Source organism: Frankia sp. AgB32 (assembly GCF_023243045.1).
Lineage (GTDB): Bacteria > Actinomycetota > Actinomycetes > Frankiales > Frankiaceae > Frankia.
Genome location: NZ_JALKFX010000027.1, coordinates 1 through 57671 on the forward strand (window position 1 = coordinate 1; position 57671 = coordinate 57671).

At 67.5% G+C, this 57671-nt stretch carries 46 protein-coding genes, 1 tRNA gene and 2 pseudogenes (1 of these 49 running past the window's edge); 14 read left to right on the top strand and 35 right to left on the bottom strand.

The window, feature by feature from the left end; genetic code table 11:
* Nucleotides 1-305 precede the first annotated feature (305 nt).
* A complete protein-coding gene (locus MXD60_RS29815; RefSeq protein ID WP_368861208.1) occupies nt 306-827 on the top strand; it encodes a polyketide synthase dehydratase domain-containing protein in 522 nt (173 codons plus the stop codon).
* Entirely contained in the window at nt 814-3111 is a 2298-nt protein-coding gene (locus MXD60_RS10710; protein ID WP_248818868.1) for a hotdog family protein, read from the top strand. The genes MXD60_RS29815 and MXD60_RS10710 overlap by 14 nt, the downstream gene beginning before the upstream one ends.
* Nucleotides 3112-3120: 9 nt before the next feature.
* Here MXD60_RS10710 and MXD60_RS10715 read toward each other — a convergent pair whose 3' ends face one another.
* From MXD60_RS10715 to MXD60_RS10730, 4 genes are all read right to left on the bottom strand, one after another.
* Nucleotides 3121-4068, bottom strand: coding sequence for a LysR family transcriptional regulator (locus MXD60_RS10715; protein WP_248818869.1), 948 nt, complete (start codon nt 4066-4068; stop codon nt 3121-3123).
* A gap of 745 nt (nt 4069-4813) precedes the next feature.
* Complete coding sequence (locus MXD60_RS10720; RefSeq protein ID WP_248818870.1) at nt 4814-6673, bottom strand: Ig-like domain repeat protein; 1860 nt, start codon at nt 6671-6673, stop codon at nt 4814-4816.
* 361 nt (nt 6674-7034) lie between these two features.
* Nucleotides 7035-8150: a hypothetical protein gene (locus MXD60_RS10725; RefSeq protein WP_248818871.1), complete on the bottom strand. Its 1116-nt coding sequence runs from the start codon at nt 8148-8150 to the stop codon at nt 7035-7037.
* Between the two features lie 293 nt (nt 8151-8443).
* Nucleotides 8444-8914, bottom strand: a complete 471-nt coding sequence (locus MXD60_RS10730) for a MarR family winged helix-turn-helix transcriptional regulator (RefSeq protein ID WP_248818872.1) — start codon at nt 8912-8914, stop codon at nt 8444-8446.
* Nucleotides 8915-9069: 155 nt separating this feature from the next.
* Here MXD60_RS10730 and MXD60_RS10735 point away from each other — a divergent pair, with 155 nt between their 5' ends.
* Nucleotides 9070-9705 carry a malonic semialdehyde reductase gene (locus MXD60_RS10735; RefSeq protein WP_248818873.1) on the top strand — a complete coding sequence of 212 codons (636 nt, stop codon included), beginning with the start codon at nt 9070-9072 and terminating at the stop codon, nt 9703-9705.
* 25 nt (nt 9706-9730) lie between these two features.
* On the opposite strand, the gene MXD60_RS10740 is transcribed toward MXD60_RS10735, so the two are convergent.
* Nucleotides 9731-10528 carry a TetR/AcrR family transcriptional regulator gene (locus tag MXD60_RS10740; protein WP_248818874.1) on the bottom strand — a complete coding sequence of 266 codons (798 nt, stop codon included), beginning with the start codon at nt 10526-10528 and terminating at the stop codon, nt 9731-9733.
* An 84-nt stretch (nt 10529-10612) separates the two neighbouring features.
* On the opposite strand from MXD60_RS10740, the gene MXD60_RS10745 reads away from it, so the two are divergent.
* Nucleotides 10613-11020, top strand: coding sequence for a VOC family protein (locus tag MXD60_RS10745; RefSeq protein WP_248818875.1), 408 nt, complete (start codon nt 10613-10615; stop codon nt 11018-11020).
* Nucleotides 11021-11079: 59 nt separating this feature from the next.
* Here the strand turns inward: MXD60_RS10745 and groL are convergent, their stop codons facing one another.
* The 5 genes from groL to MXD60_RS10770 form a co-directional block, all read right to left on the bottom strand.
* Complete coding sequence (gene groL, locus MXD60_RS10750; RefSeq protein ID WP_248818876.1) at nt 11080-12708, bottom strand: chaperonin GroEL; 1629 nt, start codon at nt 12706-12708, stop codon at nt 11080-11082.
* A 662-nt stretch (nt 12709-13370) separates the two neighbouring features.
* Complete coding sequence (locus MXD60_RS10755) at nt 13371-14210, bottom strand: hypothetical protein (RefSeq protein ID WP_248818877.1); 840 nt, start codon at nt 14208-14210, stop codon at nt 13371-13373.
* Between the two features lie 265 nt (nt 14211-14475).
* Nucleotides 14476-17445 carry a helicase HerA-like domain-containing protein gene (locus MXD60_RS10760; RefSeq protein WP_248818878.1) on the bottom strand — a complete coding sequence of 990 codons (2970 nt, stop codon included), beginning with the start codon at nt 17443-17445 and terminating at the stop codon, nt 14476-14478.
* A gap of 32 nt (nt 17446-17477) precedes the next feature.
* On the bottom strand, nt 17478-19214 hold the full coding sequence (locus MXD60_RS10765; RefSeq protein ID WP_248818879.1) for a hypothetical protein: 1737 nt from the start codon (nt 19212-19214) through the stop codon (nt 17478-17480).
* 277 nt (nt 19215-19491) lie between these two features.
* Complete coding sequence (locus MXD60_RS10770; protein WP_248818880.1) at nt 19492-19977, bottom strand: peptidoglycan-binding domain-containing protein; 486 nt, start codon at nt 19975-19977, stop codon at nt 19492-19494.
* A 384-nt stretch (nt 19978-20361) separates the two neighbouring features.
* On the opposite strand from MXD60_RS10770, the gene MXD60_RS10775 reads away from it, so the two are divergent.
* The 4 genes and pseudogenes from MXD60_RS10775 (at nt 20362) to MXD60_RS10785 (ending at nt 27157) form a co-directional block, all read left to right on the top strand.
* Nucleotides 20362-23562 (top strand): AfsR/SARP family transcriptional regulator, encoded by a 3201-nt coding sequence (locus tag MXD60_RS10775; RefSeq protein ID WP_248818881.1) that lies wholly within the window; start codon nt 20362-20364, stop codon nt 23560-23562.
* A 148-nt stretch (nt 23563-23710) separates the two neighbouring features.
* Nucleotides 23711-23890: pseudogene (locus MXD60_RS30290) on the top strand (transposase); the annotation flags it as partial.
* 32 nt (nt 23891-23922) lie between these two features.
* The gene (locus tag MXD60_RS30295; protein ID WP_518467717.1) at nt 23923-24630 is read left to right on the top strand and encodes a transposase family protein; all 708 of its coding nucleotides are present in this window, start codon (nt 23923-23925) and stop codon (nt 24628-24630) included.
* 340 nt (nt 24631-24970) lie between these two features.
* On the top strand, nt 24971-27157 hold the full coding sequence (locus tag MXD60_RS10785; protein WP_248818882.1) for a WD40 repeat domain-containing serine/threonine protein kinase: 2187 nt from the start codon (nt 24971-24973) through the stop codon (nt 27155-27157).
* Between the two features lie 185 nt (nt 27158-27342).
* Here the strand turns inward: MXD60_RS10785 and MXD60_RS30300 are convergent.
* The 3 genes and pseudogenes from MXD60_RS30300 to MXD60_RS10800 all read right to left on the bottom strand — a co-directional run.
* Nucleotides 27343-28204 (bottom strand): annotated as a pseudogene (locus MXD60_RS30300) (IS5 family transposase); the annotation flags it as partial.
* 415 nt (nt 28205-28619) lie between these two features.
* Entirely contained in the window at nt 28620-28985 is a 366-nt protein-coding gene (relB, locus tag MXD60_RS10795; protein ID WP_248818884.1) for a type II toxin-antitoxin system RelB family anti-toxin, read from the bottom strand.
* Nucleotides 28982-29203, bottom strand: coding sequence for a hypothetical protein (locus tag MXD60_RS10800; RefSeq protein ID WP_248818885.1), 222 nt, complete (start codon nt 29201-29203; stop codon nt 28982-28984). Before MXD60_RS10800 ends, relB begins: the two co-directional genes overlap by 4 nt.
* A gap of 1059 nt (nt 29204-30262) precedes the next feature.
* Between MXD60_RS10800 and MXD60_RS10810 the strand changes: the two genes are divergently transcribed.
* On the top strand, nt 30263-30820 hold the full coding sequence (locus tag MXD60_RS10810; protein ID WP_308222430.1) for an IS5 family transposase: 558 nt from the start codon (nt 30263-30265) through the stop codon (nt 30818-30820).
* An 81-nt stretch (nt 30821-30901) separates the two neighbouring features.
* Here MXD60_RS10810 and MXD60_RS10815 read toward each other — a convergent pair whose 3' ends face one another.
* The 13 genes from MXD60_RS10815 to MXD60_RS10875 all read right to left on the bottom strand — a co-directional run bounded on the left by MXD60_RS10815 (nt 30902) and on the right by MXD60_RS10875 (nt 43400).
* Entirely contained in the window at nt 30902-31741 is an 840-nt protein-coding gene (locus MXD60_RS10815) for an S-methyl-5'-thioadenosine phosphorylase (RefSeq protein WP_248818886.1), read from the bottom strand.
* Between the two features lie 103 nt (nt 31742-31844).
* Complete coding sequence (gene mtnC / locus MXD60_RS10820; RefSeq protein ID WP_248818887.1) at nt 31845-32567, bottom strand: acireductone synthase; 723 nt, start codon at nt 32565-32567, stop codon at nt 31845-31847.
* Complete coding sequence (locus tag MXD60_RS10825) at nt 32564-33133, bottom strand: 1,2-dihydroxy-3-keto-5-methylthiopentene dioxygenase (protein WP_248818888.1); 570 nt, start codon at nt 33131-33133, stop codon at nt 32564-32566. Before MXD60_RS10825 ends, mtnC begins: the two co-directional genes overlap by 4 nt.
* A 3-nt stretch (nt 33134-33136) precedes the next feature.
* Nucleotides 33137-33802, bottom strand: a complete 666-nt coding sequence (mtnB, locus tag MXD60_RS10830) for a methylthioribulose 1-phosphate dehydratase (RefSeq protein WP_248818889.1) — start codon at nt 33800-33802, stop codon at nt 33137-33139.
* 126 nt (nt 33803-33928) lie between these two features.
* Nucleotides 33929-34963 (bottom strand): S-methyl-5-thioribose-1-phosphate isomerase, encoded by a 1035-nt coding sequence (gene mtnA, locus MXD60_RS10835; RefSeq protein WP_248818890.1) that lies wholly within the window; start codon nt 34961-34963, stop codon nt 33929-33931.
* Between the two features lie 123 nt (nt 34964-35086).
* Nucleotides 35087-35752, bottom strand: a complete 666-nt coding sequence (locus MXD60_RS10840) for an FMN-binding negative transcriptional regulator (protein ID WP_248818891.1) — start codon at nt 35750-35752, stop codon at nt 35087-35089.
* Nucleotides 35749-36906, bottom strand: a complete 1158-nt coding sequence (locus MXD60_RS10845) for an acyl-CoA dehydrogenase family protein (RefSeq protein ID WP_248818892.1) — start codon at nt 36904-36906, stop codon at nt 35749-35751. Before MXD60_RS10845 ends, MXD60_RS10840 begins: the two co-directional genes overlap by 4 nt.
* Nucleotides 36894-38315 (bottom strand): amidase, encoded by a 1422-nt coding sequence (locus MXD60_RS10850; protein ID WP_248818893.1) that lies wholly within the window; start codon nt 38313-38315, stop codon nt 36894-36896. The genes MXD60_RS10845 and MXD60_RS10850 overlap by 13 nt, the downstream gene beginning before the upstream one ends.
* Nucleotides 38312-39808 carry an AMP-binding protein gene (locus MXD60_RS10855; RefSeq protein ID WP_248818894.1) on the bottom strand — a complete coding sequence of 499 codons (1497 nt, stop codon included), beginning with the start codon at nt 39806-39808 and terminating at the stop codon, nt 38312-38314. The genes MXD60_RS10850 and MXD60_RS10855 overlap by 4 nt, the downstream gene beginning before the upstream one ends.
* Nucleotides 39789-40610, bottom strand: coding sequence for a GNAT family N-acetyltransferase (locus tag MXD60_RS10860; protein ID WP_248818895.1), 822 nt, complete (start codon nt 40608-40610; stop codon nt 39789-39791). Before MXD60_RS10860 ends, MXD60_RS10855 begins: the two co-directional genes overlap by 20 nt.
* Before the next feature lie 17 nt (nt 40611-40627).
* Complete coding sequence (locus tag MXD60_RS10865; RefSeq protein WP_308222431.1) at nt 40628-41689, bottom strand: DUF3419 family protein; 1062 nt, start codon at nt 41687-41689, stop codon at nt 40628-40630.
* 29 nt (nt 41690-41718) lie between these two features.
* On the bottom strand, nt 41719-42405 hold the full coding sequence (locus tag MXD60_RS10870; protein ID WP_248818896.1) for an iron-containing redox enzyme family protein: 687 nt from the start codon (nt 42403-42405) through the stop codon (nt 41719-41721).
* A gap of 536 nt (nt 42406-42941) precedes the next feature.
* Nucleotides 42942-43400 carry a hypothetical protein gene (locus MXD60_RS10875; RefSeq protein ID WP_248818897.1) on the bottom strand — a complete coding sequence of 153 codons (459 nt, stop codon included), beginning with the start codon at nt 43398-43400 and terminating at the stop codon, nt 42942-42944.
* 299 nt (nt 43401-43699) lie between these two features.
* Between MXD60_RS10875 and MXD60_RS10880 the strand changes: the two genes are divergently transcribed.
* The gene (locus tag MXD60_RS10880) at nt 43700-43954 is read left to right on the top strand and encodes a hypothetical protein (RefSeq protein ID WP_248818898.1); all 255 of its coding nucleotides are present in this window, start codon (nt 43700-43702) and stop codon (nt 43952-43954) included.
* Between the two features lie 365 nt (nt 43955-44319).
* Entirely contained in the window at nt 44320-45207 is an 888-nt protein-coding gene (locus MXD60_RS10885) for an ISAs1 family transposase (RefSeq protein WP_308222432.1), read from the top strand.
* A 366-nt stretch (nt 45208-45573) separates the two neighbouring features.
* Here MXD60_RS10885 and MXD60_RS10890 read toward each other — a convergent pair whose 3' ends face one another.
* The 6 genes from MXD60_RS10890 to MXD60_RS10915 all read right to left on the bottom strand — a co-directional run bounded on the left by MXD60_RS10890 (nt 45574) and on the right by MXD60_RS10915 (nt 50578).
* Nucleotides 45574-46485, bottom strand: a complete 912-nt coding sequence (locus MXD60_RS10890) for a phosphotransferase (protein ID WP_248818900.1) — start codon at nt 46483-46485, stop codon at nt 45574-45576.
* A gap of 115 nt (nt 46486-46600) precedes the next feature.
* Nucleotides 46601-47647, bottom strand: a complete 1047-nt coding sequence (locus MXD60_RS10895) for a helix-turn-helix domain-containing protein (protein ID WP_248818901.1) — start codon at nt 47645-47647, stop codon at nt 46601-46603.
* Between the two features lie 448 nt (nt 47648-48095).
* Nucleotides 48096-48168, bottom strand: a tRNA-Glu gene (locus MXD60_RS10900).
* Between the two features lie 122 nt (nt 48169-48290).
* Nucleotides 48291-49058, bottom strand: a complete 768-nt coding sequence (locus MXD60_RS10905; protein ID WP_248818923.1) for a hypothetical protein — start codon at nt 49056-49058, stop codon at nt 48291-48293.
* Nucleotides 49059-49388: 330 nt separating this feature from the next.
* Nucleotides 49389-49595, bottom strand: a complete 207-nt coding sequence (gene bldC, locus MXD60_RS10910) for a developmental transcriptional regulator BldC (protein ID WP_248818902.1) — start codon at nt 49593-49595, stop codon at nt 49389-49391.
* Between the two features lie 152 nt (nt 49596-49747).
* Nucleotides 49748-50578: a DUF8083 family protein gene (locus MXD60_RS10915; RefSeq protein ID WP_248818903.1), complete on the bottom strand. Its 831-nt coding sequence runs from the start codon at nt 50576-50578 to the stop codon at nt 49748-49750.
* Between the two features lie 393 nt (nt 50579-50971).
* On the opposite strand from MXD60_RS10915, the gene MXD60_RS10920 reads away from it, so the two are divergent.
* The gene (locus MXD60_RS10920) at nt 50972-52042 is read left to right on the top strand and encodes a Leu/Phe/Val dehydrogenase (protein WP_248818904.1); all 1071 of its coding nucleotides are present in this window, start codon (nt 50972-50974) and stop codon (nt 52040-52042) included.
* A gap of 537 nt (nt 52043-52579) precedes the next feature.
* A complete protein-coding gene (locus tag MXD60_RS10925; protein WP_248818905.1) occupies nt 52580-52786 on the top strand; it encodes a DUF3073 domain-containing protein in 207 nt (68 codons plus the stop codon).
* A gap of 311 nt (nt 52787-53097) precedes the next feature.
* Here MXD60_RS10925 and purM read toward each other — a convergent pair whose 3' ends face one another.
* The 3 genes from purM to MXD60_RS10940 form a co-directional block, all read right to left on the bottom strand.
* Nucleotides 53098-54252 (bottom strand): phosphoribosylformylglycinamidine cyclo-ligase, encoded by a 1155-nt coding sequence (gene purM / locus MXD60_RS10930; RefSeq protein WP_248818906.1) that lies wholly within the window; start codon nt 54250-54252, stop codon nt 53098-53100.
* Nucleotides 54249-55844: an amidophosphoribosyltransferase gene (gene purF / locus MXD60_RS10935; protein WP_248818907.1), complete on the bottom strand. Its 1596-nt coding sequence runs from the start codon at nt 55842-55844 to the stop codon at nt 54249-54251. The genes purM and purF overlap by 4 nt, the downstream gene beginning before the upstream one ends.
* Nucleotides 55845-56121: 277 nt before the next feature.
* On the bottom strand, nt 56122-56994 hold the full coding sequence (locus tag MXD60_RS10940) for a sterol carrier family protein (RefSeq protein ID WP_248818908.1): 873 nt from the start codon (nt 56992-56994) through the stop codon (nt 56122-56124).
* Nucleotides 56995-57106: 112 nt separating this feature from the next.
* Between MXD60_RS10940 and MXD60_RS10945 the strand changes: the two genes are divergently transcribed.
* Nucleotides 57107-57671 carry the 5' portion of a sacsin N-terminal ATP-binding-like domain-containing protein gene (locus tag MXD60_RS10945; protein WP_518467726.1) on the top strand. It continues 2933 nt past the right edge of the window, so the window shows 565 of its 3498 coding nt (coding positions 1-565); the start codon lies at nt 57107-57109; the stop codon falls past the right edge of the window.

Genomic DNA, 57671 nt, shown 5'->3' on the forward strand with positions numbered 1-57671 from the left:
GCCCATCAGCATCAGGAAGAGGCTCTTCAGCGCGGCCAACCCGCGGGCACGCCGGACCGTCGCCTCGTCGGCCGCCCCGGACGCGGCGGAGAAGCGGGCCGCCCCCCCCCCCCGCCGCCACACCCCCGCCGCCCCCCCGGCCCCCCCCCGGGGGCGGGGGGGGCGCCGGGGGGGGGGGCGCCCCCGCGGCCCCCCCCCCCCCCCCCCCGACCCGGGACACCGAACCCGGCGCGGCCCGCTATCGTGCCAGGTTCGTCCTCGCTCCCAGCACCGAGCCGCGGGTCGCGCCACGGACCGAGCACCCGGTGACGCCGGGCAACGGACTGACAGCGGCACGGGATGGGTTGCACCTCTACGAGGACGGCATCCTCTTTCACGGCCCGGCGTTGCAGGGCATCCGCTCAGTTCTGTCCCGCGGCGCCGACGAGCTGCTGGTCCAGTGCCGGATTCCCCGACCGGGCGCCGGGCTTCCCGGCTACGGCGGGCGGCGCTACCGTGCCGTGCCCACCGACCTGGCGCTCCAGACGGCGCTTGTGCTCGCCGCCGAGTCCGGCACGGTCGGCTGGTTGCCACTCGGGGTCGACCGCCTGGAGCTCTGGGAACCGCTACCGGACACCGAGAGCTTCACCATCCGGGCGTGGAAGGCCGGCGACGACTCACACCGGCTGCGGGTCAACGCCGAGGCGTACTCGGCCGCCGGGATCCTCCTGCAACGACTGACAGGCATCGTGCTGGTCACCTCGCCCGGCCTGGACGAGAAGTTCAGGACGGCCGTCCGCGGCTGGAAGCCGTCCGAGGTGCGGAAGGGAAGCCATGTCAGCGCCTGAGCCACCGCGGGACGCGCCGGAGGACATCGACAGCGGGGTCATCATCGTCGAGGTCGACGAGCTGGCCTGGTCCGAACAGGTCGTGACCGACACGCACGAGGCCCTCGCGGGCGGGGCCACCCGGGGCGGTCCCGCCGACGTCGGGGCGCTGCCACCCGCCATCGTCCCCGCGGCGTCCCCGCGGCGGTCGGGCGGCGACGTCCGTGGGCTGGCAGAGCTCGCCGACCAACTCCACCGCAGCGTTTCGGACGCGCACGGCAACGCGCTCGCCGCGCAGCAGGCGCTGCAGCTGGTGCTGGTCCGCCAGTGGGCGAAACAGGCCGCGAACCGTCCCGGTAGCGCGACGAAGGCAGGTCTCGTGAACGGCGCGGTCGCCGCGGTCGGCCCGGTCGGCGCACAGGTGCCGGCCGCACCGCAGGGCTCGGAGGGCGGCGCGTGGCGCTGCTACGAGATCCGGGGTGACCGGCTCGTCGAGCGGGCTGACCCGCCGACGCTGCCGTGCCCGCGGCCCTCCCAGCGTTCCTCGCCCAAGCCACTCGCACGCTCGGCCCGGACCGCCCTCGCCGAGCAGGACCTGGTGGCGCTCACCCGCGGTGAGATCGCTGCCGTGTTCGGAGCCGCCTACGCCCAGCCCGGTCTCAACCGCCGGGTGCGGTTGGCGGCGGGCCGTCCGCTGGAACTCGGCGCGGTCGACCGGCTCCACCATCGCGGTGGGGCAGCCGGCCACGGTCTTCTCACCGCGCGTCTGCGGGTGGCCGCGACACAGCGCAGCCCCGCGGGGCGCCACCTCGCCGTCGCCCGCCAGGCGGCGGAGGTGCTGGCGCTGTATCTCGGCCTGCACCTGTGCTTCGCCGACTGCGAGCTGGCCGTCGGGCTCCCCGCCGACGCGGTCACCGGCGGGGATCAGGTGCCCGTCCTGTCCCTCGCCGAGGACCTCGACACCCAGGTGATACGGGTCGAGGTGACCGCGCTCGAGCTGGTCCCCCTCCCGTGGCTGGCGGCCGACGTCACGTTCCACGATGCGCGGAACTCGACCACCGGCCGAATCAACGGTCTCGCCCTTCATGCCCGGCCCCGGTCCGGGGCGCCACTGGGTCCTGTCGCCGGCGGGACCGTGCCCGAGTTTCTCGGGCGCTTCAACAGCCGGGGTGACCGGGCGCTGCTCAGCGAGTTCAACATCGCCCACATTTCGGACGGCGATCAGGCGATCGCCATGGGCCCGGAGTTCGCCCGGTTCTCGACTGTCCCGGCCGTCCGACTGCCCAGCGCCGACCTGCTGCTCGTCGACCGCGTGATGGACCTCACCGGCAGGCGGGGCGACCTCCACCAGGGCGCTCGATGGCGGACCGAATACGACTCACCCGCCGACGCCTGGTACTACCGGGACACCGCGAACGCCGGAATGCCGAACTGCGTCCACATGGAGTCATCGCTGCAGGCGGCGGCGTTCATCGGCCCCTATCTCGGCGGCACGTTGCTCGGTGGCGGCGCGGAACCACTGCGACTGCGCAACCTGGAAGGCCAGGCAACGCTGCTGCGGGAGGTCGATCTCCGCGACCAGACCATCAGCCAGGAAAGCTCGGTCATCTCCACCTCGGTGACGCCGGGCGCGTTGCTGCAGGAGTTCGCCTACGAGTGCTCGCTGGCTGACAATCCCTTCTATCGGGGCACGTCGTTGTTCGGCTATTTCAGCAGTGAGGCGTTGAACAACCAGGTCGGTCTGGACGGTGGGCGGCTGGTGCCGACCTGGCTCGACCTCAACGGCACCGCCACCACCCGGACCGTCGACGTGTCCGCGCGCCGGGCCGCGCCGGGGCGAATGCCCTGCTCAGTGGACCGGCTGGCGCTCGTCGAGGAGTTCGACGTGGTCGACGGGGGCGGCAACGCCGGCCTGGGTTACCTGCACTGGGTTCAGCCGGTCGATCCGACCGCCTGGTATTTCGAGCAGCATTTCCGCCTCGACCCGGTGATCCCCGGATCGTTCGGGGTGGAGACGCTTGTCCAGGCGGTCCAGGAGTGGGCGCTGGACACCGGTCTCGACCGCGATCTCGATCGTCCGGAGTTCGTTGTCCCGGCCGGTGCCACCCTGCGGTGGAAGTATCGCGGGCAGTTTCTCCGAGCCGACACGCCGATGACCTTCGAGGTGCACATCGCCGGCGTCGAACGCCGGCCGGGCCGGGTTCGGGTGACCGCCGAGGGCAACGTCTGGAAGCCGGGGATGCGCATCTACCGCATCGATCAGTTGTGCGTCGAGCTGCGTACGGCGGGTGCACCTGCCTGGTGAGGAGCGCGTTCAGTTTCCCGGCGGGGCCGCCATGCCGGCCCCGCCGGGTTTCACCATTTCCGCCGCTGCCGCGTCGAGGGCGTTGATGAACCGGGCCAGCAGCGGTGTCTCGTTGGACTTCCGCCAGATGGCGTGCAGCGCCAGCCGGGGAGTCGGATCGACCAACGGGATGTACGCCATCGGGCGGCTGACATGTGGGCCGGTCAGCCGGCGTTCACGCTCGACTCCGGTGGTGAATCCGACCATCGTGCGGGCGGCGACCAGCGCGTTGGCGTGCCAGGGATCGGAGACGACGTCCGCGACCTTCAGATCAACACCCGCCTGCATCGCACCGCTCGCGATGGCGTCGTACATCATCGGGCTTTGCGCCCGCTCGAACAGGATGCACGGCCGGTTCGCCAGATCACTGAAACGCACCGCGCTGCGACCCGCGAGCCGGTCGGTCCGAACGACGACCACCTGGACCTGGATCGGGTGCAACCAACGGGCGGCCAGATCGGAGGTGGACGGCTTGCCGGAGGTGATCGCCATATCGAGATCGCCGGCCTCGAGTGCGGCCAGTTGCGGGCCCGTGCGTAGTTGTTGCAGGTGCACATGAACCCGGCGCGACTCACTCTGGAATGCACTCACCGCCCCCGGTAACACCGTCCTACTGGCGACGACGCTGTACCCGATCCTGATCGAACCAATACGCCCGACGGCCGCGAGCAGCGCATTCTCACGGGCCTGTTCGAACTCGGCCAGAGCGTTGCGGGCATTCATCAGAAAAGCCTCGCCGCTCGGTGTCAGCTCGACCTTTCGAGAAGTTCGGTTGACGAGCTGGACCGCTAGATCGCGCTCCAGGATCTGGATGTGCTGGCTGAGGGTCGGCTGGGTAACATGAACCCGTTTCGCCGCGCGACTGAAGTGCAGTTCTTCGGCCACAGCGAGGAATGATCTAATGTGCTTGATCTCCATCGTCATCCCATTTTGTAGCTGCTGGTCAGGGATCGGTCCTGCGGTGGATGGGGCAGGTCGGATGGGTGCCGCCGAGCCACCACACCGCCCGGGCACCGGGCCGACCACCGACACGTCGAGATGGTGCGTCGGCACCCGACAGAGATCGCGGTTGGTCCAAGGAGTGGCTCACTACCAGATGGGTGTCCGTGTTCCGCCAGCTCGTGGTACTGTACCCCGATTTTGGCTACCGCGCTGGTTTCCGCGTCCCGTTCCCCGCCAACCCCCGACCTTGATTCCATCAATGTCCGGACTCCCATCGGGCAGCACGCTGGGACTTCCGCGGCCGAGGCGGCAGGTGATGCGGGCGCGCACCACGACGCGGTGAGCTGATTCACCCCGGCGGACCGGGTCGACGCGTCCTGCCAGCCATCACCTGGCGCCGACCCAGCCTAAAGGCAAAGAAGCTGCGTTCGCACGACGCCCAACCCGGAGCAGTGACCGCCAGGAGCCTACAAAAGACTTCAATCGCGGATTCTGAACCATGGATGAAAACAGGCCGAAATATTGGTGACGTCACGAACGGGAGGTCCCGTAACCACCGCCCGTGACCACGCGGCGGCGGTTGAGCGCACTCATACGCCGGCCGGTGCCATCGCCTGTCCCCCGGTCCGCCTGCCAGCGCGGGACGGCACTGAATCACACCAGGACAAGTGGGCTGGGCTGGCCGACTTTCCGCCGCCGGCCAGCCCAGCAGAACGATCCCTCAGGCGCACTGTCCCGAACGGGGGCCGTTCACGGTGTTGCCCGTCTGCCGCAGCGAGGGAGTGTTCCCGCTGCAGCTGAGCGGGCCGCCGACGCGATTGGCGGTGAACGCGGGCACGGCGTCGGCGGGGGTCGGGCCGCTGCCGCTGTTGTTGGTGATCTGTGCCGGGCCGCTGATCGTGTAGCCGGAGACTTCCAGGCCCGCGGTGTTACCACTCACGTTCAGCGGGCCGGAGATGGCGCCGCCCGGGCAGAGCGCGTGGTCCGAGCCGATCTGGACGTAGCCGGTGCTGCCCTGCACCGTGACGGGCCCGCTCACCGTCGCCTGGCACAGGACCAGGGCGGACGCGCGGGTGCTGGACACCGGTCCGGAGATCGAGGCGCCGGTCACGGACAGCGACCCGCCGGCCTGCACGGTCACCGGGCCGGCCTGCCGGCCGCCCGCTGCCAGGCAGATGGCCTGGTTACCGGCGACAGTCAGGGGGCCGCTGTGGGCTCCGGTGATGCAGGGCTGGCTGAAGCCGACGGTGACGGTCGTCGGAGCAGGCGTGGCGCTCGGCCGGAAGGTCGGGCCCCCGCTGTAGCTCGCCGTGATCTGGTGCGGGCCGGGCTGCAGCTGGGCAGTGCTGAGGATCGCCGTGCCCGCGGTGAGCGGCACGGTGGCCAGGGGGGTCGTCCCGTCCGAGAACGTCACCGTTCCGCTCGGGGTGCCGACGTCGGGCACGCCCGGCTGCACCGACGCGGTCAGACTGACGGCCCGGCCGAACAGCGGGCTGGTGGTCGATGCGGTCAGCGAGGTCGACGTGTCGTGGGTGAAGTCGGCGCACAGCGCGTAGGCGCTGGCGACCTGGTCGCCCGTCCCGCCGGAGCCGCCGGCGGCGAAGATCGAGCTCCATGAGGTTGGGTTGATCGCCCCGCCCACGGCAGGATCGCCCGCGGTGTCGCTGGGGTAGCTGCCGCGCAGATGGGTGCCGCCGGCCGGGTTGCCCGAGGTCGGACCCGCCTGCAGGCTCTGACCACCACCGAGGAGACTGAGGTCCGTCGGGCAGCTCGCGGTGGCGACCGCGAAGGTGCTCCCCTCCTGCGGACCGAGGCCGGACCTGCGGACGACCTTGATGGTCATGTCACCGGGCTCGGCGCACACGGCGTACGCGAAGGTCTGCGCGCCGTTGTCGGACTGCCCGTTGATGATGCCCATGCCCGTCCAGTAGCGGAGATTGGTCGCCCCGTCGGGCAGCGGGTTGCCCTGCGCGTCACTCGGGAAGCTACCGACGGCCTTCAAGCTGGCCGACGGCGGTGGAATCGTGTGGGCTCCCCCGCCGACCGCGACGGTTCCGGCAGGGCAGGCGGCGGTGGTGTAGGCGAGACCGGCCCGAACCGGACCGGGGACGGACGCGACGGCGACCGTCCGGTGGTCGAGCTTCGTCCCCGCGGCACACATCGCGAAGCTGGTGATCTTGTCACCGTCCTCGGCCTGACCGCCGAAGTTGCCCAGGGCCGCCCAGTACTCGGGGTTCTGCGCCCCGTTCGTGACCATGGTTCCGCTCGCGTCGCTGGGGAACGTGCCCTTCGCGCGCAGCCCGTTGATCGGCGGGATGGGGTCGGTGGCGTCGATCTTGCTGCCCCACATCCCACCGCTGACCAGCACCGTGCCTGCTGGGCACGAGGTCACCGCGGTCGCGTACGCCGACGGCGCGCCCGGGACGGACAGGTCCGCGCGGGTCACCCGGATCACCGGCTGCAGTGGGGTGTCCGCCGGTGCCGCGCCGGGTGCCGGCGCCGCCGCGGCGGGCGCCGCCAGGGCGACGGTCAGCGCCAGTACGGACAACCCGGCGACCACACCCCCCGTACTGATCCGCACGCCGCCCTCGGCCCGTTGCGGCTTCCGATCCAGTTCGTTCCGAGCACCCTGCCGTCCCCCAGTCATCTCAGAGATTGCGGGCACGGCGACAGACCGCGCCCACGACGAGCCCAGAGCCACGCCGCGTCGGCGGTTCGTCACCTTCCTGAGCGACAGGACTGTACTGGTAGACAAGGCGCAAATGCGAGAGGTTGAGGAAGATAAGATTGCATCTACGGTCATCTGACGCTTGGCCAGCCGCTTGTGCTGGGCTGGCACTCGCGGGTGGTCGGCAGAAGGGCCGTGCGCGGACGCCGTGCCCTTCTGCCGGTCGTGCTGTTACCCGGTCACCGCGGCGCGGCCGCGCGGCGGGCGTCGCCGGTCAGTTGCCGGTCAGGCACAGGGCCCACGCGTGGGATCTGGTCGCCGCGGTGGAGCCACCTCCTCCGGTGTGGGTCGTGGAGGTCCAGTTGGCCGGGGAGGCGGTGGACGGACTCCCGCTGCCGTCGCTGGGGTAGCTGCCGTTCAAATGATCGCCCTGGGCTCCCGGGGCGGAGAAATCGGACGACGTGACGTCGCCGCCGGTGACGCCGGCTCCGCCGCTGATCAGCGTCCCGTCCCCCTCCCCACACCCGGTCGTGGTCTTCTGCGGCGCCGCGACGCTGGCCGGGCCGGTCGTCTCGGCGTACCGCACGGTGACGGTGGTCCCGCTGACGTTGATGCCACTTCCGCTGCAGATCGCGTAGGCGTAGGTGACGTTGGTGGACCCGGTGGTGCTGCCGCCGTACAGGCCGGCCGCGACCCAGGAGTCCGGGTTTGTCTCCCCGTCGTCGGCGGCGATGGCGCCGTTGTCATGCGTGCCCGCACCGGTGCCGTCCAGGTAGGTGGGGGCGCTGAGGACCGGCTTGAGCGCACCCACGTTGTTCGGTGTGGTGCGTGCCCCGCCGCCCAGGAGCCGCGTGCCCTCGGGACACGTCGCCACCGCCAGGGCCGTGGTCCCGGGGCTGGTCGGGCCCGCGACGCTGTTCATGACGATCTGGGTGCCCGTGATCGTGTCGCCGGGATCGAGGCACATGGCATACGGCGTCGAGCCGAACGCGGCGTCGAGACCGCCGCCCGACCCACCCGTGCCGCCGATGGCCCGCGCCTGCGTCGCACCGGTACCGACGACGCCGGGCGAATAGCTGTTGGCCGCGACGTACTCGGCCGTTCCATCGAAGGGAACTATTCCCCTGACATGCAGATTGCTCTGCGCCGTCCCGGTACCGACGGTCTGCAGGATTCCGACGCCAGAGACCACGTCGTTGGGGTCGCCGCCAGTCCGGCAGTTCGCATTGCTCGCACTCTCCGAGTTGGCCGTTGTGGGCCCGCTCGTGGCGCCAGGGCTGCGAACAGTCAGCGTCGTCGACGCGTAGGCGGTTCCCGGCGGGGCGACCGCCAGGGCGGCCCCGAGAACGAGTACCGTGAACACAGGGGTCCGAAGAGACTTTCTCGCCATCGCCTTCTTCCTTGTCGGAAAGACGCGTTCACCTGCGAACGTGATCCGGCGGAGAGGGACCGCTCGCCCGCCGGAGTTCCTGAGAACGCGCACCTACGCCGGTGACAGCCCAGTCGGCTCTCCAGGATCGAGTTCGCCGCCGGCACCGGCATCGCGCGGCCGCCCCCACCATTGGGAGCGACCCTCAGGATCGAAAGCATAGGGCGATTCAGTCCGCAGATGCGTCGCTTTCGCGGAAGCAATCCCGCACTAGCGGATATGTGCTTGAATCCCTGCGGCCCGACCGCGGCCCGTCACCGCTTCTGCCCCAGCGCTGCCAGCCGCTCGCGCACCTTGTCGCCGATGGCGGCGAGCGTCTCCAACTCCTCCTCCGTGAGGTGATCGATCAGCACGCCGCGCACATCATCCACATGCTGGGGAGCAGCGTCCTCGATCAGCGTCCGGCCGCGGGGCGTGAGGGCCACGACCGCCCCCCGCTGGTCGGTGGGGCACCGCTCGCGCCGCACCAAGCCGCGGTTCTCCATCCGGCCCAGGTGCTGGGACAGTCGGCTCTTCTCCCAGTGCAGCAGGCGCCCCAGCTCGAACGGCCGCAGTCGACCGTCCGACGCCTCCGAGAGGTGGACCAGCACCTGGTAGTCGGAGTTCGAGAGCCCGCACCGGTTGCGGAGCTGCCGGTCGACGAACTCCGTCAGGCCGTCCTGCATCTCCATCAGGCCGCGCCAGGCCCGCTGTTCGCGTTCATCCAGCCACCGCACCCCTGCCATGCGGGCACCATACCGCTTTGTTGACATGTGAACCAAGCGTTGCTACGGTATGGTTAACGCATTAACTACCTCGTCGAACGACAGGATCATGCGTGACCGGTGGCGGACCCACTCGCCTCCGGCGCACCGCGGACGACGGATTGGAAAGAACGCCAATGAGCACCAGCTCCGAAACCAGCCCCGCGGACGTTGACCGCGCGCTCGACCACCTGGACGCCCAGGGCCGACGCCTGCTGTTCAGCGCGGCCCGAACCGCCAACAGCTTCGCGGCCACCCCGGTGTCCGACGCGGAACTGTCGGATATCTGGGAACTGGCCAAGTGGGCGCCGACGGCGGCCAACTCCCAGCCGCTGCGCGTGCTCTACGTCCGTCCCGGTGAGGGTCGCGACCGGCTCCTCAAGCACATGAACGAGGGCAACCGCGCCAAGACGGCATCCGCCCCCGCGTCGGCCGTCCTCGCACTGGACACGCAGTTCCACGAGCACATTCCGGCGCTTCTGCCGTACAAACCGGAGCTGAAGGACGTCTTCGCCGCGAACGAGGCGATGCGCACCGAGACCGGCACGTTCAACGCCACCCTGCAGGCCGGCTACTTCATCCTCGCCGTCCGGGCCCACGGCCTCGCCGCCGGACCGATGGCGGGTTTCGACGCCGCCGGCATCGACGCCGAGTTCTTCCCCGACGGCCGTCTCCATTCGATTCTCGTCGTCAACATCGGCCACCCCGGCGAGAATCCCTGGTTCGGCCGACTCCCCCGCCTGGACCACGACGACGTCGTGCAGTGGGCCTGAGAGGACACGATCAGGGCCGCGGCGGTCATCCGGCGGTGTGACCGGCCGGCCCAGCGGGTTCCCGGCTGCCGCGTTCGATGAGTGGGGCCAGGCCGTCGAGCAGGCGGGCGAGGCCGAAGTGGTAGGCGTGGCCGGGGTCATGGGCGCTGTCGTGCGCCTGCCCCGCGGCCGCGCCGACCCGGCTCGCGCGTGGATAGCGGGTCTCGTCCAGCACGCGGCTCAGCAGCGGGCCGACCGTCGCCCACCAACGGGAGTCGTCGCCGTCGGGCCCGGCGGACGCGACGGCCGCGTTGTGGGCCGCGCGCGCGTTGGCCTGCACGAAGGACAGCAGATAGGTCAGGCAGTCGTCCATCTCGACGTCCGAGAGGCCGAGGTCGTCGAAGGCGGAGAGCTCATGCTCGTACTTGGCCAGCAGACCCGGCCCCAGGGGCGGGCGCAGCGTGGAGACCTCGGCGGCCCAGGGATGCGCGGCGAACAGGGCCAGGTTCTCGTCGGCGACGGCGGTCAGCCGCTCCCGCCAGGGCGCGCCGGCCATGTCCGTTCGCCGCATCCCGGCGTAGGCCGCGTCGAGCATCAGGTCGAGCAGTTCCTCCTTGCCTGGCACGTAGGTGTACAGCGTCATGGGGACGACCCCGAGGGCGCGGGCGACGGCCCGCATCGTCACCGCGGCGAGCCCCTCCTGGTCGGCGAGGTCGGTGGCCGCGCTGACCACTGCGGCAAGCTCCAGCGCGCGGCTCGGTCCCCGCCGGGGGGCCGGGGCCTCCCCCCACAGCAGAGCCAGCGTGCGAGCCGGATCACCGGCGCTCGATCGTTCGACGCTCACCTGACCATCATCCGGGGCAAAACTCTGTACGTCGTATGCTGTACTGCGTACAGCGTAAACGCCCGTCGAGCCCGGAGGTCGCACATGAAGATCACTTCATCGGCCGTGTCGCTGAACGTCGACGACGTCGCCGCGTCCGCCACCTTCCTCACCAGCCACTTCGGCTTCACGGAGCTGACGGCCGCCGATGGCTTCACCTCCCTCGGCCGCGAAGACGCCGGCATGAACGTCGTCTACCTGCGCCGCGGGCTGCCGACCCTGCCCGCCGACCAGCGCGACGACCACGCCGGCGGACTGATCCTCGCGTTCGTCGTCGACGACCTGGAGGGGGAACTCGCCCGACTCCAGGACGCCGGCGTGACCATCACGATGCCGCTGACGGTCGAGGAATGGGGCGAACGCGCCTTCCAGGTCCGCGACCCCAACGGCGTCATCGTCCAACTGGTCGACTGGAACGGCGCCAGCGGTCAGCCCGCCGCCGGCAACGCCTGACGCCGTCCGCCCGCGGGCACGGGGACGGGGGGCCCGCGGGCGGGTTCGGAGCGGCCAGGTCAGAAACCCTGACTGCGCATCCCGGCGTCCACGTTGGCGGCGTCGGCCGCCGCGTATTCCGGCGTGTTCGCCACCACGGCCTCGGTGGTGAGGAAGAGGCCGGCGATGCTGGCGGCGTTCTGCAGGGCGGAGCGGGTGACCTTGGCGGGGTCGATGATGCCGGTGGCGATGAGGTCGACGTACTCCCCGGTCGCGGCGTTCAGGCCGTGACCGACGGGCAGGTGACGAACCTTGTCGACCACGACGCCGCCCTCGAGACCGCTGTTGAACGCGATCTGCTTGATCGGGGCCTCCAGCGCGAGACGCACGATGTTCGCACCCGTGGCCTCGTCACCGGAGAGGTCGAGCTTCTCGAACGCGGTGATCGACGCCTGGAGCAGCGCGACACCACCACCCGCGACGATGCCCTCCTCGACGGCGGCCTTCGCGTTGGACACCGCGTCCTCGATACGGTGCTTCTTCTCCTTCAGCTCCACCTCGGTCGCCGCACCCACCTTGATGACCGCGACACCACCCGCGAGCTTCGCGAGACGCTCCTGGAGCTTCTCCCGGTCATAGTCCGAGTCCGACTTCTCGATCTCGTTGCGGATCTGCGAGACCCGCCCCGCGATCTGGTCCGGGTCACCCGAACCCTCGACGACCGTCGTCTCGTCCTTCGTGACGACGATCTTCCGCGCGCGGCCCAGGAGGTCCAGGGTGGTCGACTCGAGCTTGAGGCCGACGTCCTCGGAGATCACCTGACCGCCGGTGAGGATCGCGATGTCACCCAGGATCGCCTTGCGACGGTCCCCGAAGCCGGGGGCCTTCACCGCGACGCTCTTGAACGTCCCACGGATCTTGTTCACGACCAGCGTCGCGAGCGCCTCACCCTCGACATCCTCGGAGAGGATGACCAGCGGCTTCGAGGTCTGCATGACCTTCTCCAACAGCGGGAGAAGGTCCTTGACCGCGGCGATCTTGCTGTTGACGATCAGGATGTACGGGTCATCGAGAACCGCTTCCTGACGGTCCGCGTCGGTCACGAAGTACGGCGAGATGTAGCCCTTGTCGAAACGCATACCCTCGGTGAGCTCAAGCTCCAGACCGAAGGTGTTGCTCTCCTCGACAGTGACCACACCCTCCTTACCGACCTTGTCCAGCGCCTCGGCGATGAGCCCGCCGATCGCGGAGTCACCCGCGGAGATCGAGGCGGTGGAAGCGATCTGCTCCTTCGTCTCGACTTCCTTCGCCTGCTTCGAGAGCTCCTCCGAGACGCGCTCGACCGCGACCTCGATGCCCTTCTTCAGGCCCAGCGGGTTCGCACCCGCCGCGACGTTACGCAGACCCTCACGAACCAGCGCCTGCGCCAGAATCGTCGCGGTCGTCGTACCATCACCCGCGACATCGTTCGTCTTCTTCGCGACTTCCTTGACGAGCTCCGCACCAATGCGCTCGTAGGAGCTCTCGAGCTCGATCTCTCGCGCGATGCTCACACCGTCGTTGGTGACGGTGGGAACACCGAACTTGTTCGCCAGGACGACATTGCGACCCTTGGGGCCGAGCGTGACCTTGACCGCATCGGCCAGCCGGTTCAGCCCGCGCTCCAGGCCGCGCCGAGCCTCCTCGTCGAAGGCGATCATCTTTGCCATGCGTGATGGTCCTCTCAGGGGGGCAAGCCTGCGCGGAGAGGTACCAGTCGTCGATGGGGTGCCCGGCACCGCGAACGGTGCTCCCGTTGACGCAGGCACCCGTCACACCGAGGATTGGCACTCGACCTCGCTGAGTGCCAACCACTTTATAGCCCGAAGAGCCTTCAAAGACGAGGTCACCACCACGTCGGAGCAGGGTCCACCTCCATCCCGCACTGAGGTGGGGCATGGCGCTCGGATGGGGCATGTGCTCGCCGATCAGCACCCCAGGGACTGGCAGGCCTCAACCTCTGCGATGCCAGCCTCGGCCGTGGCAACTATGACAGGTCCCCCGCCGGACCGTGCCGTTTACCGTCCATTGTACGGTGCCGCTCCCCCCGCAGGTGAAGCAGCGCCGTTTGGTGGGGTCGGCCTTAATCGCCCTGACCTTAGCCCTTCGCTGCTTCTCGCCCACGGAGGCGAGGACGATGATAATTGCGGCGACGATCCCCACGGGCGGGCTTCCGGCGAACACGGCAACCGCGATACCAACGACCACTGCAAAGGTCAGATACACTCCGACCCTCCTGATCCATCTATTTTCCGCCGGCCGGCACAGCAGAATTCAAGCCGCGGACGGTGTATGAACAACAATCTCGCAGGCCAAACGTCGAGGCAATAAGTCATCGCCTGACGACCTGAACATGGAGATGGTCAAGACCGTCGGGGAACATAAATCTCAGTACCTTTCCCACATCCTTTTCGACGAGAAGTTTAAACGCCTGCTGCGCCTCGGGGCGCAGGGCCGCGACCGCGCCAGCGAGACCGCCGGCTGGCGATCTGTCCGGCTCTAGTTCTCGCTGGAAGAACGCGTCCGGAACCTGGTACTCCATTTTCAGGACAGGTCGCGTATTCGCGACGGTGAACGGCTTCTCGGTGATCACCCGACCAGGGGTCGAAGTAATATCATAGTAGTTCTTCTTCTCGGGATGCCCTGCATCGTAGTACTCAGCAAGCGCTCCGGCCGGATCCATTCTGGGGTTCCTGGGGAGTCCTAGCGCGATCTTCGCGTCCACCTTCGCTTCACCTTCGCCGCCGAGCATGTCCCGGTAGAACTGTGCGACGGCCAGTACCGAATCCTTCGTGCGCATGAAATTAATAGTCTTCCCAGCATAAACTCCGATGTCGACGGCGGCGCCATCCCGGTGCGGCGAGGGACCCTTGTCCGGGCGATAGAGGCTCATAATCGCAAAATCAACGCCTGTCGCTCCGTCCGCGCGCCGCCGTTCGGCGGCCGATAGCATGCGGTCAAGCACCCTCGCGAGGTCCGGACTCATAGATAGATCCAGCCCCTCCGGCGCGTTTACCATAGATTTCAGCCAGCGAGCGGATGCGCCGTCCGTTAGCTCGCGGGTCTTCGGATTCGTAACGTCGTCTCCGAATGAAACCAGGCCGTCATCCCTGGCTTGCAGAAGCCTCTCGGCAAGAGCTCCGACCTCCTTACGGTCGGCTACTGTCCGCACTCCACCCAGATCATGAGAATCGACGTGCGAATTTCGCTCCGGCGGCCTGCCCGCGTCGGCGGCCGGGGCGCTCGGAGGCCCGGTTGGTTGAGCTATATCGGTGTGCCGACCCTGCGCCGATGGCTCGTCCGGATGCCCGCCCCTCGCCCCTGATCCTGCCGGCGCCTGCATCTGAGCGTCAAACTGCCTGCGCCACTGCCCATCCGGGGTCTGAGCGGTTTGAGAGACCGGCGGTGGACTTCTGTCTGGGGTCCGGGCAGGGGTGTCAACCATAATTCCTCACCAGCAGCATCACGGGCCAGTCTCCGACATCGAACGGGGCGAGGGAATCCACGACCCGCCGACTCCAGTCAGAGCTGACCGGGCGATTTCCAATCATCAGCTCTATCGTGGACGGTCGCAGACTGCCAAATGTGACGGCATCCAGCGCCTCCCAGTCTCCTATTGCCGTGTCATACCACCGTTCCACCACGTCTCGCTGTTCCGCTCTGGTGACACCCGGAATCTTACGCAGATGACGACGCTCCCACTGGGGTGTGTCCGGATGCGGACCATCCTCACCCACGGTGCTACTCAGTTCCCGATACACCGCAGCCCATTTGTACTGCTCGGCCAGAAAAGCGAAATTATCGCCATTGCAGGGCGGAGTTATTTCGGCCATGACCAGCCGCAGCACCTCAAGGCAGTGTATGGCCAGTTCATTCTGGTCGGCATCGGGCTGAAGCGAAGCGGCGCGCACCGCGACCGCGGCATCGACCGCATGAGAGATTGCGCAGTCAAGTTCTCGTTGGTCCATGCCGTCGATGAGGCTGGCCTGCCCGGGGATGAGCTCCGGAGTCCGCCGGCCGGTCAGGTGGGCGACAACGGTGAGCTCCACCAACAGGACGAGCCACGAGTGCCGGCTGAGGATGTGCTGCGCGTCGCGAATCTGCCGAAGGCTGCACGGGGCCTGGGCACAGGACGAAGGGCACGTCGAACTACGAGGTTTGATGAGTGGAATGAGTGAGGCTGTCCTGGGCCGGCTGGAGTCGTCGAGATCGTGACTGGACGGTACCCGTAGGAGGATCGGATTGTCCATGCCGTCGGTGGTGACGGCCGCCTGTCCACGAATGAGAGACACGACGTGACGGGATTGTCTATCGTCGAGGTTCATGGTAGCGCCAACGGCATCGCGGTCGTCCTTGGCTGGCAGCCGATGCATGATCTTGACAGCGGTATTCTTGATAACATCGGGAATAAGCTTGCTCGGGATCTGCTCGGCGATGATGATCCCCTCGCCGTATGCGCGGACCTCGGCAAGCAGTGCGGCGAACATCTCGACTGCGTGCGAAGCCGGCCCGGCGGCTCCGGGTTCCAGTCGACGCAGCAGCCGATGTGCTTCCTCTATCACCGTGAGATGGTCGAGGTCTCCACGCGGACCACGCATCCGCAGATGCTCGGTCAGCCGGATGAGAATGGCGCCCATCAGGAACGACTTGTCCGCGTCGTCACCGACGTCCTGGATCTCGAAGATGACATTTCGGCTACGCAACTCCGTGAAGTCCAGCGGGTGCCCTCCCTCAAAAAACCGCCCGGTGGTGCCAAGCCGCAGGCTACTCAGTCGCACCTTGATGAAGCCCTGTACGTCCGCGGCGATATCTTTGCCGTAGCCAATCTCGGCCACCACGGTGGCCGCCGCCCGTTCCAGATCGCTAAGAGTCGGAAATCGCCGTGTAGGTCCAGGTCGGGCCGGCTCGCCCAACGCGAGATCCCAGCCCAGTTTCTCGTAGCAGCGGGTCAGCGCGGTGGCGAGCACCTGTGGGAACGGCTCGTGTGCCTCGAAGGCGGCGAGAAAAAGCGCGCGGAGCAAGTCCACATGGGTCTGCAGGGGGAACCCTGGTTCCGGCTCGAGGGGGTTGAGCCCGGCCGGCGGAAGTTCCTTGTCGCCGGGCCTGATTACGACCACCTCAGCGGAAAACGACGCGAGACGCTCAACGATCCGCGCGTACTCTGCCTTCGCCGGCTCGATCACCAGCCACGGAAGGCCGGCCCGGCTCGCCTGAGTGAGAAGATGGCGCACGGTATGCGACTTTCCTGTCCCGGTGGCGCCGCAGACGAACAGATGTCGATTCAGCGTGTCGCGACTCAGCGCCAGACTGCCGACCACCGCCCCCGATTCGTCGAGGACCTCACCGAGCGAGAGACCAGCCGGGTCGCTGATCTCCGGTGTCACGTCGAAGGTGTGCTGATTGACGACCCGTAAACCCGGCAGTTCCCGCTCGGGTGGGCGGGTCAGTGCCGCGAGCAGTTCGGTTCCCGCGATGAACGCGTTCCGGGCGCCGAGCGGATCCTCCCTCTTTACCTGGATGGCGTCGGCGAACGGCGCCGGCTGGCCGGCCGGGGCCAGCACGTAAGGCAGGCCGTCCAGCTCCGCTGCCCCGCACAGCATCGCGGCAGCCACTGCCGTGGGCCCGGGCGCCGTGCCCCCGACCAAGACCCGGATCCGCCAGGCGCCGCCGACCTGAGCGCGGCTGAGTTCGCGGTGACGCAACTGCTTACGCTCCAGCGCGACACGCCTGGTCTCGCCCACCTCTCCCCGCGATAGCGGGAGGATCTCGCTGGTCAGCAGGTCTAGCTCTGGACGCAGGTCGTCGGGCAGCAGCGGCTCTGCGACGACAAGCCAGACAAGCGGCACGCGCAGGGTCGCCACGTGCCGGTCGAAGGAACCCCGTCGGGTGGCCGGCCGGTCCTGCCCCGGATGGGCCGGCGGCGCCCACAGCGCGTCGGCCCGACCAGAGCAGGCGACCCACCAGGAGAACTGGTCGATGAGGCGAACGACGGAACGGGCCGCGACGGCGGTCGCGGCGGCACCCACCGGAAAGAGCACCGGGCGCGGTTGTGGCCTCTGTCCGTTCGAGCCACCAGTCGGCTCGCCGTTGGCCGTGTCCTCGCCCACCACCTCTTGCGATGCCGCGGGGGGAAAAAACGGGCGACCACCGAGCAGGACGTGGACGCGGCCGCCCGGTCGCGCGCGTATCCACGCGGACGCCAACGCGGGTATGGGCTCGCCGCTGCCGAGCAGAGCGGCGTGCGCGCCGGCCAGCGACATGGCCAACGAGCCCAGCCGCGGGTCGCCGCCTTCCCGTTCCTGGTCCCGGTCCGCCTGCACACGGGGTACCTGGGTGAGCGCGTGGAACGAGAAGCGGTGCCAGTTGAATGCCGGCATCGGTTGGGGGCGCGGCCGGCCGGACACCACCTCAGACCGTCCTTCCTGGCTGGGCGGTCTGGTCATCGGCGGACCGGAGCGGTTGCGACGCGGTCCAGCAGGGCGATACCAGGATTGCTGTCCGCCATGATCATTCGGCGGCCATGCGTGGAGTTGTCGATCAGAATGAACGCGCTTTGCGGCATCGTCAGTATCTCCCGCGGTTCGACGACGAACTCATACACGCGACCGGTCACGGTTGAGGTGCTGATGTTGTCGGCGATGGACCAGTTGCGGGTTCCCGCCCAGGCATGGCCGCGCGAGTCGGACAGGCTCTGGCGCCGGCCGGGCAGCCCGGATGACCGCTGTTTGCCGCTGGCGCTGTCGTTCGTGTTCGTGGTGAAGCTGTCACCACCGCCGTCGTTGAAGCTCGTGCCGACCTGACGGGTCACCTGGTTGACGACGAACCGGTGCCCCTTGCCGATGAATTCGGCAGCGATGGCCGCGTCGCGGTGGTTGTACATCTTCATGAAGACGACGGCTCCGCCGGTGCCGGCGCTCTTCTCGAGATCGCCCTGCGGCTGGTCGACCATCAGAACCAGGCGGAGGCCGGCCCATCGGGCATGCTCGGAAAGGTCCCGCAGAGTTCCCGCGCCCAGATGGTCGCCGCCCGCGACGACGAGGAACCCGTCGAGGTCGGTCCGTTCGCCCATCGCCTGCCGGGCCATCTGGACCAACAGGCGATCGAGCAGTTCCTTGCGGTCGTCGCGGCCGCCACCGGTCGCGACAACCGAGACATCGGCGCCCGGCCACAGCGCGCGGGACGCGGGCTGGCCGGCTACGGGGCCGGGAACCATATCGTGAAGCTGGTCCAACTGGCTGGCCAGAAACCTGAGCTGGCGGGACGTCCATTCGTCCTGGTCGACGTCGCCGATCTGGTCTGCGAGCCGGCCGAGCTCCTTGGCGGACAGCGAGCCGGCTCCGTCGCCACGACGCAGCACCCGCACTCCGGCGGCCAGCCGGGCAAACGACGGCGGCCCGTCCAGGCTGTCCACGACACGACGCAGAACGTCGGTCGCCGACGCGCGCTCCTCCCGACGGTCGCCTTCCGGACGGCTCGCGAGAGCCTGTCCCAGGACCTCGGCGACCTCACGGCGGCGCAGTTGGCCAAGTAGGTCCACAGTCCGGTCGACAGCACGCCCGGCGCTACCGCTGCCCAACCGGATCATCCGGATCTGCCGCCCGGAGGCGAGCGCGACCTCGGTCAGGCCCCCACCGACATCCTGGCCGGTGAAGTCCAGCACGGTGATCCGGTGTCCGGCAGCGAGCACGGAGCAGCCCAGTGTCACCAGCAGGCTGGCCCATCCGTGCCGCTGCGGGTCGCCGCCGAACACGTCCACCCGGGTCGGTTCGACGACCGGACGCACCGGATGCCACCGCGGGCCGTTCTCCCACTCCCGCACAGCGCGCCGATGGGCGGCTGCGGCCCCGTCATGCCGGCGCCACGCCTGCTCCCAATGCTCCACGGCCTCCTGATGTCGCCGTTGCTGTTCGGCGCGCGCCTGCTGGTACGGCCGGCGGAAGCTCCGCAGCTGCCGCCCCGCGACGATCACGGCGCGAACCGCGTCCACCAGGAACAGGCCGACCACGACAGGGAGCATGATGCGAGCCGCCCGGTACACCTGCCATCCGTCGTGGCCGTGCCCCGCGACGAAGCTCTCGATCTCCGGTTGGTAGCCGCCGTACAGGGCGACCGCGAGGACGGTCGCCACGAGCTGCCAGACCAGGCGGGAGACCGCGCTCGACCGTCGGGCCCGCACCGAATGATCATCGATCGCGGGTGGTTCCGACCAGGCTGGCCGCGGGTGCACCGGAGGCAGGATGGGCTCCGGAGGGCGTGCCACGGCCTCCCAGCCCCACCGGGCGGGCAGGGTGAACAGCCGAGTGGCAAGCTGGTCCGACCAGGATCCTACATCCACCGGCGTCGACCGCGGCCCGGCTTCGGTCAGAGCCGGGAAGCCTGTCTGATCGACCTGGTCGGCCTGCCGACGCCGACGGGCGCCGTTCATCGGATGAAGATGTGTCGGGACGATACGGTCAGGTGCATTTTGGACCTCCGTCGCTGGACAGGCGGACCGCCACCCGACGCAGGTCGACCGCCAGGCAGGCGTCCTGGTCCGCGGCGGAACGGGCGGCGGTGCGGACTCTGTCCGTGCCTAGCGGAACGAGGAACTCGCAGACCGTCGACGCGAGCGAGCCCTTCACGGGCGCGCAGGCGAGCGTGAGGGCCTGCGCCGCTGCGCCGTCCGTGGTTTCGAGCCCCCTGGCGATCTGTTGGGTGGCGCGGCGATCGAACCGGAAGACCAGCGAGCCGAGGAGACGATCCCGCAATGTGTCCTCCAGCGCCTGGAGGGTCTGCTTCCCGGCGACCCCGTCCACGTTCAGGCCGCTTGAGGTCTGGAAGCTGCGGACTGCGGCGGTGGTACCCGGACCGAAAGCCCCGTCGATGGTGGGCAGGAGTCCGCGTGCGTGTAGGGCGTTCTGGACCCCCCAGACGCAGTCGTTGCGGTCTCCCAGCCGCACGGGTTCACACGACGCCAGGTCGTCCCTGCCCCGGCCCGCGCATCCTGCGGCCAGGAGAGCCATGAGCAGGAAGAGCGAACTAGCGAATCCGGCAGTCCGGGCCGCCTGCCGCGACCATGGTCGAGCACGCCGCCGCCGCCAAACACAGACCAGATCGTGATCGGGTGGGCGCCACACGTCACCAGGACCACGACGCACCGGCCAGTTCCTCATGACACGGATTGCTACACAAGGTCGTAGGTAGTTTGTTGGACTTATGTTGCCGTCCTGGTCAGCGCCCCGCGGGGTCCTTCGATCTGTGCCTGGGCGACGGACTGCCAGACGGATCCAGCGGAGTCGTCGCCGGCGCGCACCGCGCTGACTAGACTCCCAGCGGGGGAGGCTATGGAAATCAAACTGCTCGGCGAGATGCGGCTGTTGCAATCTGGGCAGATCATCGATGCAGGGCCGGCACTGCAACGCCGGGTGCTCGCAGTATTGGCCGTGGAAGCGGAAGCAGGAAAGCCCGTTCACACCAATACGTTGATCGAGCAGGTGTGGCACGACGAAGAAACGCCCAGAAAACCAAACGACAGTCTGCGTGTGTACATCAGCGAGCTACGTCGGATATTCGCCGAGCACGCCGATGGCGGACCCGCCGTTCGGATCCCCCGCGGCAGAGGGGGACAGTACCGCCTAAGTCTCGATGTTGAACAGATAGACATTTTCCACATGCGCCGGCTCCGACAACGAGCGGCAGGAGTCACCGGAAACGACGACCGCGTGCGTCTCCTTCGCGAGGCGAACAGCCTGTGGCAGGGCGATCCGCTCAAGGACTTCTCGTCCACCTGGGCCGAGACCGTTCAGGAAGAGTGGCGCCAGGAGAGGAAGGCTCTGGTCGCGGACTGGGCGACGGCAGAGCTGGCGGCCGGGAATCCACAGCCCGTGATCGAGCCTCTACGGAAGTTGGTAAACGAAGACTTTGGGAGCGAACGTCACGTCACCCTGCTGATGCGCGCGCTGGCCGCTGCCGGCAGGCGCGGCGAAGCTCTGGACGAGTTCAGGTCAGCGCACGATCAGATGAGTGAAGAGCAAGGATACCAGCCCGGCACAGAGATGAATCAGGTCTACCAAGAAATCCTTAACGACGGTGTCGCGGACGTTGACACGTTGACGCCGAGGCAACGCCGCCACCAGGGTGCGACGTCGCGCGGCCTGGATTCGAACAGCTCAGTTCAGGTGGGCAGCATTCCGCCACGGGCGGACAATTTCCAGGATCGGCCTCAGGCGCAGAAACTGTTCGATGCCGCCTGCGCGGGGCAGACCGCGGTGCTCACCCAGGTGGTCGCTGGCCTGGGTGGAGTAGGCAAGACCCAGCTTGCCGCCGATTTCGCTCGGCGTCTCTGGCAGGACGGGCATGGTGAGCTCGATCTACTGGTGTGGGTGTCGGCACTGACCCGTGACTCCGTCGTGTCCAGTTACGTGAAGGCGGCGGGGGAACTCGGGCTCGGGCGGGACGAAGAGGACCCGGCAGTCCTCCTCGAGACCTTTCTCAACTGGTTGGAGACCACGCCGCAGCGTTGGCTGATCATCCTCGACGACCTGGCGGATCCAGTTGCCATCGAGGGTCTGTGGCCTCCCCAGCGACCCACCGGCCGCGTGGTCATCACCACTCGGCGCCGCGATGCGACTCTTCTTGACCGTGGCGGACATGTCAACATCGACGTGTTCTCGGAGGCCGAAGCGAAGGACTACATAGTCCGGAAACTGAACCGCCGGCCCCACCTGATCGACGACGTCGAGCGGATTGTGACGGTCCTGGGTGCGTTTCCTTTAGCGCTGAGCCACGCAGCCGCATATATGATCGACATGGATATATCATGCGATGCCTACGCCGACCAGTTCGTAGACCGAAAGAATCAGCTTGAGCGGCTTTTTCCCAGCAAGGAGAACCGGTTCGACGACTACGCCAACACCGTTTCTACCACCTGGGAAATATCCGTCAAGAAGGCGAACGATCAGTATCCCGCCGGCCTCGCCCGGCCGCTGATGGAGATCGTCAGCACGTTGAACCCCAACGGCATCCCGGGGCGAGTCCTGCGGGCACGCGCCGCCGGGGCTTACCTGCTCGGACGGATTCGCGACAGTCCGGACCGGGACGATATCCACAGCCCGGGCGCGAACACCATCCGGCAGGGGCTGCGTGGCCTGCACCGTTTTCATCTCGTCACATACGAGAACGATGTGGTCCGTGTCCACGCGCTGGTGCAACGAGCTGTGCGAGATCACCTCCGCGGAGACGGCTCGCCGGAGAAGGCGGCGGCGCCGCACCAGTTGATGGCGGTCGCCCGGGCCTCAACCGATGCCCTCCTGGAGGTGTGGCCGCCCGCCGACAGCGACAAGGACCTGAGCCAGCTGCTGCGCGTCAACGCGGTGGCGATCGAGAACAACCACCCGGACGCGATCTGGGACCCTGAACGCGGAATCCACCCAATCATGACGCGCACCGTCCAGAGTCTCGGGACTGAGGTACGCCTCGGCGAGGCGGTCGATCTGAGCGCGCGGTTGGACGCCATGTCCGGACAACGTCTGGGGCCAGATCATCCGACCACCCTGGCTCTGCGAAATCAAACCGCCGCGATACTCGGCGACAGAGGACAGGTGCGGGAGGCTGTGGACAGCCTCGACGCACTGATCGCGGAAGTCACCGCTGCTCTGCGCAAGGCGCGCGAGGGAGCCGACGGGAAACTGGTGGAGAGACTGGAGATCGAGCTGGTCGAGGTGCGACGCAACTACGCCTACCAGTCGGGTCAGGCAGGTCGTCCGGCGACGGCGGCGCACCAGTTGAAGACGGTGCTCGCGGACCAGACGCGGCTACTGGGCGCCGAACACGAGGCGGTGATCGGCACCCGCACCCAGCTTGTGTACTGGCGGTCCAAGGCCGGGGACACCACCGGCTCGGTGGCCGAACTGGAAGATCTGGTCCGGCTCGCTACCAGAGTCCACGGTGTCGAGAGCCGGCAGACCCTCGAGCTGCGCAGTCTCCTCGGCACCCAGCGCGGGGACTCCGTCGGGCCCGCGCAGGCCGCCATCGAGATGCAGGATCTTCTCGAGGACATGCGGCGGATACTCGGCCCAGACGACCGCGACGTGTCGGTTCTTCGTAACAACCTGGCGATGCAGCGGTGGAGGGCCGGCGACCTGATCGCGGCGGCCGCCGAACTACGGAAGCTGGCCGACGAACGGGATCACCTCCACGGGCCGCATCACCGGGACACCATCGCCACGCGTCACGGACTCAGCAGGGTACTCGTCGACCTGAAGAGATTTTCGGAGGCTGCAGTACAACTTGACAAAGTGATCGACGGAACGAGCCGAATGTACGGCGCGAAGCATCCCGACACGTTAGGCCGGCGCTACGCACTTGCCTGCGTCTACGAGCAGATGGATCGGCCACACCAGGTGATAGCGGCCGAGATCCTCCACGCTGTCCTCGACGACCAACTGGCTATCCTGGACTCGGACAGCCACGAGGCGGTGATCGCGACGAAAGAGGCTTTGGCTCGGGTGACAGCCCTCCTTGAAACGGGTGACATGCGCGAGTGAGGTTTCGTGGCCGTCGGCGAAGCCGACAATCATGCGGGCGGCGCCGCCGATCGACCCGAACACGGACCCCATTAGGCCGTGCGCCTGGTCATGATCTTTCGGGTGGAGTGTGTTTCGGAGTCGGTCTTGGTCCGGTAGCTGGTCGTGGGTGACGCATGCGCAGCTCAGTGATGCCGCCTGGGAGTTCATCGGGCCGTTCTTGCCGATCGGCTTGTTTGGTCCGTATCCGGCTCGGTTACGGGCCCAGTTCGAGGGTGTGGTCTGGCGGTTCCGGACGGGTTCGCCATGGCGGGAGTTGCCGGCGGAGTTCGGGCGTGGTCGACGGTGCACAACCGGTTTCGGCAGTGGCGGGACGACGGGGTGTTCGACGCGCTGCTCGAGGGCTTGCTGGCGGAGGCCGCCCGTCGCGGGGAGATCGACTTGTCGCTGGTCGGTGTGGATTCCACGACCGTGCGGGCGCATCACGACGCGGCGGGGATGCGCCTGAGTCGGGAGACGATCGAGGCGATGGAGAAAGCGGCTGAGCCTGCTGACGCGGGCCGGGAAAAGGGGGCGTCGAGAAGGGACAAGACGGGCAGCGGGGCGGCGGGCGATGATGATGATGCCGGCACGCAGTGCCGGCGGCGTCGGCGTCGCCGATGGGGACTCCGGCTGAGCGTGGCGCTGCTGGGCCGGTCACGGGGCGGCCTGACCAGCAAGATTCACCTGGCCGCCGATCGGCGGTGTCGGCCGCTGGGGTTCGTGCTCGCCGCGGGGCAGGCCGCGGACAGCCCTCAGTTCGTCGCGGTCCTGAGCACGGCGCGAGCACGGGTACCGGTCGGCCGTCCCCAGACCCGGCCGGGCGCGGCCTACTCGTCGCGCGCCAACCGCGGCTACCTGCGCCGACGCGGTACCAGGGCGGTCACCCCAGAAAAGATCGACCAGGCCGCGAACCGGAAACGCAAGGGCCGTCGTGGCGGCCGGCCCTTGCGCCGCGACACCGGTCTCTACCAGGAACGGAACACTGTCGCGCGGGGCGATCAACAAGCTGAAAGCCTGGCGAGGCATCGCCACCCGCTACCCGGATGATCTGTGGGCACCGGTGGAACCGTTGCCGCAGAGTTCGGGGTGCCGGCGCCCACCGCGCACCGGCGGTTCCAATTGTGGACGCGGGCGGGTGTCTGGCCCCGGCAGCACCGGGCGATCCTGGACGCCCATGGTGGTGCCGGGCGGGTCGACTGCTCGTCGGTCTCCGAAACGAGGTCACCACCACGTCGGAACCGCGCCCGCCGCCATCCCACCCTGAAAGTGGGGTATCTCCACGAGCAAGGCCTGAAAGGGGGTGCGGGGCTAGGATGACGCATCGTGGCGAGAGAGCAATGGATGGATTTGTGACGGCCACTGACACCTGTCACGCAGCCGCCTTGTCATGATTGTCAACGAGGGGCGGGTGGCTGCGGCGCTGCCCGGCTACGAGCTGGGCGGCGAACTCGGTTCGGGGACGTTCGGGCTGGTACTCGCCGGCCGGCACCGCGGGCTTGACCGCCCAGTAGCGATCAAGGTTCTGGCCGCCAGCCACGACGGGGCGGCGGCCGAGTTCGCCGTCGAGGCGCGGCTCCTGGCCACCCTGGACCATCCGCACGTGGTTCGCGTCTATGACCTCGTCGAGACCGGCGACCTGCATCTGATCGTCATGGAGCTCCTGGACGGCGGAACGCTGACAGCCCGACACAAGATGGGGACGTTGTCGCCGCAGGGGGCATGCGCGGTGGGTCTGGCGGTGAGCGCGGCGTTGTCCTGCGCGCACGCTCGCGGGGTGCTGCACCGCGACATCAAACCCGACAACATCCTGTTCAACGCCGCGGGCCTGTTGAAGGTCAATGACTTCGGGATCGCGAAAATCGTGGACGGGTCCGGTGCCACCGCCAGCCAGGTCGCCGGCACCGCGGCCTACATGGCCCCCGAACAGATCCTCGCGGGCCGGCTGGGCCCGGCCGCCGACGTGTACGCCCTCGGGTGCGTCCTCTACCAGTTGCTGACCGGCAGGCCACCGTTCGACCCGGCCCCGTCGATACACGCGCTGTGGGAGCACCACCTCAACACGCTGCCCGCCCCGCCCACCGGCGTACCCGCCCCCCTCGCAGCAGTGGTGTTGCGGGCGCTCGCCAAGGATCCGGCCGACCGGCCGCCGTCCGCCCACGCTTTCGCCCTCGACCTGGCCAGCGCCGCCGCCACCGTCTACGGCCCGGGTTGGACCGCCCAGGCCGGGATCGGGCTGCGGCTCGACGACGACATCCGCGCCGCCGCCGCTGACCCTCCATCCCTCCCGATCTCACCGGCGCCCGCGGCCGCCACGGCCGCCCCCGAGCTCGCCGCGATCGGTACCGGGTACGGGATCGGTGACCCGTCCCTCCGCCCCCGACGAGCCCCGTCCGCCGGTCCGGGTGAGCAGGCAACCATGATGGCCGGTGCCGACCAGGCCGTCGGGGCGCCGACGGCCCACGCTCGGCCATGGCGCCGCCTGTTTCGCCGCCGCCGGATCATCGCCCCGTTCGTTCTTGCGGCCGTCGCCGCCATCGCGGCGGCCACGCTGACCAGCGTGCCTGGTCTTCAGTCGGGATCAGCCACTGCCGTCAGCCCCGACATCCATCCCGTCCCGCTCGGCCAGCCCCTGACCGGCTCCACCAACTGGGTGACCCAGGTGGCGTTCTCGCGGGATGGGCGCACCCTCATCGACGCCGACGCCAACAACATGGTGCGACGGTGGGATGTGACCGACCGCGCCTATCCCACCTCGATCGGTCAGCCGCGCACCAGTTCCACCGCGTTGGTCCTGTCGGCGGCGTTCTCCCCCGACGGGCGGATGGTTGCCTCCGGTGGCGCCGATCACATGGTGCGGTTGTGGGATGTGCCCGACCGCGCCGACCCCACCCGTCTGGGCCAGCTCGGCGAGCCCCTCGTCGGCCACACCAACTGGGTGTTCTCGGTGGCGTTCTCCCCCGACGGGCGGACGCTGGCCTCCGGCGGTGCCGACAACACGGTGCGGCTGTGGAACGTGGCCGACCGCCTTCATCCCACTCCCCTCGGCCAGCCCCTCACCGGTCACACCGACGTGGTCCTGTCGTTGGCGTTCTCCCCGGACGGACGAACGCTGGCCTCCGCCAGCAAGGACCACACGGTGCGGCTGTGGAACGTCGCCGGCCCCACCCGTCCCACCCCCCTCGGCCAGCCCCTCACCGGCCACACCAACCGGGTGCTGTCGGTGGCGTTCTCCCCCGACGGGCGGACGCTGGCATCCAGCGGTGCCGATGACACGGTGCGGCTGTGGAACGTGGCCGACCGACTTCATCCCACTCCCCTCGGCCGCCCCCTCACCGGTCACACCAACATCGTCCTGTCGGTGGCGTTCTCCCCCGATGGACGCCTGCTGGCGTCCGGCAGCCAGGACCACACGGTGCGGCTGTGGAACGTCGCCGACCGCACCCGTCCCAACCCCCTCGACCAGCCCCTCAAAGGCCATACCGCCCCGGTGACGTCGGTGGCGTTCTCCCCCGACGGGCGCACGCTGGCCTCCGGCAGCCAGGACCACACCCTGCGGCTGTGGCAGATCCGCTGAGCGGGACGGCCCAGGACGCCGAACCTGATCGACGATCAGCAACTCCCTCAGCCCGCGATGACGCGCGCGGCGATCAGACGGTTCGACGGTCGTGGTCGGCGACGAACCCGTGGCGGCACAAGCCTCATATAACGGGACGATATGGGTATCGGCGAGTTAACCAAGAAGGTGTTTGAGATCGTTGGTTAGATGATTCTCTGTAGCGGTCGGGGACCGGGTCGTCGGGCAGGTGCGTGCCGGTCGATGCGGCGGACCATGGCGCCGATCATCACCCAGCAGATCAGGGATTCGGCGTGGTCGGGACGACGTTCGTAGTCCGGGGCGTGACGACGATGCCCGGTGATCCACGACAGGGTTTGTTCCACGAGCGGCGAGGCTGCACCGCGAAGCCCTTCTGCCCGGCGGGTCGGCGCACGACCTGCACCGTCACGCCGAGCAGGCGGGCGGCCGTCCACGAACGACCCGGTGAACATCCCGCCTCCGAAGACCAGGTGTAACCGCCGGCCGGCGAAGTAGCTGTCGAGGAGGGCGTGGCGTCCGCCGACGGTGTCATGCGTACTCGCGGGAACGACCAGCACAGCCAGCAGCAGACCCACCGTGTCCACGACGACGAAACGCCTACGGCCATTGACTTTCTTACCCGCGTCACAGCCGCGGCTGGCCACCGGAACAGTGTCGGCGCCCTTCACGGACTGCGCATCGATGATCCCCACGGTCGGTTCGGTGGCACGTCCTTCTTGGACGCGGAGCTGGTCGCGGTAGCGCGTCGTGGACACGTTCGGTCACACCCAGGTCGTGCCAGCGGGCGAAGTAGTAGCACACCGTCTGCCACAGCGGATAGTCCGACGGCAACGCCCGCCACGCACAACCGTTACGCACCACGTAGAGGAGCGCGTCGACGAGATCCCGACGGTCATGCTTCTCGCGGCGGCCGATCGACGCCGCCGGCGGCAACAGCGGCTCGATCAACCCCCACTGGGCGTCGCTCAGAGCAGAGGGATAGCGGTGACGGTGACGTCGCGGCATCACCTGACCGTCACTCGCCGACCCACCCGATCAAGCCCCTTCACGGCGAGTGCACACCCATTGCACACCCCCGCAGATCACAATCAGTAACTACCCAGAGATCTCAAACACGTTCTGACCAGATGTGCAGTCAGATGACAGGCGAGAGGCACCGACAGCCGCCGAGGCTGCGGATCCCGCGAGAGGTCAAGATGCCGCACCGAGATTCAGCAGACGGTCGCGACGCGCCTTGGTGGATCCGCAGGAGGTAGCTGCGCCTGGGCGACGGTGGAGTGGTGGGCGTCCTGGAGGCGCGTCGCCTCGCTGTCCGGCCTTGGTGGAGGTCCTGTGCCGATGGTTCCTGCGAAGGTCGACTGGCGTCGGACGAGGGCCAGAACCGTTGCTGGCGACGACGTGGCCGGCCGCTGGGCGGACCCCCTTGCTGCGGCTGGTCGGTTTAGGCGAGTGTGGCGAGGTCGAGGGTGGTTTCGTGGCCGTCGGCGAAGCTGACAGTCATGCGGATGGTGCCGCCGATGGCCGCGAGGTAGGAGTTGAGGGTCGAGAGCAGCAGGTCGTGGGGCTGTTCGATCCGGCTGATCGCTGCCTGGGTGACGCCCAGGCGCCGGGCGAGTTCGACCTGGGTGAGGGCTGCGGCCTGGCGCAGCGCGGCCAGGCCCATCGCGTGGGTGCGGTCGGCTTCGGCCATGTCCGCTCGGATCTGGGCGACCTCGTCGCCGATGTCGGGCCGCTGGGCAAGCTGACGGATGCGGTCGTTGCCGCGGATGAAGGTGACGTCACCGTCGGCGGTGTTGTTGTCGGTCATGGGGTGCCTCCGTGCTGGCGTAGCCAGGCGTCGACGAGCGCTTCGCCGCGGGTGGCGGCGCTGGCGTAGAACACGTCGCCGATCGTCTTCTTGTCGAAACCGATCAAGGCGAGCACGACGTGGTCGTCGGCCGGGAACCAGCAGATGATCCGGACAGCGGCCTCCGGGTCGAACGGGTGCGCGACGCGCCACAGCTCATGGCGGCGAGCTTGCCGCACTCGCTTGAAGGTCGGGGACTCCTCAGCGGGTCTGGCTGGGAGATCCGTGAGTGCCTACAGGAGCGCGACCGCGAGGGCGAGACGGCGGCCTCCCTGTTCTTCCGCCCGGGTCAGCCAGCGGTCGAACTCGTCGGTCCAGTCGACGATCACTTCCCGAGTATGATCCCCGCTTAATACAACGTCAAACTCATACCCAACCGCGGGCTGCAACATCGCCGACCTCAGCGGGCGGCGCGTCCGCCTGCATTCAATATCATCTTGCAGCCCCGAGCGTGACGAGTGCGAGTGGCCGCGGCGAGCCAGTAGGGACGCGCTCCGCTACACAGCGTCCACCCGGTGGCCCTACCAGACGGCCCTGGAACTCCGCGCCCATGAAACGAACCCGTGCAGCGAAAATCGCGCATAACAGACAATCGGCACGGTACTGCTATGAGCTTTGGGTAACCGAACGAATCAGTTATCGCTATCAGTGCTGGTCCGCAACATCTCGATCAGCTACCTTAAGTAGCTGCACAACTACGGAAGGTGCCCCCAACGGGGTTCGCAGCAGACCCGTGCAGGACTGACGAGCGTTTCAGCGTCAGGACGGCTTGTCGTCAAGGGTGATTTTACGCTTCCCGTGCGTGGAAGTGCCAGGTGAGCGCGCCGGGCGGTCGTGGCGGCCACGGGGCAGGGAACTCGGCCGTCCGTGGCACCACTGTGATCATGGTGTCGGTGTGGGGCTCAGTTTCCTGTTCGGCTTCGGCAATACCTGGGCGTTGGGACTCCATCTGGGGGTGCCGCCGTACGTCGCGCCTTTGGTCGCCCCCGCGGTCGATTTGCCTGTTGTTGGCCTTTTGCCCGGGATCCGCCAGCTGGCGCTCGGCGGAGCGACTACCCGGCAGCTGCGGCCGGCCTGGCGTCTGCTCGTGTTCGCTCTCCCGCGAAAGCTGTCTGCTTTCCCGGCCTCACCTACGGCATCAGCGTGCCGGCATCCACGTCACGAAGAGCCTGTCTCGCTCATGACGAGTGCAACGGTCATGTCCCTGATCAGCGGTCTGCCGATGCATCCGGAACCTGGTGACACCACTTTTTCGATCAGGACTGACGAGGGGATCACATCATGCCAGGTCCGGAGGCCGGGAGCCCCGTTGCGGGGCCACGAAGAAGGTAACGGGAGGCTCACTGACCGGTCCGAGCCCGGTCGACCGCGGCAAAGCCGGCTCGAAACTGCACGTGCTCACTGATGCCGCCGGTCTTCCGCTGGTCGTCGGTGTCTCCGGGGCCAACCTCCATGACGGCCACGCGCTGATCCCACTGGTCACGGGGATCCCCGCGATCCGTTCCCGACGCGGCCCGCGGCGCCGCAAGCCAGGCAAGTTGCGCGCGGACAAGGCCTACGACAGCGACGACCTGCGTCGATTCCTGCGCGCCCGCGGGATCACACACCGGATCGCCCACAAGGGCATCGAGTCCAGCGAGAAGCTCGGCCGCCACCGCTGGAAGGTCGAGCGGACGATGGCCTGGCTCGGCGGCTACCGGCGTCTCACCATCCGCTGCGAACGCAACGGCCATAACTTCCTCGGGTTCCTCACACTGGCAGCGGCACTGACCTGCTGGAAGAAGCTGGCCACATGAGACAAGCTCTAAGCCGATGAGGCCCTGCCGACACCGGCGGCCCGGCGACAGGAGGTACGTCGAAAAGAAGCCAAGACCCTTTCAGGACGATGCCCCCGGAATGTTGATGGGAAGAACGATACCTTCGTGCACGGAGACGCATGGACAATCCCGTTCAACTGGAAGGTCGGGCAGGGTCTCCTTAAGCAGCACGCGCAGTCGGTCCGTGTTCTCAGCGAAGATGCGGAAGACCTCTGGCTGCGAAACCGAAGATTCCTGGTCCACGCCCGCATCGAAGTCGGTGACGAGTGCGACCGTGGTATAACACATGGCGAGTTCACGTGCGAGCGATGCTTCCGGGTAGCCAGTCATGTTGATCACGGAACATCCCGCCGCCGCGTACCATCGCGACTCGGCGCGGGTCGAGAAACGTGGCCCCTCGATTACCAGCATCGTTCCGCCGTTCACGATCCCGAGCCCCAACCGGTCGGCGCTCTTCGCGAGGACCGAGCGTCCGACCGGGCAGTAGGGATCGGCGAACGAGACGTGAACCGCACCGGTCTCAAAATAACTCTGCGAACGTCCGCTGGTGCGATCGATGAGCTGATCCGGAATGACGAAAGTGCCGGGTGGCTGGTCGGCCAGCAGTGAGCCGACCGCGCAGGGAGCAAGAATTTGCCTTACTCCGAGGGCGCGAAGTGCCCACATGTTGGCACGGTAGTTGATCGCTGATGGTGGATATTCATGACCGCGCCCGTGGCGAGGTAGAAAAGCGACAAATCTGCCATCGATCTGCGCCACCGTGAAAACGTCTGAAGGCTCCCCGTACGGGGTGCTGACTCGAACTTCTTTGGTGTTGTCGAAAAGGCTGTAGAGGCCGGTTCCGCCAATCACTCCCAGTTCGATTCGGTCATCTTGTGTCGCATGGGGAATGCTTGCCACAAAATCCTCCTTGAATGGTTGCAACCCTGCTTCCGAAGAAGTGTGAAAGCTTGGTCCTGAGTCCTGCTGGAACGTATCGGCCGGCTACATCAAGCCTGAACCTCTAGGTGTTCCCGTTCCCGATCGATCCATCGGTATTCGGAACCGGATCCAGGTCAACCTCGCCAAAGTCGGTGACTTCCCGATGCTGGCTGGAACCGACGGGTTCGCGAAGGCTTCTTATGACCCAGAAACTGGACCAGCCGGCGGCCTTCGCCGCGTCAAGCTCCGCTACTACGTCCGAGAGAAAGAAGATCCGTGACGGGGGCAGATCGAGGAACCGTGCAATGAGTTCGTAGGAGTCCCTAGACCTCTTCGGCCCGGCGTTCCTGATGTCGAAGTGCCTTGTGATGTACCGAGAGAGATCTCCCAATTGAGTATGCTTGAACCACGCCTGCTGGGCGCGGACCGAACCCGAGGAGTAGATATTCACGGTTAGGCCCTGATCGACCCAGGAAGCCAGGGCAGGCGGAACGTCCCGGTACACGTGCGAACACAGCTCGCCGGCCTCCAGTCCCTTCTCCCAGATCAGCCCCTGAACGCTCTTGAGAGCAGCTGCCTTCCGGTCTTCACAGATCCATTGCCGCAGCGTCGCACCGAGGCCGCCGGGTGCCGCAGCAGACGGGCCGGCGGCCGATCGAAGCTCGTCCATGAGATCCGGGTGTTCGGCGCCGCAGCGCTCCAGCCACTCCTCGATCCGTTCGGCCGAATACGGGACGAATGTGTCTTGGAAATATTCCAGCGAACTCGTCGTGCCCTCGATGTCGAGAACGACCGCTCCAGTCATGCCACAATTTCGTCAAGCGAGAGGATCCGCGACGACACCGGATCCCCGCTGAAGTCGCCGACCCAGCCGTCCTCATTCAGGAAGAAACGTATCGCGCAAAACTCTGGATCGCTTCCCATGTCGAACCAATGACGGACCCGGGCAGGAATCGACAACAGATCTCCGGCCTCGCAGACGAGGGCGTAGACGTGGTCGCCAAAATGGAGGTAGAAACAGCCTTTTCCTTCGGCGAAGAAACGCACCTCGGCATCGCGATGTGTATGTTCCTCCAGGAACATCTGGCGAGCCTCAGACACGCGCGACGGACGGTGCGGATCTCCCGCGCCGCGCACCATCCGCACCACGTCGACGAATCTGAACCGGTGTTCGTTGATGAGGCGGTCCACCTCGGCACGGTACGCGTCTAGAATTTCTTTACCGTCTGGAGCAAGACCTACTGGTCGCTGTACCCTCCAGCGCTCGAAGTGCACATTCTGGGCAGCAAGCTCCAGGCTTATCCGTACCGGATCGCTCGTACTCAGGGCCGCCCTTCCCCCGCCATCCGGAATGATCTGCATCAAGGTCATGTCTCAGCTCATTTCTATTCCGCCTACCGCAACCGTCAATTGATCGAGAAGGTAGAGGCGGCACAGGATCTCAAGGCTTTCCAGCTGGATTCGGGCTGAGGCCAGGTCGCTGCCCCAGGCAGTGGCACCGTGGTAGGAGATCAAAAAAATGTTCGGGGAGTGCGACCGCCCGGGCCCGGCTGCGTAGTAGTCGCGGACGTCGGCTGCGATCCGCGAGACGTCGCGATGGTTCCGGAAGACCGGAAGACTGATCTGGGGGTCGTCCGAGCCCCCGAAGGCCTTGATGATCTCATAGTTCTCAAAGTCGACGGAACCGAGACCCTGCCGCGCGGCCTGTGCCGAGATGGTCGTCGCGAACGGTGGATGGGCATGCGCGACAGCTTGGCAATCTGGAAAGGCCTGATACAAAGCGAGATGAATCGCGGTCTCGGCCGAAGGCCGAGGACCTCCGGACGCGGGACGGCCAGTCTCGATGTCAACCTCGGTGATGTCCTGTGGGGTCAGGTCACCCTTCTCGCGTCCGCTCGCCGTGATGGATATGGCCGCGTCCAGGTCTCCACGTCGGATTGACAGATTCCCCGCAGTACCCTCCATCCAGCCGCGTGCGTACAACCGGCGGGCGGTCAGTACTAGATCCCGTCGATCACGATCTGCCGGGTTCGTCGTCATTCATTCCACCCTGTTAGTCGGTGGGGGCGGACACGACGTTCCTCCCGGCCACCACAACGCCAGGTTCGATAGTTCATTCCAGCCTCACGATAAAAACCTCGCACAGCCGGTGTACCCCTGTTGTGTTTATCGACCGATGAGCGGGTCGAGCGGCTGATCTGCTACTTCAACGCCGTTGGCGAGAATATTATTCTCGGTTATGACGGCAGTGACCAGATCGGTCGGAGTGATATCGAAGGCAGGATTGAATACGGTGGTACCTGTCGGCGCGACCTGCATTCCCGCGAAATGTGTCACCTCGTCCGACCGCCGTTCTTCGATCACGATCTCGCTACCGGTGGCGAGCGCCGCATCGAGGGAGGACTCCGGGCTCGCCACGAGGAACGGCACACCTGCGTGCCGGGCGGCGGCTGCTAACGCGTACGTGCCAATCTTGTTCGCCACGTCACCGTTCGCGGCAATCCGGTCTGCTCCGACGAGCACACAGTCCACCATCCCGCGATACAGCGCGGCGGCGCCGGCGGAGTCGACGCATAACCGGTGAGGAATTCCGGCCTCCGCTAGCTCCCAGGCAGTGAGGCGGGCACCTTGCAGGAGCGGTCTCGTCTCGCCGAGAAGAACCTCGTGCACTCGATCCAGGTCCGCCAGTTCGCGGATGGCGCCCAGCGCGGTGCCCCAGGCCACGGTTGCCAGACGGCCCGTGTTGCAGTGCGTGAGTATCCGTACCCGGCGTTCCGGGAACAGCCGCATCACGAGCTGGGCAACACGGCGTGAGACCGCCCGATTCGTCTGCTCGTCCTCGTTCAGCATCCGCAGAGCCTCTGCCAGGACTGCCCGAGGGCCCTCGGACACGCGGTTCAACGCCCGCCTCACCCCCCACTCCAGATTCACCGCGGTGGGCCTGGCGGCGGTGAGGCGCGCCGCGTCCCTCCGTACCGCGGCCTCGTCGACCACTCCCTCTGTGGTGTTCAGCGCGCTGGAAAGTGCGACTCCCAGCGCCGCGGCCACACCTATCGCGGGCGCACCGCGGATCGCTAGACTGGAGATGGCCTCGACGAGTTCGTGGACGGATGTCAGTCTGAGTAGGCGCAGCTCACGGGGGAGTGCCCGCTGGTCGACCGCGACGATGGCACCCTGGTCCCAGGACAGGGAACGTTCCACAGGCTGTCTCCTTCCGCTCACGCCGGCAGGGCATGCGGCACCGTCGTGGGCGGGCCGGCATGCCGCAGGCCGGCCTTCAACAACCACACGAATCGGTGACTGCCGGGGCTGCGATTCTGCTGATCACGTGCCGGAGGCGCTGGGCTCCTCCGCCTGGGCGGTCGCCTTCCACTGCCCTGCGTCCAGCCATTCGACCAGGTCGCGATAGTCGTCACCGGAGCTGAAAGGTGTTCTACTCGCAAAGGCAGAGATCGCCGCCCGGTCGACATCGGACCGATGGCCGCTCGTCTTCTGTGTGATTTTTACCTGATCGATATGGTACCGGAACGTCAGGATGGCCGGTAGAAGCTTCTGATAATAGCTGAGTGTGTCGCCCATATGCTCGCCATACAGGAGCTTGGGATCTATTTCGCTCGCCGTCGTCAGGAGGGCTTCGAAAGAATCCTCGCCATCTTCTATCAGCTCGATCCTGCCAGTGAATTTGACCGAGCAGTAGTTCCAGGTCGGTACAGCGGGCTGACGCTCGTAGCAGGTCGGTGAGACGTAGGTATGGGCGCCGGCCACCAGGCCGAGGGTGGGGTGTGGCCGTGGCCAGGCCCTCGGATGCGGATTGGTTCTGCTGACATGCCCGAGGAGCGTCAAATCTCCTTCGGTGGCTTTCAGTACAGTGAGCGGGACACGTGAGACTAGATAGTCGTCCTCAACGAAATCGACGAGCTCGCAGAGCGGATACCTCCGCAGCAAGGCAGCGGCGAGCTCCAGGTCACCTCCTTCGACTTCGACAGTCATGAGGCAATCAGCTCACCCAACAGAATCATGAGATAGTTGTTCTCGCCCTCGTACAGCTGGTTCAATCTCACGTCCCGGTATAGTTTCTCCATCGGAAACTCCTCCATATATCCGTTTCCGCCCATCAGCTGCATGGCTTCCGAGACCACCTCAGTCGCCTGCTCGGAACAATAGGTCTTCACCATGATGGCCAGCTTGTCATCCAGACGGTCCGTGTCCTCGGCCTGGAGGAACGCCGTGTAGGCAAAGGCGCGAACCGCAGCCACGCGAGTCGCCAGACGCGCGAGCCTCACCTGGACAGCCTGGTGCTCGACCAGCGCCCTGCCGTTCTGCACCCGGTTCCGGCAGTATTCGAAAGCGATGTCGTAAGCCCGTTTGGCCACGCCCGCGCTGGAGATTCCCACTCCCGGCCGGGCGAGCGCGAGGGTCGAGGTGAAGATGTGCGCACCCTGGCCAGCCACCCCCACGAGGTGGTCCGCGGGCACGAAAACATCGTCGAAATGTAGTTCTCCCACACGGCTCGTGCGGTGCCCGAGCTTCGCGGGCTCGGCACCGACGCGAAATCCCTCGCTCGTCGTGTCGACCACCAGGAGGACTGGGCCTTCGCGCGAAGCACAGAGCGTGACGACATACGAGGCGATCGGCCCGTTGGAGATAAATCGTTTGACGCCGCGCACCACCCAGCCGCTCTCGTCCCTCTCAGCCCAGGTATTCAGGCCAGTACCGGTCCTGGCGGCGCTCAGTACGTCTGATCCGGACTCTGGTTCAGTACCGGCGACCGCGAAGAAGACCCGGCCGTCCACGTCGTCTCGGATGATTTTTCCGAAGCGTTCCCGCAGACCGTAGTCACCGAACTGCAGGATCGGGGTCAGCCCGAGTGTGTTGCCACCGATGATGTCAGTGCATCCGAGGTCGGCATACGCGAGCTCCTCCAAGATGATCCCGACGGAAACCAGATCGAGCCCATTGCCCCCGTACTCCTTCGGGATCGCAGCCCGGCCGAAGCGTTGGTTTATCTCCCAGGCCGCGGACTCGGGCAGTGCTTGTCGGCGTGCGTCGCATTCACGTCCCAGCGGTAGCAGGGTGCCGCGCGCATAAGCGCGAACGGAATCACGCAGCTCTGTCTGTGCCTGCGTGAGCGTCAACGTGGGCATGTGAGTGTGCTCCCCGTCGGGCCGACTTCCGCCCTGACGATGCGGTCAGCCAGATCAAGCAGTCTCTCCTCGGACCAGGCGGGTCCGACAATCTGGATCCCGGCGTGAAGGCCGGACTGCAGACGGACAGGTATCGTAACGGCCGGCAGACCGAGCATCGACACCATCCAGGTACAGCGCTGGGCTGCCAACAGATGCGCCTCGCCCCCGTCGTATTGGACAGTCTGAACTCCTGACGGCTGGGCGGTGACGGGCGAAGCCGGAAGCAGGATGACGTCTGCCCGTCCGAACAGCTCGGCTGCATCCGTCCGCAGGTTGTGTCGTTTGATGGCGGCTCGCGCGAAGTCGGCTAGATCCACCGGGCTGCTCGCCGCGAGCTCAAGGAAATTCTGCAGTGTCGGCCCGATCAGTTCTGGATGCGCCATGAACAGGCCGAGGTCGTTTGGATCACCACCGTAGCCGCCGGCCAGCGCCCAGAAGAAATCCTCGGACTGGTCAAGGAACTCGGCACCCTCATCCAGGATGGTGAAACCGAGCGAGGAGACGATCGCGCTGACTTGGGACAGCGCGGCCGCGACGCCGGGGTCCAAGGGGACCGGCCCGATTTGGTCGCACACTATAGCAAATCCAGTGCTGCCCGCCGATGTAGGTCCAACTGGTACCGAGTACGGGTTCAGCGGATCGTGGGCGGACATCACTCCGAGAAAATACCGCAGATCATCAACCGATGATGCGAGCGCGCCGAGAACCGCCACCTCGTGCCAGGCGTCCGGGCTGTGTCCCTGGGCCGGCACCAGCCCCGGGGTCGGCTTCAAAGAGAAGCACCCAGACCACGCAGCCGGCAGGCGCAGTGAACCGGCGAGGTCTGACGCAATGCCCAGACTCGCGCAGCCGAGCCGAACCGCGACGGCGTCACCCGAGCTTGACCCGCCCGCGTCAAGGTGCGGATCGTCGGGATTGGCCACCGCGCCGAAGAGCGGATTGTCCGATGTCAGGCCAAGGGTTAGCTCGGCGCAGTTTGTCTTGCCCAGGACGATGGCACCGGCGGCGCGCAGTCGCGCCACCGCCCTCGCGTCCGAGACTCCGACTCTATCGCGAAAGAACAGTGACCCGCTGGTAAAGGGCGCGCCTGCCACCTCCAGCGCATCCTTGACCGTGACTACGATGCCGTCAAGCGCGCTGAGCGGCTGACCATTCCGATAGCGCTCGGCTGATGCTCTCGCCTCAGCGCCGGCGTCATCGGATCGGAGATGGACGATCGCGTTCGAGCGGACACCGAGCTGCTCGACCTGCCGCAAGCTCATCTCAAGCAGGTCGACTGGCGTGAGGTCGCCACTACGGTAGCGGGCTGTGATCCCCGCGATCCCACCGAGCTCAAGCACACCTGCGGAGTGGTGTGTCAGTGTCACTGCGTCACCTCCAGAATCCTTGCCCAGTAGTTTTGCTCGATGCGCTTGCGCACGGGCTTACCGGTTGCTGTCATCTCGCCCTTCTCGACATCGAGCGGTGCGTCGAGAAACACGACGTCATTGATGCGTTCGTCAAACGGCAGCCGGGCCACGTGGCGGCGGAGTTCGTCCAGAAACGCGGTACGATTCGCGGCGGTGTTCGGTCGGAGATGGACCACGGCCACCGCGCGTTCGAGGGTGTTTCCGACGAATGCGATCTGCTGGCAGTTCGGCGCCGATGAGAGTAGACCTTCCAGCTCCTTCGGAAAAAGCTTCTTCCCGGTCTTAAGGCAGATCGAGTCCTTCTTGCGCCCTCTGAGGACGAGAAAGCCGTCGTCGTCGAGGTCTCCTACGTCGCCGGTGCGCAGCCAACCGTCGACCAAGGTATCGGCAGTCGCCCCTTCGTTCCCCCAGTACCCGGCAAACACCGACTCGCCTCGGACGAGTATCTCACCGTCATCGGCGGTCTTGACATCGACTCCGTCGTGCGGCAAGCCTACAGTTCCTTCTCGAAATCCTGACGGAAAATTGAAGGTCGCGAGCGAGCAGCACTCGGTCATCCCATATCCTTCGTACAGTGGAAGACCATGCGCCCGGTAATAGGCCAGCAGAGACGGTGCCACCGGAGTCGTCCCAGTGTAGAGCTTGGATGCCCCGCCCAGCAGTTCGGCCAGGCTCATCGAGCCCAGGAGGTCCGCATGGACCGTGGCAATATCCTGGAAGAACACCGGTGGGCTCGCGACGAACGTTGGCCGGTACTGGACCAGCTGGTGTACTAGATCGCGATAAGGATTCGCGAAGCCAATCGTTCCCGCGCACTCCAGGAAGAAATAGAGATCGTTGACGCGGGTCTGAGCGAGTGGCAGGAAGATCAGATTCCGGTCACGCTCCCCTAACGGAATCTTTTTCGTGAAGATCTCGCAGGCGTACCGTGCATTACGGTAGCGAATAGCGCACGCTTTGTATCCACCGGTGGTGCCTGACGTGCTTGCGAGATAGAGCACGGCGTTGTCGTCATGCTCAATGGGGAATCGGGATAGATCGATGGGCCGATCCACCGCGTGTTCCGCGATTAGCTCACGGACCAGGACCGCAGCAGGCGATCCGGTCTCGAGTAGCAGCGGGTCCGACTCCTCCGCGACGATGACGGAGGGCGTGAGGAGCTCAACGAAACTCCGCTTCTGGTGGGTCGCCGCGCCAGGGGCCAATGCGAGTGGCAGCGCTCCCAGCAACTGGGCCGCCAGATCGATGGCCACCCATTCTACGGAGTTGCGCACCGTGACGAGGACCCGGTCACCGCGGCCGACGCCGCGATCCCTGAAGGAATCCGCGAAGGACACGGCCAGGGCGAGGAGCTGCTCACGGGTGAAAGTACGGCGCGTGCCCCGGACGTCATCGGTCAGGAATATGCGATCGGGTGCCCGCTCGCAGGTCTCAAGAAACTTCTTGAGCATCCCCGTTCCTTTCTAGCATGGCGCCTTTGAAGAGGCCCGGCAGTCGCATGTAGCCGGCTCGTTCGAGGAGGCTGAGCGACGGTGCGTTCGATGGCTCGACATCGCAGACAATTGTGGTGAAGTGAGGTCTTAGCAAGCTCAGATGTCGGGAGGTCAGCCAGTATGCAAGTCCATGGCCACGGAACTCGCTGCGCACCACCAGGAATCCGACCATTGCGATTGAGAATTTGTGGTCTACGAAATGTGTGCCGATCGCCCCGACCAGGTCGGGGCCATGGAAGAGGCCGAGGAAGAATCCATCCCGGAGCGCGCCGAGATGATATCTGCTGACTCCCGTCTCGCGATACAGACGAGCCAACTCCGGATGAGCGTCGTCACCCAGCCTGTGCAGGCTGTACTCCCGATTCTCTGGGCACGCCTGAGCGCTACCCCGAAGCGCAAGGCGGACATAGTGTTCGGTCGCAACGGGATGATAGCTGGGGACCGACAAAGAAATCGCCGGCGGTGCGAAGGAGAAGATGTGCTGCTCGCTCGCGGAGTGCTCGATTCTCCAGTCGACTGTGGCACCCTCGGGCGCCCGGCCGAGAATATAGGCGTGGACCACGCGTGGCAGCATCGGATACAGCGCACAGGCGGGTGCCTCGACCACGCAAATATCGTTCACGATCCGGCAGATGTAGCCCTCGGTGAGCTGCCGGCAGAACAGGTAGGCGTTCTGGGCAATGGCGGTCGTAGCGAGAGCACGAGACCGGGCCAGCGATCTTGCTGGAGAGGCAGCGGAATCTTCCGAAGACTCCGCCACGTCTCCTATGCTTGGCTTCACGCGCTCTCGGTGGTGCTCTGCGGGCGAGTCCAGGACTCATAGCGGGAGTAGTATCCGATGCGGTCCAGTGAGATGTTTGATTTTGAGAGGCTGGAGTCGAGGTTCCACCCGCCGGCGCACTCTGGCAGCGCCCGTTCTCTGAGAAAGGATCGGAGGAAAACCCGTGCACCCGGGCGCGAGACACGGCTGACTGCCTGCCAGACAGTCAGGTAGGATTCTTCGTCGCACCAGTCGAGAATGTTGCTGAGATTTATCGCGTCGACGGACCTGGGTGGGAGGGACTCAAGGGCATCGGCGAGATCGGCGACAACCCACTGGATTTTTCTGCTCGTCTGGCGAACGGTGTCGAAGCTGTCTGGACGAGCGAATTCGGGAAGCTCCGCCTCTTCGGACCAGGCACCCGATACAAGCCGGGAGAAGAAATAGTTTTCTTTTGCATATCGCGTCACCATCTGTCGAAACATGATGTTGTGAAAGAAATGCGAGAATGGGACCTCTGCCATCATGGGAAATGCCCAGCTTGGAATGAATGCGCCCGAGATCTTCTCGTCCGCGAGATAGTCGTCGAGAAAGGAGACAACCGAGGGGCCGGCCAGGTGGGCTTCCCAGAGTTCCAGTCGCCGCGACGGGGAAGAAGTGTTGAGGATGAGACGGAGCGCGTCGTCTCCCGCCGTGGCCAGGCCTCGCCGCAGGCCTTCGAGGAACTCCTCGAGGTGGGAGAAGGCCGCGAGACCGCCCGATTTGGATACCTCGGACCGCTGCAGCTCCCGGAGCGGGACAGCGGCGGCGTGTTGGTCAAGTATCCGATGCACTTCGTGACTCGGTGCTTTTTGATACCCCATCGCAACGGCGAAGTCGCCGTAGGTGGCCGCTGTCATCAGCCGCTGTTTGGCCTTGCAGAGCTCGATCTGCGCGGAAGAGACGTCCACCGCGATGACCTCCGCCGCGCTGGTGCACGCCGCGTTGAAGGCGTTGTCGCCACCCGACGCGATTGTGACGACAGTGTCACCCGGCTGGATCTGTAGAGAGCGTTTGATGACCCACCAGTCCTCCATCACCTCGGAGTACGTGGGCCGCTCCAAGCCCTTCACCGGGAGGTGGCGGCCAGCGCCCTGCCGGCAACGTAGGCCCGGAAGACGCCGTCGAGCAGCAGCCCCTGCAGGTGTAGCGACTCCTCCAGGACCCGGCGGATCGCCACTCTGTCCTCTTCGCTGCGAACGGCCTCCTTGATCGCCCGGCGCACCCCGTTGAAGTGGGCCTCGTCGATCGTCGAGTGCTCGACGAAGAAGGTCATCTGGTCGTCGCCCAGACCCATCGCACGCATGGCGTCCGTCAGGTCACGAATATGTGTGTAGCAGCTCTCGGCCCAGTAGCTGTAACCGAGGCGCGCAACTGCTCCCTCCAACATCGCTATTCGGTAGAGATATGAGATGAAGGCCAGCGACTCGGGCAGAGGCCGGCTGTTCGCGACCGGTTCGGTGTCGTAGTCGGCGGCGGCGAGGTCGTGGATGACCATCTGGTCGTGACCGGCCTCGGCGTACGCGTGATGAGTCGCGAAACGCAGGAGGGGCAGTTGGTCGGAGAAGACGTTGACCGCGGCGAGGGCCTGGTTCTGGGTGTTGTGGCGCGTGTAGTGATAAATCTCGCGCATGAGAAGGTAGTAGAGCTCGCGGTTCAGACCTTCGTTGCGAAGGTGCTGCCAGAAGGGCATCTTATGGATCTCAGCCCACTTGACGGCGGCGATTTTGTCGAGTTCAGCGAAGAAGTGTTCCATGGATTCTCTCCTATTTTCGTTGTTCGGTACGGACGGCCGACATGGGATGACGGTCGAGGTGTCGAAGACAGGCCTCGAACACCGCCACCTGATTGAACGGATCTTGTCGTCGAGATTTGCCGCCCCTTGTGGGCCGTAATGAGGCTGGTATCTACTATGGAAGGCTCGGCGTCGGCATTGGGGACGTCGGTGAACAGGCCCTTGAGACGAGGTCACCGTGAATAAGGTGCGATAGATGTAAATACTGTCGGGCGAGAGAGCTGAACGACAGAAAAAGAGGTAGAAGGCCCGGGGATGGGCTTTTAAAGATGGACACCAGGCCCGGATGGGAAAGGTGAACGAAGGGTCTCAATCATGAAATGCGCGATATTGTCAACGGCTTGATTTTTGGTTCGTGATTGTCAGGTCGGAGAGGCATGGCATATCTGAAGCGCTGCCTACCGCCAGATCTAGTGACGCCGACCCTGCTGCCGATGGAGCCTGTGTTAGTGGGGATCAACTCGGTTGGTCGGCTGTACTGGAGTTTCGTAGATTTTTTATGCGATCGCCGGGGAGACGGTCCGACGCGGCGTAACACGGCGACGCTGTTGCGAGCGTTCGACTAACTCGAGGATGTGCCCCTGAACCACGGCGTATCGCTGGGAGCTGGCAGAGCCGTGCGAGAGCGTGTGGTGTGAGAGTATCCGAGCACCGAACCGACGCGAGTACAGGACTGCCAGTCTCGGCTTGCAGACGGCGAACCACTGCCGGCAGTCAAGCTCCTCGAGCAGCTGCTCAGCGGAGTCGCCCACGAGAATGTCAAGTATTTCGGTGCCTCGGTGCCTCGAATCTACCAGCAGCCGCGATATCTCGACGTATTCGCCGTCGTATTCGCCGTCGAGTGAACCGAGGATGGCGTGACGGGAGGGCAGATCGAACTGCGGAAACCAGTCTTCGACCTCTGCCGAGTAGCGGATCGACGCCGCGATGCCGTCCAGATACTGGATGTAGTACACGTGCGAACGCTGGTCTGGTACGTCGACTCCCTCCGTATCGACCTTCCGGGAGGAAACGACATGAGGGTCACTGCGCCATAGGTGAACAATGCGGTGCAACTGGATCCGAGCCAGCTCGCGTGAGGTGCGGGCCTTTCGAACTACGAGGCCTTCTGCAGTTGTCGCCTGGCTCGAAATCGTGACTGTTCGGCTATGGGCGCCGTCTTCCAGTCCCACACATCCCCCTTGTGTGCGCCTTCGCGAATTTTGCAAAGCCTTGAAGGCCTATTCAACAGCAATCTGACTGATAATGGACGTGAATGCTGGAGGCTTTCGTCGGCCAGAAGGAACGTTATATGTGGATTATTGGTGTGTCAAGAAAACTACGTAAAGTTACAGTCGATCCGACTGCTATCTACGCCTTGACGCGGCGCATCCTCTGTGTGTGGATCAAGATTGATGGTCGGATCTGTGTCCATGAGCTGCAAGAAGTCATACTCAATGAAATCGATCGAAAACATCCGATGGGGTTGTGGGGAATGGCGGCGTGGCCACCCCTCCGTCGCCTTCCGTAGTCGAGCGGGTTTGCATCGGCTTGGAGTGCTCGACCGCGAACGTTGCTCGGACGGACGCCTCCGGGCTTCGTCCGCACTCTTCTGCTGTGTGTTTCCACGGAGTGCCGAGGCCGTCCGCAATCTGGCCTCACCTGGATCCTTGACGGGGCAACGGTGCCCGGCGGCGTGTTGTCCCGTCGCAGTTCGGCCGGGGCAGTACCCAGGGCCCCGGCAAGTTTGCTGACGCGTAGGTGGTGGTCAGGCCTGGGGTTTCTGGTGGGGCTGTGTAGCGGGATGCGGGCATGTGGTCGGGGGCCCCGTGGGCACGGGCACGACACCTGAAGATCATGAAGGTTCCTACGCCATCATGATCGACCCGAGGTGCCGTGCCCGCCGTACCAGTATCACCGCCTGTCCCTGTTCTCGATCATCTGGCTGCCACCGTCACCGATGGTCATTACCGGCCGTCGTCGGCGTCGGTTCTGCTGGCGGTCTTCGACCGGGTCCCGGATCCGCGCAAACCCCAAGGAAGACGGCACAGCCTGGCCGTGGTGCTGACTTTGGCGACGTGCGCAGTGCTCGCCGGCGCGCGGTCGTTCACCGCGATCGGTGAGTGGGCCGCCGATGCCGGCCTGGCGGTCGCTGAACTGCTTGGTATCGTCCGGGTGCCCGACGAGTCAACGTTCCGCCGGGTGTTCGCCGCGCTTGACGCCGGCGCGCTGGACACGGCGCTGGGCGTGTGGGCCGCCGTGGCGACCAGCCCGGACACCGGGACACGGCGGCGGGTCGCGGTCGACGTCAAGACCCTGCGTGGTTCCCGCACCGGCGACGCTGCGGGTCGGCATCTGCTCGCCGCGCTGGACCATGACACCGGTGTGCTTGGCCAGGTCGCGGGGGACGCGAAGACGAACGAGATCCCCGCGCTGTCGGTCCTGCTCGCCGGCCTCAATCTGACCGGTGTGATCGTCACGGCGGATGCTCTGCATACCCGGACCGAGACCGCTCGCTGGCTGGTCGGCCGCGGAGCGCACTACCTGCTGACGATGAAGGCGAACCAGCCCAGCCTGTATGCCCAGCTCGCAGCCCTGCCCTGGCGTCAGGTTACGACCTCCGCGCGGACCGTCGAGCGGGGCCACGGCCGCCGCGAGCAGCGCACCGTGAAAGCCACCGAGGTCCGCGCTGGGCTGCTGTTCCCGCACGCCGTGCAGGCGGTGCGGATCACCCGCCGACGCCGGCCGCTCGCCGACGGGCCCGCCGAGACCGAGGTCGCCTAGTAGCTGATCACCAGTCTCCCGACCCATCAGACCAGCCCGACCCAGCTCGCCGCGTTCGCCCGGGAGCACTGGCTGGTCGAGAACCGGCTGCACTGGGTCCGCGACGTCACCTTCGGTGAGGACTTCAGCCAGGTCTGGACCGGTCACGCGCCCCACGTCATGGCCAGCCTGCGTAACCGGGCGATCGCGGTCCTGCGCCTGGCCGGCGTCGCGAACATCGCCGCAGGAATCCGTCACCACGCCCGCCACCCCGAACGCCCACTAGAGGCGATCATGAAGCTTGCTTGCTAAGCGACAACTTTGCCGGGGCCCTGGGGCGGTACCGGGATTGAGGTGAGCATGTGATGCCAAGCGGATCCGCAGCGTCTAATAGTGGAATCGGGTCAAACGCTCGCTCAGGACCCGGTCGAGCGCCGCCCTTCCCGCCGGACCCCACGTCGGCTTGCCGCCGGGCAGGCCGCGGTCCCCGTTCTGGCCCATCAGCATCAGGAAGAGGCTCTTCAGCGCGGCCAACCCGCGGGCACGCCGGACCGTCGCCTCGTCGGCCGCCGCGTACGCGGCGAAGAAGCGTGCGGCCGCGCCAGCCGGCAGCAACACCCAGGCGGCCGCCAGGTCCGACGCCGGGTCTCCGACGAACAGGTCGCCGAAGTCGACAACGCCCGCCAGCGTCCCGTCCGCGACGACGACGTTCGCGGGGTGCAGATCGCCGTGCACCCACACCGGCGGACCCTCCCATACGGGGGCCGCCACGGCGTCGTCCCAGACAGCCCGGACGTCGGCGGCATCGGAGCCGATCGCGTCAGCGTCGACGGAGTCGAAGAACCGGTCGAAGCCGTCCGTGCAGTCCTCGGGGTGCGCTCCGCGGCCCGTATCAGCCGGTGCGTCGCCGGGCGCCGCCACATGCAACGCCCGGAGGAACGCCGCCAGGGTGTCGGCCGCGCGCTCGCTGCGGGTGATCGACCCGTGGTCCAGCGGCAGGCCCGGCACCCACGTCATGACCGTCCAGATCTTGGGGAACCGCTCGGAGGACGCACCACTGCGCACCGGGACGGGGATTGGCAGCGGCAGGCGTGGGGCGAGCAGCGGCAGCCACCGGCGCTCCTTGAGCTGGTGATCGGGGTCGGTGTCCATGCGCTGGATCCGCACGACCAACTCGTCCCCGAGGCGCCACATCTGGTTCCCCCAGCCGCCCTCCACCTCGCGCAGCGGCAGCTCGGCCAGGTCCGGATGCTGGTCCCGCAGCAAATCGCGGATGAGACCCGCGGTGATCTCGGTCATGCGGAGCAACCATACTGGTTCATCGCGACACTTCCTGGGAGCAGACGCGAAATGATCCTCTCAAACGGGCCGGCCTCCACCGAATCCAGGGCGTTTCACTGCTGGTGAACTTCGCCTAATGCGATTTCTTGGTCTTTTCTGGAGCCATCAGATCTGACATGCGGTTGAGTACTTCGGCGGCGCGTGCGTCTTGCTCTTCTTTCGGCAATCTGACGACGGCGAGCTCTGATGCGCACCTTTCCCGGAGGTCGTCTCGGTCGAACCAGCGCAGGGGGTGCCGGGGGTCGGTGGGGTCGTAGATGCCCTGCCCGAACGCTTCCATGACTGCCAGGTCGTACCGGCGATGGTCGTGGCTGTCGTCGGGTGGAAGGAGGCCGCCCACCATACGGTTCATCCACGTCTCCCTGGTGCCTGCCTCGTCGTCGGGATCGTCCACGTCGGCGTCGTAGCCGAACACATCCTCCGTGTCGCGCAGTCCGGGAAACGTGTCGAGAACGTCGCCGATCTGGGGCGGGTCGGTGTTCTGGATGACGAGCCACAGCGCGTACTCGTCGGCGAGGCACCGCGGGTGGGGGAGGCGTCCCTCTCCGAGTTCGCTGCCGATCCGCATGATGCGCTCGCCCATGCGCACCAGCCAGTGGTTGTTGACCTGGGTGAGAGCCAGTTCGGGCAGGTCGCACAGCAGGGGGACGTCGCGGAGGGTCGCCTCTCCCTTCAGATAGGCGGCGAACTCGTGACCGAACGAGCTGTCCAGGTGCAGCTCGCCGTCTGAGGTGGGTGCGAAGTCGGAGAAGTCGATAGTCGTGGACAGGGCCATGGCGTCGGCCGGTGTAAGCGGGTCACCGGTGAACGACTTGTTGAACAGCCTCACCAGGTCGACCGTTTGTCGGTCGACGACGACAGGCCGTTCGCCCTCGCCTACCTCCGACTCGTCCCCGGGTTCGGCGCCGGCCAGTCGACGCAGCGCCGCGAGACTGAGCTTCAGCGCGCGTGCGAACCCTTGCAGGTTGTCCATCCGGAACCCGTCCAGCGCGCCGATATCGGCCGCTGTGTTCTCGAAACGTCGCCAGGTCGCGAGGGACACGTCAGCACGCCGCGCAGCCTCCTGCTGGGTGAGGTTCAGCTCCGCGCGCCGCTGCTTGATCGCGTTGTCCGCCGCCACATCCACCACTCTCCTCGACGAGTGCTTGTTGAGCGCTCGCAATGCTAGCACTCATTGAGCGCTTGCGAGCGGCGGCCCGGTCGTGCCCGCATGGGTGCCGGCCGATGCCGGTCGGTGGGGTGAGCTGGGGCCGTGAAACGCCACCCGACGGATCGCCCGGGTTCGGGCCGCGACGTCTCGAGTGCGGGTGCAAGTGCGCAACGACGCGCGGCCGGGCTCTCTGCTGGACGTGGCATGCGACGTTCCGAAGTCGATCAGATCCGACTGGTGGGCCGCCCGTCCAGGAAGGGGCGAACCCGTGCAGCCCGCGGGACCGGGTTCGTGGCGCGCAAAGACCGTCGGCACCTGAAATGGAAGCGTGATGCGACTATGGGGACTCTTTGGGTGAGAAAGTGCTGACCCAACTAGCCTATTAAGTTCATTGGGTAGTCGATCGACTACCCTCGGGTGCCCCCAACGGGATTCGAACCCGTGCTACCGCCTTGAAAGGGCGACGTCCTGGGCCGCTAGACGATGGGGGCCGACTGGCGATCGGGGGTGGCCCGGCATCCGCCCGACCAGACCTCGATCATCTGTAGCACTGCCAGCATAGGGGATGGCCCGGGTGGGCGACAAACCCCTTGTCGTCCGATCACGCTGGGAGTCACCGCAGAGCCGGGCTCGGGTCGGCCCAGCGGTAGCGGGAGTGGAAGAACGCGCGGACCGGCCGGCCGCCGATCGCGATCGAGTGGTCGATACGCGCCGGCCCAGCCTCCGCGCCGGAGCCACCTGCCCCGACCGCGGCGAGGCCGCCGAACTGGGCGAGATCGAACGACATGGTGACGTCGTCAGCTCGGGCGACCGGGGTGTTCGGGTCGTGGACGCGCAAGGTCACCACCGTGCCGAGCTGGCGGTAGGCGTAGGCGAGGACCTGGTGGTTCAGGCCGAGCTGGCGGGGGTCGGCCGAGCGGACCGTGACGATCCCGATCGGTGCGAGCCGGCCGGTGTCGAGGTCGAGGCGGATGCGCGGCCACTCGTCGGCGAGGCTGCGGGCACCCACGCCCGGCCGCCCTCGCGGGCCAGCGTCGGGGCCGCGCATGAGGCCGTAGTAGCGGGCGACACCTCTGGGCAGGTCGAAGCTGTCGAACAGCCGGCGCACCAGATACGCGTACAGCGGGCTGCCCCGGGCCGGCGGCGTCGGGTCCGGCGATGGGTCGAGGCGCGCTTCGGCGAGGTCGCGCACCGCGAAGATCATTCCTCCGCACAGGCCTCGGCTGGCGTCGCCGATACCGATGCCCCACGGCAGGCCGGGCGCGCGGACGCCGAGCAGCGGCTGCGCCGCGAAGTCGTTCGAGAAGCGGAACGCCCGGGTGCTCGGCAGGAAGCCGGGAACGGCCGAAGACGCCTCCCAGGCCGTGGGGCGGCCTGGCAGGCGCACGGACGAGCCCGGCGGACGGCCTGGGCCGTCCGCCGGTTCCCCGAACAGGTCCACCCTGTGCCCTCCCGGTGCTCAGGTGGTCCTTGACGCGCGCAGTCTCGACGCGCGGGTCCGGATGCCAGTCTCGCGGCTGGCAATCCAGATTTTTGCACTTTCTTCACACTTGATGACCCAAGGGTGCGTCTCGCAGGCCCCCCGAAGGTCGTGTCAGCGACCGTCGATCCCACGCCGCCAGGCGCGAGCACCGGGACCCCGCAGGGTCTCCGAGCCGCGCGCGGACGGGACGGGATGGTGCCTGCCGGCCACCCGCCGGGCGAAAACGATCTAGATGTCGCCTCCCATGCTCGGAACACCCTTGAGCAGGGCACGCACCTCGGCCTCCCGATACCGGCGGTGCCCACCAAGGGTCCGAATCGACGTCAGCTTGCCGGCCTTCGCCCACCGGGTCACGGTCTTCGGATCAACCCGAAACATCGTGGCTACCTCGGCGGGCGTCAGCAGTGGCTCGGCGTCCGGCGTTCGTGTCGTCATTGTGTTGGCCTCCCGTCACAGAGCGTCGCTCCGTCCCATACAGATCGTGCATCCTTCGGGGGCATTTCGGACATGGCACGTCAGGACCATCTGCTGACTAGTCACAGCTCGTCCGAAGCAGACGGCGACTCTCTGTTAACGGAATGCGTCGATCAGCTTGCGGATTCCCGTGCCTGCAAGGGTCTCCACCTCATGAGGACCCGTTCGTAGGCTTCGACCGCTAGGTCTGTTCGCCCACGGCGTAACGCGCTGACAGCCTCGACGATGTCCTCTACGGAGTTGTCGCCCCGAAGCATGTCATCGTCGAGCAGGTCAACTAGCCCGTCGTAGTCCAGTTCGACCCTGCTCTGCGGATGGAAGGACCCCAGCCAACGGGCCAGATCACCGATGCCCTCGACGGCGGGCGCGTCCGCCGAACCGGACCGCAGGGTCTCCACCGCCTCCACCGCGCGGCTGGCCCGGCGCCGCGCCAGGCTCATCGTCGTCCGGTAGATCATCGATCGCTCGGCGGTGTCGCCGGTCACCAGCGAGCGCTCGGCCGGGTCGAACAGCAGGAACCACGGCGGCGGCACCATCCAGGTGGACGTCTGCACGTGGACCTTGAGCATCGGGCGACGCGCCTTCCAGCGGTCCAGCTCGACCTCGGCCGGCTCGGTCAGCCGCCGCGGCAGGAACGCCTCCGCGACCCGCTCGGGCAGCGCGCCGCGGAACTCCACCGCCGCCTGCCACACCCGCATCTGCGTCGACCACGGGCACACGAACATCAACCCGTCGATCCACTGCACGAACGCCGACTCGTCGGCGACGTCGAGGGTCGGTCGGACCGCCGCGAGCATGGAGACGACCCGCTCCCGCCGGGATCCGGCCCGGCGCGACGGCGGCCCGGCCGCCGCGTACCGCTGCCAGCGACCGCGCTCGGCGACCGGAAACGCGGCAAGGGGCTCATACACCCGCAGATAGGCCGCGGGCGAGACGACAGCCATCTCAGCTCCCCAGGACCGCCGCGAGCGCCACGGCCGCCGCTGGCCGCCGACGCGGGCCCGGCCCCACGGCGATCCTCGGGGGCAGCACCGGACGCGCCCGCACGGCGCGCCCGCCATATCGGGACAAGTCCCTCAACGAGCGCCGGGGCGCCGCAGACGACACCCACGCGGATGCCCTGGAACCTGGCATGGCTCGATCCTGGCACGACCAACCGGGCGCCGTCCGGCCTACCGCCGCCGTAGGGTGCGCCAAGGGGCGACCGGGTGCTGACCGGCACCGTACCGGGCGCCGTGCGGCGCGGTTGCGCGCTGCGGCGAGCGGGCTCGGCGGGCCGGTCCGGGCGCGCGCCGTCCGGCGCGTGGCCAGGTCGGCCAGCCGCCAGGAGGTGCGTGATGTCATCGCTGTTCGGCGCTGTTCGCGAACACGAACAGGTGCTGCTGTGCTCGGATCCAGCCACCGGCCTGCGGGCGATCATCGCGGTCTACTCGACCGCGCTCGGCCCCTCCCTGGGTGGCACCCGCTTTCACCCGTACGACGACGACGGCGCCGCCCTGGCCGACGCGCTCGCGCTCTCCCGGGCGATGGCCTACAAGGCGGCCTGCGCCGGGCTGGATCTCGGCGGCGGCAAGGCGGTCATCATCGGCGACCCGACCCGGGACAAGTCCGAGGCGCTGCTGCGAGCCTTCGGCCGCCACATCGCCTCGCTCGGCGGTCGCTACATCACCGCCTGCGATGTCGGCACCTACGTCGCCGACATGGACGTCATCGCCCGGGAGACGCGTTGGGTGACGGGCCGCTCCCCGGAGCACGGCGGGGCGGGGGACTCCGGCGTCCTGACCGCCTTCGGGGTGTTCCAGGGCATGCGCGCGGCCGCGCGGCACCGGTGGGGGACGCCGAGCCTGAGCGGGCGGCGGGTCGGGATCAGCGGTGTCGGCAAGGTCGGCAGCCGGCTCGCGGCGCATCTCGTCGACGACGGCGCCTCGGTGGTGGCGACCGACGTGGACAAGTCGGCGTTGGCCCGGCTCGCCGCCGACGCGCCCAAGGTGGAGATCGTCGATGATCCGGACAAGCTGCTTGATCTCGAGCTCGACGTCTACGCCCCCTGCGCGCTGGGCGGCGCCCTGAACGACGACACCGTCGCCCGGCTGCGGACAGCGGTCATCTGCGGCGGCGCCAACAACCAGCTCGCGACGCCCGGGATCGGCCAGCGGCTCGCGGACGCCGGGGTGCTCTACGCGCCCGACTTCGTGGTGAACGCCGGCGGTCTCATCCAGGTCGCCGACGAGATCGAGGGGTACTCGCCCCAGCGCGCGCGGGCGCGGGCCGCCCGGATCCTCGACACGACCGCCGAGGTGTTCCGCCTCGCGGACGACGAGAACGTGACACCGGTGGAAGCCGCGGAACGGCTCGCCGAGCGCCGGATGGCCGATGTGGGGCGCCTACGCCGCTTCCTGCTGCCGTAGGGGCCGTTTCGTCGGTCCTGTCCGGGTTGGCCGCCGCGCTGGTGCGGCCTACCTCGCCGGCGGTCGTCCGCGCGGTCCACGGCGTTCTGAGCGCCCTTCTTGGGCGTAGCGGTCGGATCCGGCGGAGGCGGGGCGCAGCCGGACAGGGCCTGCATGGGTCGGGCGGCTGGGGCGTGGTGGGGCTGGGGCACCCAGCGGCGCGGTCCTGCCGTCGGGGCGGCAGTCGGGGGGCGGCAGTCGGGGGGCGGCAGTCAGCCCGTGGGCGCCGGTTCCCGGCGTCCAGCAAAACGTGACGGTCGCCACATAGGACGGGGGTCGGCCATCTCTCGGCCGGCCCGCCGGGCGGCCCCGATCCCCCACGTGAACCGCAGGACAGGCGGCTTCACGGAGCGCTTCCGATCGTGGACATCTTGTCCGAGGACAGGCAACTGTCGGGTTGGCGTGCCGAGAGGGCTCCGGTCCCTGTAGTCTCGGGAAGCACGAGACAGTGAGAGCACCGGGGCGGGTCCCCGTCGTCATGTTCGAGGGGGTCGAGCCATGGGGCGCGGCCGAGCTAAGGCCAAGCAGACGAAAGTCGCCCGCGAGCTCAAGTACAACTCGCCCAATATGGATCTCGACCGATTGAAGGCGGATCTGGGCGCGGGCTCGACGCGCGAGAGCACCAGCGACGAAGCACATACAGATGACGATTATGGCTATGACGCCTACGCAGACGACGAGGATGATCGTCGTTCCTCGCGCTGAGTAGCGTCACGCCGTTAATCGCCCCGCCGCGGAAGGCTCACCGCGGTGTCGTCGCCGACAGCAGTCGCCCAGGCTCCGGTCTGGGCGATCACTGTCATACCGTGGCGCCTCCGGCCTGGCCGGCTGACGCCGCATAGTGGCGTGGTCTGAGAGTGGCCCATGCCCTGCTGCCCGCGAGCCTGTCACGGCAGCCACGCCGATCTGCCATGGGCAGAAGCCGGTGGGTACAGCCGAGCGGCCTCGCTGGGCGCATCAGCGCGGCCACGGCCGTGGCCGCGCGCAGGTCGCTCGCGGCCGGGCAGCCTCTGCTGTCAGGCGGGGTGCCGGCCGATCAGCCGCGCGCCGGCGGAGTCCCGACCCTCGCCAGTTGCGGCCTCGACCGCGCCGCCGCTTCCCTTGGCCGCAGCCGGGGACTGCTCGCCAATCGAGCCGATGAGCCACGCCGGCACGCCACGCTCGGCGAGCAGCGCCAGGGCGTCCCCGGCGGCCTCCGGCGCGAGCACCGCGACCATCCCGACACCCTGGTTGAACGTGTTCTCCATGTCCGGCTGGGCGACCTCGCCCCGCTCCGCGAGCAGCGCGAAGATCGGCGGCACCGGCCAGGTCGCCCGGTCCAGCGTCGCGACCAGGCCGGCGGGGATCACCCGGGCGGTGTTCGCCGCGAGCCCGCCGCCGGTGATGTGGGCGAAGGCGTGCACCTCGACGGCCGCCGCCAGCGCCAGGCAGTCCTTGGCGTAGATACGGGTCGGGGTGAGCAGGGCGTTGCCCAGCGGTTCGCCCAAAGACGGGACGTACGACCTGAGCCCGGCCGCAGCGGCCACCGAGACCCCGCCGGGCTGGTCAGAATCGACGGGACCGCTCAGGATGTGACGTACGAGCGAGAAGCCGTTGGAGTGGATGCCGGATGAGGCCATCGCGACGACCACGTCCCCGGGCCGGACGCGCTCTGGCCCCAGCACGGCGTCGGCCTCCACGACCCCGACCCCCGTCGCGGCCAGGTCGTAGTCGTCGCTGCCCATGAGCCCGGGGTGTTCGGCGGTCTCCCCGCCGACCAGCGCCGCCCCGGCCTGCTCGCAGCCCGTCGCGATCCCCGCGACGATCTGGGCGATCCGTTCGGGCACGAGGCTGCCGCAGGCGATGTAGTCGAGCAGGAACAGCGGCTCGGCCCCGCAGACGACGAGATCGTCGACGACCATGGCGACCAGGTCGATGCCGACCGTGTCGTGGGTGTCGAGCGCCCGGGCAATCGCGATCTTGGTGCCGACGCCGTCCGTGGACGACGCGAGCAGCGGCTGCCGGTACCGGCTGGTGTCCAGGGCGAACAGCCCGGCGAAACCACCGAGCGAGCCCACCACCTCCGGACGGGTGGCCCTGGCCACGTGCCCACGCATGAGGTGGACCGCTCGGTCCCCCGCGACGACGTCCACCCCGGCCGCGCGGTAGGACGTCCGCTCCCCCGAGGTCACGCCGGCCTCGCCTCGGCCAGATCGGCGTCGTGCCCGTCCGGGGACGGATCGGCGCCGTTCATGCCCAGCGTCACCTCGCGGCGCATCGCCTCGGCGATCATCTCGGCGGTGGTGCGCGCCCCGCCGGTCTCCTCCAGCCGGTGTTTGCCAAGCTTGTCGGTCTCGGCCAGCGGCACCGGGTACTCGCCGTCGAAACAGGCCCGGCACAGGGATCCGGCCGGCTGGTGGGAGGCCTCGATCAGGCCGTCCAGCGAGACGTAGGCCAGCGAGTCCGCGCCGAGCGAGACCCGGATCTCCTCGACCCCCGCGCCGCTGGCGATGAGCTCGGTCCGGGTGGCGAAGTCGATGCCGTAGAAGCAGGGCCAGCGCACCGGTGGGGAGGAGATCCGGATGTGGACCTCGGCGGCGCCCGCCTCGCGCAGCATCCGCACCAGCGCGCGCTGGGTGTTGCCCCGCACGATCGAGTCGTCGACGACGACCAGGCGGCGGCCCTCGATGACCTCGCGCAGCGGGTTCAGCTTCAGCCGGATGCCGCGCTGGCGGATCGTCTGGGACGGCTGGATGAAGGTGCGTCCCACGTAGGAGTTCTTGACCAGGCCCTCGCCGAACGGGATGCCGGACTGTTCCGCGTACCCGACGGCGGCGGGCACCCCGGACTGCGGCACGGGGATGACCAGGTCCGCGTCGACCGGGGCCTCCCGCGCCAGTTGGCGGCCGACGTCGACGCGGGTGGCATGCACCGAGCGGCCGGCGATCGCGGTGTCCGGCCGGGCAAGGTAGACGTACTCGAACAGGCAGCCGTGCGGATTGGCGGTGGCGAAGGTGTGCGAGCGCACACCGTCCGCGTCGATGACGATCATCTCGCCGGGTTGGACCTCCCGCACGAAGGTCGCGCCGACGATGTCGAGGGCCGCCGTCTCGCTGGCCACGATCCACGCCCCGTCGGGATGTTCGGCGAGGCGGCCGAGCACGAGCGGATGGATGCCGTGCGCGTCCCGGGCCGCGTACAGGGTCGAGGCGTCCGAGAAGACCAGCGAGAACGCGCCGGCGAGCCGGGGCAGCACGGCCATCGCCGCGTCGACGAGGGTCGGGCCGGGATGGTCCGCGAGCATCGCGGTGATGAGGTCCGAGTCGGTGGTCGCCCGCAGCCGGTCCCGGCCGGCGCCGAGTTCCCGGGCCAGTTGGACGATGTTGGTCAGGTTGCCGTTGTGGCCGAGCGCGATCGGGCCGCCGTAGCGGGAGGTGCGATAGGACGGCTGGGCGTTCTCCCAGGTCGAGGAGCCCGTCGTCGAGTAGCGGGTGTGACCGACGGCGACGTGGCCGCTGAGGCTGGACAGCTTCACCTCGTCGAAGACCTGCGCGACGAGCCCGAGCTCTTTGAAGACCACGACCGTGCGCCCGTCACCGACCGCGATGCCGGCCGCCTCCTGGCCACGGTGCTGCAACGCATACAGTCCGTAATAGGTGAGATTAGCGACATCCTCGCCGGGAGCCCAGACTCCGAAGACGCCACAGGCGTCCCGAGGACCGGGATCGTCGGACAGCTCGGACCACGCCTCAGGGGAGCCGTTGCGAGCGGCGACGTCTGACACCAGGACTCCTCGACTGGTCAGGGACACCGGCAGGAGGCGGCGGGCGCCGGATCGCGCGTCCGCGCCGAGCCCGTCCACCGCGGGGACGGGACACGCCGCGGGCGGGGCCCGGCCACCGCCTCGCCCGGCAGCAACCAACGTCCACGCTAGCAGCGACGACGCACATCGGCCCTTGCTACTCGTGCGGTGCCTGCCGGACCTGCCACCCCACCCGGACCTGCCGGACATCGACATGGAGCCGGCGTGGACCCGGCAAGGACCCGGTGGCGCCGAGCCGTCAGAGCAGCGGCAGGTGTTCGGAGAGGTCCGCACGTTCCCCACTGGCGGTGATCCGGCCGTCGGCGACCGCCTCGGCCCAGGCCAGCCGCCCGGCGCAGACCAGGAGGAAGGGGACAGGGCCGGCCTCGACGACGTTCGGCGGCGTGCCCCGGGTGTGACGGGGGCCTGCCACGATCTGGACGGCGGCGAACGGCGGGACCCGCAGCTCGACCGCGTGGCCCGGGACCCGCGCGGCGAACAGCTCGGCGACCAGCCTGGTGGCGAGCCGCAGCGCCGGCCGCTCCGGCTCGACGCCGAGGTCCAGCCCGTGCACGACCGCCTCGACTGCCCGGGTGCGCAGAAACTCCGTCATCACCATCGGCCCGCCCGGCGTCATGACCAGCGGATCCGTGCTGATCTCCAGGTCGGGCCCGGGCCCGGGGCCGGGCAGCGGACCGGGGCCGGCGAGTCGGGCAAGCGCCGCCCTTGCCGTGGCGACCTCGGCCGCGAGGCGCGGGCGTGCCTCGGCCTCCCCCACCGCCGTCGCCAGCCGGCGAGCGGTGCCCGCGACCTCCTCGGCCCGCACCCCGGTTCCGCTCAGGTAGTCCGTCGCCGGGACGGGACGGCCGGCAGGCCCGGCAGGCAGCCGGGCGGCGGCCGGGGCCGTGCCTGGCAGCACCTCGGCGAGGGCCTCGGTCACCGCCGTCGCGGACCTGGCGACATGCATGACCAGGTCCGCGGTGGTCCAGCCGGGCAGGACGCTCGGCGCGGCCAGCGCATCGTCCGGCAGGACGGCGACCACGTCGACGATCTTCTGCCACTGGGCCAGGACGGCATCGGCGAGTTCGGGCACGGCCGCCGCAGCGTCCCGCCGACGGGTTCGGGGAGCCATCCATCCATCCTGCCGGCCGACCGCCCCGCTCCTCACGCTGCCCGGCGCCGGCGCGACCTGCCCGCGCGGACCGGTGCCGCCCCGACCGAGCGGCGGGGACAAGGATGGAGCCGTGTCAGTGACCACCGCACGCGCTGCGGCCGACGGGTATGGGACCGACAGATACGGGGCCGACGCGATCAGGCGGCGGGTGCTCGACTCGTGGGGCGCCTCGCCGGCCCGCTTCCGGGAGGACGCGAACGCCGAGGAGGACGCGGCCCTCGGCGCCTACCGCGACCGTCTCGTGGTCGAGCTGCTGCAGAACGCGCTCGACGCCGCCCGCGAGGCCGGCGTCCCGGCGCGGACGTACCTGCGGCTGACCACGCTTCCGACCGCGCCGGGTGCCGGACCCGGCGGCCTCCTGGAGGTCGCCAACACCGGCGCGCCGCTGTCGGCCGCCGGGGTCGAGGCTCTGTCGACCCTGCGCGCCTCCTCCAAGCGGGACACCACGGCCATCGGGCGCTTCGGAGCCGGGTTCGCGGCCGTCCTGGCGGTGACGGATGAGCCCTCAATCGTCTCGGCTGTCGCCGCCACCGACCAGCCCGCCACCGACCAGCCCGCGACCGGGGTCGCCTGGTCGCGAACCGCCGCCATCGACGCCGTCACCGCGCTGCGCCCCGGCCTTCACCAGGACGTCG

Coding starts and splice junctions, on each gene's coding strand:
- MXD60_RS10710 (WP_248818868.1), top strand. CDS start 814: ATGTCAGCGCCTGAGCCACCGCGGGACGCGCCGGAGGACATCGACAGC.
- MXD60_RS10715 (WP_248818869.1), bottom strand. CDS start 4,068: ATGGAGATCAAGCACATTAGATCATTCCTCGCTGTGGCCGAAGAACTG.
- MXD60_RS10725 (WP_248818871.1), bottom strand. CDS start 8,150: ATGGCGAGAAAGTCTCTTCGGACCCCTGTGTTCACGGTACTCGTTCTC.
- MXD60_RS10730 (WP_248818872.1), bottom strand. CDS start 8,914: ATGGCAGGGGTGCGGTGGCTGGATGAACGCGAACAGCGGGCCTGGCGC.
- MXD60_RS10735 (WP_248818873.1), top strand. CDS start 9,070: ATGAGCACCAGCTCCGAAACCAGCCCCGCGGACGTTGACCGCGCGCTC.
- MXD60_RS10745 (WP_248818875.1), top strand. CDS start 10,613: ATGAAGATCACTTCATCGGCCGTGTCGCTGAACGTCGACGACGTCGCC.
- groL (WP_248818876.1), bottom strand. CDS start 12,708: ATGGCAAAGATGATCGCCTTCGACGAGGAGGCTCGGCGCGGCCTGGAG.
- MXD60_RS10775 (WP_248818881.1), top strand. CDS start 20,362: ATGGAAATCAAACTGCTCGGCGAGATGCGGCTGTTGCAATCTGGGCAG.
- MXD60_RS10785 (WP_248818882.1), top strand. CDS start 24,971: ATGATTGTCAACGAGGGGCGGGTGGCTGCGGCGCTGCCCGGCTACGAG.
- relB (WP_248818884.1), bottom strand. CDS start 28,985: ATGACCGACAACAACACCGCCGACGGTGACGTCACCTTCATCCGCGGC.
- mtnC (WP_248818887.1), bottom strand. CDS start 32,567: ATGACTGGAGCGGTCGTTCTCGACATCGAGGGCACGACGAGTTCGCTG.
- MXD60_RS10825 (WP_248818888.1), bottom strand. CDS start 33,133: ATGACCTTGATGCAGATCATTCCGGATGGCGGGGGAAGGGCGGCCCTG.
- mtnB (WP_248818889.1), bottom strand. CDS start 33,802: ATGACGACGAACCCGGCAGATCGTGATCGACGGGATCTAGTACTGACC.
- MXD60_RS10840 (WP_248818891.1), bottom strand. CDS start 35,752: ATGACTGTCGAAGTCGAAGGAGGTGACCTGGAGCTCGCCGCTGCCTTG.
- MXD60_RS10845 (WP_248818892.1), bottom strand. CDS start 36,906: ATGCCCACGTTGACGCTCACGCAGGCACAGACAGAGCTGCGTGATTCC.
- MXD60_RS10855 (WP_248818894.1), bottom strand. CDS start 39,808: ATGCTCAAGAAGTTTCTTGAGACCTGCGAGCGGGCACCCGATCGCATA.
- MXD60_RS10870 (WP_248818896.1), bottom strand. CDS start 42,405: ATGGAACACTTCTTCGCTGAACTCGACAAAATCGCCGCCGTCAAGTGG.
- MXD60_RS10880 (WP_248818898.1), top strand. CDS start 43,700: ATGCTGGAGGCTTTCGTCGGCCAGAAGGAACGTTATATGTGGATTATT.
- MXD60_RS10890 (WP_248818900.1), bottom strand. CDS start 46,485: ATGACCGAGATCACCGCGGGTCTCATCCGCGATTTGCTGCGGGACCAG.
- bldC (WP_248818902.1), bottom strand. CDS start 49,595: ATGACGACACGAACGCCGGACGCCGAGCCACTGCTGACGCCCGCCGAG.
- MXD60_RS10915 (WP_248818903.1), bottom strand. CDS start 50,578: ATGGCTGTCGTCTCGCCCGCGGCCTATCTGCGGGTGTATGAGCCCCTT.
- MXD60_RS10920 (WP_248818904.1), top strand. CDS start 50,972: ATGTCATCGCTGTTCGGCGCTGTTCGCGAACACGAACAGGTGCTGCTG.
- MXD60_RS10925 (WP_248818905.1), top strand. CDS start 52,580: ATGGGGCGCGGCCGAGCTAAGGCCAAGCAGACGAAAGTCGCCCGCGAG.
- MXD60_RS10940 (WP_248818908.1), bottom strand. CDS start 56,994: ATGGCTCCCCGAACCCGTCGGCGGGACGCTGCGGCGGCCGTGCCCGAA.